We start from the raw sequence: 57,671 nt of genomic DNA, 5'->3' as shown, positions 1-57,671 counted from the left end.
GGCGCGTCGGCCACGTGGCGGTAGCGCATCCGCCGGTAGAGCTTGTAGACCCAGTCCGCGTCGCGTTGCTCGCCACCGGTCACCTTGACGAACAGTCGCCGACCGCCGGTGGTGACCGCCTGCCACGGCTGCGAGCCACGGGCGTCGCCGTGGATCGGCGCCAACCATGCCACCTCGATCCCACGCCGCCGCAGCGTCGCCCGCAGTGCGGGCACCGACCGTTGCGGCCCGACCTCGCCGACCACGAGTCGGGCCAGACACACCGCGAGCCAGCCGACGAGGACACCGCCGGCCACATCGATCGGCAGATGCGCTCCGACGTGGATCCGCGCGACGGCGACCAGCCCGATCACCACCCAGGCGGCGCGGCGCCACCGGGGGCCGCCGGCCCGCGCGGCGACGAGCGCCAGGGCGGTGGCGACCGCGACGTGTCCCGACGGGTACCCGAGGCGTCCGGTGATCGTCTCGCGCAGGACCACGTCGGTGAACAGCGCCGCGGGCCGCTGCCGGGCGACCGCGGCCTTGACGGCTGCCGCGAGCCAGTACGCCAGATTCCCGGCCAGCAGGAGAGTCCACGCGGCGCCGATGCGGCGTGCGATGACGGCTGCTGCGGCGGCGACGAACACCGCCGGGTACGAGCCGAGCTGCATGACCAGGACCAGGACCGGGGTCAGCCCGGCCGGAAGGTGGTTGAGCAGGGTGAACAGGTCCTGCTCCCAGCGAGGCACCCGGTGGCTGCGTACGGCCGCGCTGAGCGCCGCCAGAAGGCACGCCGAGACGGTCAGGCTGACCAGCAACGCCGGCGACGGGCGATGCGTACGCGCTCCCACCGGTCCTCGGCCGCCCCTCGTCCGGCACCGTCCCTGCCGTCGACCCGAACCCTACGGTTCGTCCGCCCGCGGGAGGCGCTTCTCTCTCACCGGCCACTCTCCGGGGCGACAATCATCGGGTGGACAGGATCCTGGCGGTGCTCGTGGGGCTGCCGCCGCTGCTCGTCCTGACCCTGGTGATCGTCCTGCCGGCCCTGGAGTCCTCGACGCTGCTCGGGCTGGTCGTACCGGGTGAGACAGCGATCCTGATCGGCGGGCTGGTGGCCCACGGTGGCGCGCTGCCGCTGTGGGCGGTGGTGGCCGCCGGGGCGGCCGGGGCCTGCCTCGGTGACCAGGCCGGGTACGCCCTCGGCCGCCGGTACGGCGCGGGTGTGCTCGCCCGCGCCCCGCGAGTGCTGCGCCGGCGCCTCGACATCGCGCGGGCCCGCCGCCTGGTCGCCCGCCGCGGGGCGTGGGCGGTGCTCATCGGACGCTGGGTGGCGGTGCTGCGCGCCGTGGTTCCCATGATCGCCGGCGCCGGTGGGATGCGGTGGCCGGTGTTCCTGCGGGCGAACCTGGCCGGCGGCCTGGTGTGGGCGACGGCCGTGGCGCTGCTGGGCTACCTGGGCGCCGCCTCCTACCGCTATCTGGAACGGGAACTGGGCATCGGGGAGTGGGCGCTGCTGGCCCTGATCGGCGTCGGCGTGGCGCTGCGGGCGTGGCAGAGGGCACGGCGCGAACCGGCCGACGGTGAGCGGGCAGGCCAATCACCCGCGCGCGGTGGGGCGGATCGGTAGCGTCACTCGTGGGGGTGGCCGGCGACCGCGGAGTGCGCAGTGGGGCGAGCAGACGACGGGCGCGCGGCGTTCTGGGCCGGGCCGCTGCCGCAGGCCGTGGCCGCCGTCGGAGCCTCCACGGCCGGGCTCACCGGTGAACGCGCCGCCGCCCTGCTGCGCGAGCACGGGCCCAACCGGGTCGACGCGGGCGCCAGGCGGGGCTGGCGGCTCCTGCTGTCGCAGTTCACCAGCCCGATCATCCTGATCCTGATTGCCGCGACCCTGCTGTCGATGGCCGTCGGGGATCTGATCGACGGCACGATCATCCTGGCCATCGTCGCGGCCAGCGGTGGCCTCGGCTTCTGGCAGGAACACGCCGCCGGGCGGGCCGTCGACGCGTTGCAGGCCCGGGTCCGGGTGGACACCGAGGTGATCCGCGACGGGCGTGAGGTGTCCGTACCGGTCGAGGAGGTCGTCGTCGGCGACCTCGTGGTGCTGCGCGCCGGGGACGTCGTCCCGGCGGACTGCCGGATCGTTGAGGCGGAACGTCTGCAGGTCGACCAGGCGGTGCTTACCGGCGAGTCGTTCCCCGTACCCAAGTCGGACGACCCGTCGCCGCCGGACGCGGAGCTGACCGCGCGCGGCAACGCGCTGTGGATGGGTACGCACGTGGCCAGTGGCACCGCGCGCGCGGTGGTGATGCGCACCGGCCGCGACAGCACCTTCGGAGCGGTGTCCCGCCGGGTCGCCTCCCGCCCCGCCAGCACCGGCTTCCAGCGCGGGCTGACCCGCTTCGGGCTGCTGCTCGTGCGGATCATGGTGGTGCTGCTGGTCGGCATCTTCGTCGCCAACCTGCTGCTGCACCGACCGGTCATCGACTCCCTGCTGTTCTCGCTCGCCCTCGCCGTCGGGCTGACCCCGCAGATGCTGCCGGCGATCGTCGCGGTCAGCCTCTCCGCCGGCGCCCGTGCGATGGCCGCGCACCGGGTCATCGTCAAGCGCCTCGAGGTCATCGAGGACTTCGGCGCCATGACCGTGCTGCTGACCGACAAGACCGGCACCCTCACCGCCGGCACGGTCACCCTCACCGGCTGCCTCTCGGTCGACGGTGAGCCGGACGCCGAGGTGGCCCGGCTCGCGAGGCTCAACGCCGGCCTCCAGCGTGGATTCCCCAACCCTGTCGACACGGCGATCATGAGGGGGCAACCACCCGCCGACCCGGGCACCCGCATCGCCGAGGCGCCCTACGACTTCACCCGCCAGCGCCTGTCCCTGCTGGTGCGCGACGGAGACGAACCGATCCTGGTCACCAAGGGTGCGCTACGCGCGGTGCTCGACGTCTGCGCCACCGCACGCACCGCCGCGGGCACGGTACCGCTGGACGAGGTACGCGAGCGGGTCCTGCGACGGTTCGCCGCGCTCAGCGACCAGGGCGACCGGGTGCTGGGCCTCGCCGTGCGAGCCATGCCCGGCGTCACCGCCGTCGCCGTCGCCGACGAACGGGAGATGACGCTGGTCGGGCTGCTCGCCTTCCAGGACCCACCCCGCGCAGACGCCGCCGCCGCCATCCGCCGGCTCGCTGACATGGGCGTCACGGTCCGACTGGTCACCGGCGACAACCGGCACGCCGCCCGGCACGTCGCCGCCAGCGTCGACCTCGCCGGCGAACCGCTCGTCGGCGCCGACCTCGCCGCCTGCCCCGACGACCAGTTGCCGGAGCGGATCGCCGACGTCACCGTGTTCGCCGAGGTGGACCCGCTGCAGAAGGAACGCATCCTGACCGCGCTGCGCCAACGCGGCGACGTCGTCGGGTTTCTCGGCGACGGCATCAACGACGCTCCCGCGCTGCACGCCGCCGACGTCGGCATCTCCGTCGACACCGCTGTCGACGTCGCCAAACAGGCCGCGGCGATCGTGCTGCTCGACAAGAACCTCGACGTGATCGCCGACGGCATCCGCCTCGGCCGCCGCACGTTCACCAACACCTTGAAGTACATCCGGGTCAACACCAGCGCGTCCTTCGGCAACGTCGTCAGCATGAGCATCGCCGCGCTCCTGCTGCCCTTCCTGCCGCTGCTGCCCCGTCAGGTCCTGCTGCTCAACTTCCTCTCCGACATCCCCTACACCACCCTGTCCACCGACTACGCCGATGCCGAGCAGATCCAGCATCCGCGTACCGTCGACGTCCGGACCATCCGCAGGTTCATGCTGGTGTACGGCTCGATCAGCATCGCCGTGGACCTCCTCGTACTCGGCGCCCTGCGCTGGTGGTGGCACGTGTCGACCGACGTCTTCCGCGCCGCCTGGTTCGTCCAGTTCACCGCCACCGAGATCATCGCGCTGCTGGTGCTGCGCTCCAATCGGAGTTTCCTGCGCAGCCGCCCCTCCGCCGCGCTCGCCGGCACCGGACTGTTGCTCATCACGGTCACCGTCGCGCTGCCCTTCAGCCCACTGTCCGGGCCACTCGGACTCGCCGCGCTCCCGCCGGTGGTGCTGGCGGCCCTCGCCGCGGTCACCCTGGTCAACGTCGCCGCCAACGAGACCGCCAAGCACGTCGTCCCGCCGGACCCGACCGCCGCACGGCGGGTGCCCCGCCCGTGACGGTCTCGCGTCCATCGGTGATCGCCTATTGACAAACAAAATTAACAATTGGACCCTGCTGAGAGAGCGCTCTCCCGTCCCTGTCTCCAGCGAGGTGTCGCCATGCGTCTTCGAAGAAAGCTGCTCGCCGCCGCGTCCGCACTGCTCGCCGGGCTCGCGGGCACCGTCGTCGCCACGCCCGCCCACGCGGTCGGACCGGCGTTGCTACCCGTCACCGTCACCAACACCACCGGTCGCACCGACCCGGTCTACCTCTACGTCATCGGCGTCCAGCTGTCCTCCGGCCGGCTCGGCTACGTCACCGCCGGTGGCGCCTTCGTGCCGTGGAGCGGCGGGCAGATCCCGCCGTCGCCCGCGCCGGACGTCTCCATACCGGGCCCCGGCAACGGCGGTAGCACCACGATCCAGTTCCCCCGGGGCTTCTCCGGCCGGGCCTACTTCGCCCTCGGGCAGAAGCTGAAGTTCTTCCTCACCCCGGACGGGCTGGTGCAGCCCGCGCCCTGGGCGGCCGGTGACGCGAACCGCGACATCCTCTTCGACTGGAGCGAGTTCACCTACAACGACTCCGGGCTGTGGCTCAACAGCTCCCAGGTCGACATGTTCGCGATCCCGCACGCGGTCACGGTGACCGGCGCCAACGGCGTCACCAAGCGCACCGGCGACGTGGTGGCCAACGGACGCAACGCGGTCATCGACGGCATCCGGGCGCAGCCGGGCTGGGCCAACACCGTCCACACCCGCTCAGACGGGACCGTGCTGCGCGTCCTGGCTCCGGGGAAGGCGGCCGGGGCCGGCCTGCTGAGCACCACCTATCTGGACTCCTACATCGCCTCCGCGTGGAACGCGTACACCACGAAGACGCTGACCGTGGCGCCCTTCGCCGACCAGCCGGCCATCCGGTACTACGGCCGCACCTCGGGCAACACCATGACCTTCACAAACGGCAGCGGCCAGGTGGTCGCCTCCTTCAACCGGCCCTCCTCGGCCAGCGTCTGGGGATGCGACGGCGACCTGCCCGCGCCGAACGACCAGGTGGTCGGCCCGATCTCGCGTACGCTCTGCGCGGCCCTCAACCGAGGCACGCTCGGCACCATCGACACCCAGCCCAGCACGAACGCCGCCGACTTCTACCGCAGCAACCCCACCAACCAGTACGCCCGCCTGATCCACGCCCACATGACCGACGGCCGGGCGTACGCGTTCGCCTTCGACGACGTCGGCGGATTCGAGTCACTGGTGCACGACGGCGACCCCCGTTCGGCCGGACTGATCCTCAGCCCGTTCACCGGCGGTGGGGGCGGCAACCCGGCCACCGGGGTGCCCGTGGTCAGCAACTGGAACAACAAGTGCATCGACGTGCCGAGCTCCAACTTCGTCGACCGCGCGCCGCTGCAGATGTGGAACTGCAACAACACCAACGCGCAGAAGTGGACGTTCAGCGGCACGGCGCTGAAGAGCCAGAACAACAAGTGCATGGACGTCGACGCCGGGTCCACCGCCAACGGGGCGGTGGTGCAGCTCTACACCTGCAACGGCACCGGCGCCCAGCAGTTCACCCTGAACTCGGCCGGAGACCTGGTCAACCTTCAGGCCGACAAGTGCGTCGACATCAAGGACCGGAACGGCAACGACGGCGCGAGGCTCCAGCTCTGGGACTGCACGGGCACGGCCGGCCAGAAGTGGCGTAAGGGCTGACCGGCCCTGCGACGGGGGGCGGGGGCCGACCGCGAGTCGCTCCCGCCACCCGCCGCGACGGCTCGCCGTCCCGCAGGACGGACGCGCCGACCACGTCGGCTCACCGCCCCATACGATGGACAACGGTGCTGGTTCGCCGTGCCCGTGAAGGGTGCGGCGTCGTAAGAGGGAACCCGGTGTGAGTCCGGGACTGCCCCGCAGCGGTGAGTGGGAACGACAGCCGTCATCGAAGCACTGGACCGTGAGGTCTGGGAAGCGACGGCCAGTAGGTGACCGGGTGGATCCGGTCGCGCCCGCGAGTCCGAAGACCTGCCCGCACCGCGCGCACCGTCCGGTGTGCGCCGCCGACGGTCGCTCGGGACGGCCGGTGCGGAAGCCGGTACGCCGTCTGTACCCCTTCCCTCCCCGCCTCGATCGGCCTCGTGTGCTTCGAGGGAAGGGATCTCCATGAGTACCGCATTCGGTCAGAGCACCGTGCTGGGCTATCCGCGTATCGGGGGCAACCGGCAACTCAAGAGGGCCGTCGAGGCCTACTGGGCGGGCCGGATCGACGCCGAGGAGTTGGCGGCGACCTCTGCCGCGCTACGGGCGAAGGTGTGGCGGACGCTACGCGACGCGCGCCTGGACGCGATCCCGTCCAACACGTTCTCCTACTACGACCACGTGCTGGACACGGCCGTCGCCGTCGGCGCGATCCCGCGCCGGTTCGCCCGTCTCGGCCTCGGCGACCTCGGCACCTATTTCGCCATGGCCCGGGGCGTCGATGCCGAGCCGGCGCTCGAACTGACGAAGTGGTTCGACACCAACTACCACTATCTGGTTCCCGAGATCGGCTCCGACACCACCTTCGCGCCGAATCCCGACAAGGCGCTGCGCGAGTACCGCGAGGCCCGCGAGCTGGGAATCGACAGCCGGCCGGTGCTGGTCGGGCCGGCGACATTCCTGCTGCTGGCCAAGCCCACCGAGGCCCGCGGCGAACCGTTCGACCGGCTGACCGACCTGGTCGACGTGTACGCCGGCATCCTGCGATCCCTTGCCGCGGCGGGCGTGCGATGGGTGCAGCTGGACGAACCCGCCTACGTCGCCGACCGGAGCGCCGCCGAGATCGACGCGCTGCGGGAGGCGTACACCCGGCTCGGCGCGGTGGAACAGCGGCCGGCGATCTCCGTCGCCACCTATTTCGGCGAGCTCGGTGACGCGCTGCCCGCCCTGCTCGACACGTCGGTCGAAGCGGTCGGCGTGGATCTGGTGGCCGGGCCCGGCAACCTGCGGCGGCTGGCCGGTGCGGGACCACTGCGCGGCAAGACGATCGTGGCCGGCCTCGTCGACGGCCGCAACGTCTGGCGTACCGACCTGCGGGCCGCCGTGGCGGCCGGTGCCGCCGTCACCGCCCTCGCCGACCACGTCGCCGTGTCCACCTCGTGCTCGCTGCTGCACGTGCCGGAGGACCTGTCCGCCGAGACCGCTCTCGACCCGGCGCTGCGTCAGCGGCTCGCCTTCGCCCGGCAGAAGGTCGATGAGGTCGTCCGGCTCGGCCGCGCGCTGCGCAACGGCACCACGTCCCTGCCCGAGCCGCTGCCGCCCACCCCTGCCGCCTGGCGCGACGACACCGTACGCGGTCGGCTCGCGGCGCTGCGCGCCACGGATCGGCAGCGCGGCGCGTACCCGGAGCGTGCGGCGGCACAGCAGGCCCGGCTGAACCTGCCGCCCCTGCCGACCACGACCATCGGATCGTTCCCGCAGACCGACGAGCTGCGCCGTGCGCGTGCCGAGCACCGGGCCGGGCGTCTCGACGACGCCGCCTACACGCAGCGGATGCGCGCCGAGGTCGAGCACGTCGTCCGGCTCCAGGAGCGGCTGGGCCTGGACGTGCTCGTGCACGGCGAGCCGGAACGAAACGACATGGTCCAGTACTTCGGCGAGCAGCTGGACGGGTTCGCCGCCACCGAACACGGCTGGGTCCAGTCCTACGGCTCCCGATGCGTGCGTCCGCCCGTCATCTACGGCGACGTGGCACGCAGGGCGCCGATGACCGTCAACTGGTCCACCTACGCGCAGTCGCTGACCGACCGGCCGGTCAAGGGCATGCTCACCGGCCCGGTCACGATCCTGGCCTGGTCGTTCGTCCGCAGCGACCAGCCACTGGCAGACACTGCGGACCAGGTCGCGCTCGCCCTGCGCGACGAGTGCCGTGATCTCGAGGCAGCCGGTATCCGGGTCATCCAGGTCGACGAGCCGGCGCTGCGTGAGACGCTGCCACTGCGCAGGGCGGACCAGAAGGCGTACCTGGACTGGGCAGTCGGGGCGTTCCGCCTGGCCACCTGCGGAGTCGCCGACGACACCCAGATCCACACCCACCTGTGCTACTCGGAGTTTGGGGAGGTGATCACGGCCATCGACGCCCTCGACGCCGACGTCACGAGCATCGAGGCATCCCGCTCCCGGATGGAGGTCCTCGACGACCTCGCCGCGATCGGATACCGCCGGGGTGTGGGGCCCGGCGTCTGGGACATCCACTCACCCCGGGTGCCGTCCCACGACGAGGTCGTCGGCGCGCTGCGCCGGGCCGTGGCCGCGGTGCCGGCCGAGCGGCTGTGGGTGAACCCCGACTGCGGCCTCAAGACGCGCGGCTATCCCGAGGTCGAGGCGTCCCTCCAGCACCTGGTCGCCGCCGCGGCCGAGCTGCGCGGACGCTGAGCCGCCGGCCGGGCGGAACGCCGCGCCGTTCCGCCCGGCCCGGGCCCGGTTCAGCCCTTGACAGGCCGTGCCCGGAGCGCCGAGGCTGCATGAAGTGATGTATGTCGATGTTACGGGGGCATGATGCGACGCAGGATCTGCGCGCTGGCTACAGCAGCCGCGGTCGTCGTCGGCGGGGCCATGACGATGGCGCTGCGGCCGGCCTACGCCGCGACGGCGTGCACGGTGGACTACACCATCACCCGGGAGTGGTCCAGCGGCTTCTGGGCCGAGCTCACCGTCACCAACCTGGGCGCTCCCGTCACCGACTGGTGGCTGCGGTTCCGGCAGGCGAACGGTCAGACGATCACCATGGGCCTCGACCGGCTGCCGGACGGATACACGCTGGGCAGCGGCGAGATGTATCCGATGACCATGCTCCGTCCGCCGGCGGGATCCACGCTGCCGACCGGCGCCTCGGTGACGGTGCGGTTCGGCGGCAACTACCAGGGTGCCGACCCCGAGCCGACCGACTGGGTGTTGAGCGGCCAGCCGTGCGACGGGGACGGCGCCGACCCGACCGGCTCGTCGCCGCCGCCGGCCTCGGGGAGCCCGCGGCCCAGCCCACTGCCGGGCGGGCCGTCGGTGGCGCTCACCTCGCCCCTGCCCAATGACTTCTTCGCCGCGCCGGGCGTCATCCCGATCCGTGCCGAGGCCACGGCGGCGCCCGGCCGGCGGATCGAGCGGGTCGAGTTCCGCGAGCGCGGCAGGCTGCTCGCCGTGGACACCACCGCGCCGTACGCGTTCGACTGGCGCGGCGTGGCGGCGAACAGCGGCACCCGCGTCACCGCCACCGCCTACGACAGCAGCGGCGCCCAGGCCACCGCCGAGGTCCGCGGCATCCGGGTGCTCCCGCCGCAGGCGCCCGGCGCCGCGCCTGCGCTGAAGGCGTTCGGCAACCGCATCCTCACGGTCACAGCCAGTCCGAGGCCGTACCGGCCCCGTGGAATCATCCGGTCGGCCGCGCCCGGCGAATGCGCATGGGGACCGATCCACTGGGACGGCCCGGTCGACGACGCGTCGGTAGGCGCGCTGCGGGCCCGCGGCGTCAACGCGGTACGGGTCGTGCTGAGCGACGCCTGCTACGCCTACACCGGCAGCCCTGCCGACAGGCAGAACCGGGTCGGCTACCTCGACGAGGCGGCCCGGTACGTCGACCGGCTCGTCCGGGCCGGCATCACACCCGTCGTGTCGCTGCGGCAGAGCGACATCTCCGCCACCCGCACGTTCTGGAGCGCGGCGGCGGAGGTGTTCGGCGACGACAACGCAGTGGTCTTCGACATCTCGTCCTACGACTTCCCGGCGGCCGGCGGCACCGATCCCGCGGCGGTCTGGACCTGCTGGCGCGACGGCGGTACCTCGTGCACGGGCACCGGCCTGCCGCCCTTCGGCGTGCAGGAGCAGATCCGCCTGCTTCGCGTCCAGGGCTCGTTCAACCTGGTCCTCGCCGCCGGGATCGACGGCGGCAACGATCTGAGCCGGTGGCTGGAATATCGCCCGGCTGACCCGGACGGCCGCAGCGTGGCCGCCGCCTGGCGCGTCGACGACCGCTCGGCCTGCGCCACGCCGGCCTGCTGGCGGTCCACGCTGCTCCCGGTCGCCGCCCAGGTGCCGCTGGTCGCCACCGACGTCAGCGCCGGCTCGGGGGCGCCGACGTTCGTACCGCGGACTGTCGCCTGGCTCGACCAGCACGGCATCGGCCACCTGCGCCGGTGACCGGGGGGAGGGGAGGCCGCGGCCGGAGGGCCGGTCAGACGGCCGCGCGCGCCCACTGCTGGTTGGTGCCGCTGCCTCTCCTACCCGTACGACCCCTCGACCGGGTCGGCGTGGGCGGGACATCGCACATCGAGCCGTCCATCGACGTTCATCCAACAGATCGGCGTGCGTAAGCTCCACACGGTCGGATCCATGGAACCTACGGAGGAGGTTCCATGGATCGTCGAACGATGTTGCGGGCCACCGTTGTCGGTGCGGGCGCCCTCGCCCTGCCGTTCACGGCGTGGTCGGCGGCGTACGGAGCCCCGGCACAGAACGCGGCGGGGCCCTACGGTGGGCTTCAGGCAGCCGACGCCAACGGCATCCAGTTGCCGGCCGGGTTCACCAGCTCGATCGTCGCGCGGTCCCGGCGGACGGTGCCGGGGACGTCGTACACCTGGCACGACGCCCCGGACGGCGGCGCCGTGTTCCCGAACGGCACCGGCTGGATCTACGTGTCGAACTCCGAGGTGTCGGCCGGTGCGGGTGGCGGCGCCTCGCGACTCGTCTTCAACTCCAGCGGCGCCGTGGTCGGGGCGTCGCGGATCCTCTCCGGCACCAACAACAACTGCGCCGGTGGGAAGACACCGTGGAACACCTGGCTCTCCTGCGAGGAGGTGTCCCTGGGCCGGGTCTTCGAGACGTACCCCCTCGGCGGGACCGCGGTGGCGCGTCCCGCGATGGGCCGGTTCAAGCACGAGGCGGCCGCGGCCGACCCGGTCCGCCGGGTCGTCTACCTGACCGAGGACGAGACCGACGGCAAGTTCTACCGCTTCGTGCCGGCCACCTGGGGCGACCTGTCCGCCGGAACCCTCCAGGTCCTCCGCGCCGGTACGGCCACCTCCGGCACGTTCACCTGGGCCACGGTGCCCGACCCGGACGGCTCGCCCACCCCGACCCGGCAGCAGGTGTCCGGCGCGAAGACGTTCAACGGTGGCGAGGGCTGTCACTACGCGGACGACACCGTCTGGTTCACCACGAAGGGCGACAACCGCGTGTGGCAGGTCAACCTGGCCGCCGGCACGTACGAGCTCGCCTACGACGACAACCTGGTCAGTCCGGGCGCCCCTCCGCTGACCGGCGTCGACAACATCACCGGGTCCACTGCAGGTGACCTCTACGTCGCCGAGGACGGCGGCAACATGGAGATCTGCATGATCACGCCGGACGACAAGATCTCGGTCTTCCTGCGGATCACCGGACAGAGCGGTTCGGAGATCACCGGGCCGGCGTTCACCCCGGCGGGGGACCGGCTGTACTTCTCCTCGCAACGCGGCACGACCGGCTCGTCGTCCGGCGGCATCACCTACTGCGTCACCGGTCCGTTCCGCCGTTGACCGGCTCCCGGTCCCGCCGGCAGTGACCACACGGTGAAGGACGCCCGGTCCTCACCGGGCGTCCTTCACCGGCGTGCTCCACGCGGACGCGCCGGGACGACGGCCTCTCGACGTCGGGGTGTGAAACCGCCGATTCCGCCGGCCGTCACGGCACGTGGCCGGTTCCTGGCGCATTGACATCGGCGCACCGGCCACAGCAGACTGTCGCGACAACTCAACCACCGCGTGTACGTGCGGGGGAAGACCGGTCGAAATCCGGCGCTGGCCCGCAACGGTAGGCCGCCCAGAGAACTCTGCGGCGGCGAGCCCGAATACCCGTCGTACGCGTGCAACCGCTCCCCACCCGTCGTGGCCCACGGGTCGGAGTCCCGGACGCCCCCGCGTACTGCGGCCGTCCGGGCTTTCGACGACCGCCGGGCCGGAAAGGCGCTTCCGATGGTCGTCCGCCGAAGCCGGCACCGCCTGCTCGCGCTCCTCTGCGGCGTACTCGCCGCCCTCACCCTCACCACACCGGCCGTCGCCGCCCCCGATCGCGCCGCCCTCACCCGCCCGGAGGCCGCCGCCGGCTGGCTCGCCCGGCAACTCGTCGACGGCGAACGCTTCGAGGCGGTCTTCGACGGTGTCGCCTACCCCGACCAGGGGCTGACCCTCGACGCCGTGTTCGCCTTCGCCGCCGGCGGCGTCGCCGACGACCACGGCGCCGGCGCGCTGGCCTGGGTCACCCGGCCGGACATCCGCGACGGCTACCTCGGCGACGGCGTCTCCGAGGCGTACGCGGGCGCGACCGCCAAGCTCGCCCTCGCCGTGCAGGTGCGCGGTGGCGACCCGGCCGACGTCGGCGGGGTGGACCTGATCGCCCGGCTGCGTTCGCTGCAGACGCCGGCCGGCCGGTTCAGCGACCGGTCCGCGTACGGCGACTACAGCAACGCGTTCAGCCAGTCCTTCGCGCTGCTGGCGCTGGACCGTACGGCGGCCGGGGCGCCTCCGGCGGCGGCCGCCTGGCTGGCCGGCACCCGATGCCCGGACGGCGGCTACCCGCTGCTGCCCGCGCAACCGGTCTGCACGTCCGACGTGGACGCCACCGCGCTCGTGACGCAGGCGCTGCGCGCCGCGGACCGTCCGGCCGACGCCGCCGCCGGGCTGCGCTGGCTGGTGTCCGTTCAGCGTGCCGACGGCGGCTTCGCCAACGCGGCCGGCACACCGAACGCCAACAGCACCGGCCTCGCCGCGCAGGCCCTGCGCGACGGTCACCGGCTGCCGGCCTGGGCGCGGTCCCGGGCGTTCCTCGCCGGACTCCAGGTCGGCTGCGCCGGGGCGCCCGCCGACCGGGGCGCCGTCGACTTCGACGGTGGCGGCTTCGACCCGGCCACCGCGCCCCGGGCCACCGCCCAGGCCGTCCTCGGTCTCACCGGGATCGGGTACGCCCGTCTGTCCGCCGCCGGCGCCGACCCCGGCGCACCGGCGCTCGCCTGCCCGTGAACCGCCTCGCCGCTCACCCGATCACAGGAGGACCCGTGTTCCGTCACCGTCCCACCGCCCGCACCTGGATGGCCGGCCTGCTGGCCGCCGTCGTGGCCGGCGTCGCGCTGACCGCAGTCGAACCCGCGCCCCGGTCGGCGCACGCCGCCGCCTGCGCCGGCACCTCGGGAGTCACTGTGGTCGTCGACTTCGCCGCGCTCGGCGGCGGCGTCCAGGTCGCCTGTGCGCCGGGCGATCCGGCCACCGGCCTGGCCGCGCTTCAGGCCGCCGGCTTCACCGTCACCGGCACCGCCCGCTGGGGCCTGGCCTTCGTCTGCCGGATCAACGGCAAGCCCACCGCCGCGACCGAGCCGTGCGTCAACACCCCGCCGGCCACCGCGTACTGGTCGTACTGGCATGCGTCCAGCGGCGGCTCCTGGTCCTACAGCACGTCGGGGGCGACCGGCTACAACCCCGCGCCGGGCAGCGTCGAGGGCTGGTCCTTCGGCGCCGGCGCCCCGCCGAGCATCGCCGCTCCCTGACCCGCCGGCTGCGAACGGTGTGACCAGCGGCGCGCCGGGTACCGGCAGCTGCTCTGGCGTCGTCGCGCGCCCGGGCGGTACGGTGTCGGCACCCGGTGCGCCGGGCACAACTGCATACGTCCCGTGTGGGGGGAAGCCGGTTCGAAGCCGGCGCTGACCCGCAACCGTGAGCGAGAGTCCCTTTCGCGAGCCGGAATGCCCCGCCCGGGACGAGCGGCTTCCACTGTCGAGGTCTACAGGGTGAAGTCCGGGCCGCCGAGGTCCGACCACCCCGCCCACCGCAGCACGCGGAGCGGGGTGTCCGTTTCTCGGGGCGCTTCCCGGAGCTTTCACCGACCGCTCCGCGAAAGGCACCCTGATGCCACTGTCCCGGCGTCTCACCATCGGTCTCGGAATCGCCACGGCGACAACTCTCGCCACGATCACCAGCGCCCCGCTCACCGTGGCCGCGGCACCCGCCCCGGCCCACGTCACCGCCGCCCGCGACGCCGCGTCCTGGCTGGCCGGTGAGTTCAAGAACGGTTCGCTGCCCGGACCGTTCACCCCCGAGGACTGGGGGCTGACAATCGACGGTCTGGTCGCGCTGTCCGCCACCGGCGTCGACGCGCAGACCCGGCAGGCGGCAACCGCGCAGGTCGCAAAGCATGTACGGTCCTACAACAGCTACGACGACTGGGGCATCGAGGGCTTCACCGACGGCGGGGCCACCGCCAAGCTGCTCTATGCCGCAGCCGCCGCCGACGCGGACCCCACCGACTTCGGCGGCTACGACCTGCGGGCGGAAACCCTGTCGCTGATCGCCACGGCCGACGCCGGGCACCAGCGGGGACGGATCACCAGCCGTACCACCGCCGACAGCGGCCCGGACGCCAGCAACACCTTCGACCAGTCCTTCGCCGTGCTCGGCCTGGCCCGCAGCGGCGACCTGCCACAGGATCCGGTGGACTTCCTGATCCGGCAGCAGTGCGCGGCGGGCGGCTTCCGGCTCTACCCGGACGCCGCCGACGGGCCGTCGCCGTCCTGCGACGACCAGCCCGGCGCCACCCTCGACGTCGACTCGACCGCGATGGCCGTGCAGGCATTGCTGGCCGCGGCCGAGGACGGCGCCACGGGCGCCGGCGACGCCGCCCGCAAGGGCGCCGACTGGCTGGTCACCCAGCAGCACGCCGACGGTTCCTTCGGCGGCTCGGGACCGACCACCGGCGCGAACTCCAACAGCACCGGCCTGGCCGGGCAGGCCCTCGCCGCCGCCGGCCGCGACGACGAGGCCGCCCGGGCGGCGACGGCCCTGGCCGCGCTGCAGCTCACCGCGGGCAACGGTGGCGCGGCCTCCGCCGACGCCGGCGCGATCGCCTACAACACCGACGGATTCACGGCTGCCGCGGCGGCCGGGATCACCGACACCGACCGGGACCAGTGGCGCCGGGCCACCGCGCAGGCCCTGCTCGGGCTGGCCCAGGTCCCGCTGGGCCGGATCGGCCTCGACCCGCCGCCCACGTCGACTCCCACCCCGACCGGCACGGCCTCGCCCACCGCGCCGTCCACGCCCTCCGCGTCTCCCACGCTCACCACGTCGCCTCCACCGACCGGCACCGCCGGCCCGACGCCGAGCGTGACCAGCCCTCCGGCGACACCCGCGCCCACGACCGCGGCGCCGGCCACCGCCGCGCCGCCGATCACGACCCCGGCCGCGTCCGGGCCGGGCGGGCTGCCGACGACCGGCGTGGCGATCGGTAGCTACCTGCTGATCGCGCTGCTGCTGATCGGTGGCGGAGTGACACTGCTCGTGCTCGGCCGACGGCGGGCGGGATGAGCCTCCGCGCCGCCCGTGGCGCGCTGGCCGTCGCCCTGGTCACCGCCTGCACCACGATCGGACCGGGCAGTCCTGCGGTGGCCGCCGGGTCGGCCGGCTACTGCCCGGACGCCTCCGGGGTCACAGTCGTGGTGGACTTCAACGAACTCGGCGGCGGGACGGTGGTGCGGTGCGCGCCGGGCACCCAGGCCACCGGCCTCGCGGCGCTCAAGAACGCGGGCTTCCCGATCACCGGAACCCTGCGCTGGGGCGAGGGGTTCATCTGCCGGATCGACGGCAAGCCGTCGGCCGCGACGGAGAAGTGCGTCGACACCCCGCCTGCGAGCGCCTACTGGTCGTACTGGCACGCCCCGAACGGCGGCAGCTGGACGTACAGCGACAAGGGCGTGCTCAACCGCAAGCCGGCGGCCGGTAGCTTCGAGGGCTGGTCGTTCTCCCTCAACCGCAACGCCGACGACGCGCCCCGTCCCGGCGTCGTGCCGAAACGCCCCGCCCCTCCACCGCCACCGCCACCACCGCCGCCGCCCACGGGCGGTGAGCCGGCGGCGCCACCACCGGCGGGAGGAACCGTCGCACCGCCGCCGGTCGCCGGTGGCCGGCCCGGCGAGCCCACCCGGCCGGGCGGCACCTCCGGCCCGCCGGTCTCCGTCGGCCCGCCGACCTCCGCCGGCACGTCACCGACGGCCGGTACGCCGACCCTGACGGCGACGCCGGGCGCCGCCACCGGCACGGCACCGCAGGGCTCCTCCGACGAGCCGGTGGTGACGGATGTCGCCGCGTCCCGTGACGACGACGGCCTGCCACTGGGCACGATCGCCGGGGTGCTTCTGCTCGCCCTGCTCGCCACCGGCGCGCTGGTCGCGGCCCGACGACGCCGTGCCGCCGACCCGGATGACTGACGTCACGGTCACCGGGTCGCGGCCGGCCGACGCCCGTCGTCTGCCGGGCCGATGGCCGGTGTGGTGGCTGCCCCGGGGGCTGCACCCGGGCGCATGGTGGCTGTGGGCGCTCGGCCTGGCCACCGCGGCCAGCCACACCACGAATCCGCTGCCGCTGGCCCTGCTCGTCGCCGTCGCCGGTCTGGTGGTGGTGCGCCGCCGGGGCGACGCGCCGTGGGCGTTGGCGTTCCGCATGTACGTCTGGCTCGGCGCGGTGATCGTCACGATGCGGGTGGTGTTCCGGATCGTGTTCGGCGGCGGCCAGGGCGACCACATCCTGGTCCGGCTGCCGGAGATCCCGCTGCCCGCGTGGGCGGCGGGCATCCGCCTGTTCGGACCGGTCGCCGCCGAGCAGATCCTCGGTGGCTTCTACGACGGGCTGCGGCTGGCGACGATGCTGATCTGCCTCGGTGCGGCGAACGCCCTGGCCAACCCGAAGCGGCTGCTCAAGGCCGTACCCGGAGCGCTGTACGCGATCGGCACCGCCGTCGTGGTCGCGTTGTCGGTCGCCCCGCAGCTGGTGGAGAGCGTGCTACGGGTCCGCCGGGCCCGGCGGCTGCGCGGCGCGTCCGCCCGCGGGATGAGGGCGCTGCGCGGGATCGCCCTGCCGGTGCTGGCCGACGCGTTGGACCGGTCCCTGGCCCTCGCGGCCGCGATGGACTCCCGTGGTTACGGCCGCACCGCGGCGGTGCCCGCCGGGCAGCGAACCGTCACCGGGGCGCTCGTCCTCGGCGGGCTGGTCGGCGTCTGCGCCGGCACCTACGGGCTGCTCGACACCGCCGCACCCGGCTACCTGGGGCTGCCGATGCTCCTGGCCGGACTGACCGCCGCCGTGACCGGCATGCTGCTGGCCGGCCGCCGGGTCCGCCGCAGCCGGTACCGACCGGACCGCTGGCGCCCGGCCGAGCTGCTCGTGGCCGGCTGCGGGGTGGCCGCCGCGGCACTGACCATGCTCGCCGGCTCGGTGGACCCGGAACTGCTCTACCCGCCGGTCAGCCCGCTCACCTGGCCCCAGCTGACCCCGCTGATGCTTCTCGCCGTCGGCGTCGCGGCGGCACCCGCCTGGCTGGCGCCGCCACCACCGCCGACAGTATGTGCCGGACGCCCGCCGGCGGTGGACCGGCCCATCCCCGTCACGGACGTGCCGGCAGACGGAGTGCGCGCCGCGAGGGCATCGATACCGGGAGACCGCCCATGATCACTTTCGACCGGGTCACCGTCCACTATGCCGAGGGCGGCCCGCCACCGTTGCGGGATGTGACGTTTCGCGTCGAGGAAGGTGAACTCTGCCTGGTCGCGGGCCGTACCGGTGCCGGAAAGTCGACGCTGCTGCGGGCGATCAACGGTCTCGTCCCACACTTCACCGGCGGCACCCTGCACGGCGCCGTCACCGTCGACGGCAGGGACACCCGCACGCATCCGCCGCGCGATCTCGCCGACGTCGTCGGCGTGGTCGGCCAGGACCCGTTGGCCGGCTTCGTCACCGACACCGTCGAGGAGGAACTGGCGTACGGGATGGAGCAGCTCGCCCTGCCACCCGCGGTGATGCGCAAGCGGGTGGAGGAGACGCTGGACCTGCTCGGCATCGCCGACCTGCGCGACCGGCCCCTGCGGACGCTGTCCGGCGGTCAGCAACAGCGGGTCGCCATCGGCGCGGTGCTCACGGCGCACCCCCGTGTGCTGGTGCTCGACGAACCCACCTCCGCGCTGGACCCCACCGCCGCGGAGGACGTGCTCGCCACCGTCACCCGGCTGGTGCACGACCTCGGAGTGACAGTGGTGCTGGCCGAGCACCGGCTGGAGCGCGTCCTGCAGTACGCCGACCGGCTGCTGTACCTGCCCGGCGACGGCCATGTCCACGACGGGACGCCGGCGACCGGGCTGGCCCACATCGACATCGCGCCACCCCTGATCGAGCTGGGTCGCCTCGCCGGCTGGACACCGCTGCCGTTGTCGGTCCGTGACGCCCGCCGACGGGCGTCCGACCTCCGGCACCGGCTCGCCGGCGTGGCGCCGCCGCCGGTCCCGGCGGGCGCGGACACCGGTCCCACGCTGACCGCGCGGAAGATCGTCGTACGGTATCCGGGCACCGTCGCGGTGGCCGGCGTCGACCTCGATCTGCGCGCCGGCCGGGTCGTCGCGTTGATGGGCCGCAACGGATCCGGCAAGTCCAGCCTGCTCTGGGCGGTGCAGGGCAGCGGCCCACGCCACGGCGGCACCGTCGCCGTGACCGGGCCGAAGGGCACCGTCGACCCGAAGGCCCTGCCGGCCGGTCAGGCCCGCCGGCACGTCGGCCTCGTCCCGCAGGACTCCGGTGACCTGCTCTACCTGGAGACAGTCGACGCGGAGTGCGCCCAGGCCGACCGGGAGACCGGCGTGCCGGCCGGCACCTGCCGGGCGCTGGTGGACCAGCTCGTCCCCGGACTGCCCGGTGACCGGCACCCCCGGGACCTGTCCGAGGGACAGCGGCTCGCCCTCGCACTCGCCGTGCAGCTCACCGCCGCTCCGCCGGTGGTCCTGCTCGACGAGCCGACCCGCGGCCTGGACTACCATGCCAAGCGGCAGTTCACCGCCGTCGCCCGGATGCTGGCCGGCAGCGGCCGAGCCGTGGTGGTCGCCACCCACGACGTCGAACTCGTCGCCACCCTCGCCGACCGGGTGATCGTGATGGCCGAAGGGGAGATCGTCTCCGACGGCACCACCGCAGAGGTCATGCTCGCCTCGCCGGCGTTCGCGCCGCAGGTGGCCAAGGTCCTCGCCCCCGCCCCCTGGCTGACAGTGGAACAGGTCGCCGCCGCGCTCGACGAGACCAGGGCACCGGCATGAGCGTGCTGCGGGTCGCCCCGCGTACCGCTGTGGTGCTGACCCTCGCCTCGGCCGCCGCGCTGGCCACCTTCACCTGGCCGTTCTTCGTCCCCGCACACCCGGAGAGCACCGCCCGCACCGGCGAGGCGCCGCTGGTCTTCATCGTCATGCTGCCGGTACTCGTGGCGCTCGTCCTCGCCGAACTCACCTCCGGCGGCATCGACAGCAAAGCCCTGGCGATGCTCGGCGTACTCGCCGCCGTCAACGCCGCCCTGCGCCCCCTGGGTGCGGGGACCGCGGGCATCGAGACCGTGTTCTTCCTGCTCGTCCTGGCCGGCCGGGTCTTCGGACCCGGGTTCGGGTTCCTGCTCGGTGCCACGTCGCTGTTCGCCTCCGCCCTGCTCACCGCAGGCGTCGGGCCGTGGCTGCCGTTCCAGATGCTCTGCGCCTCGTGGATCGGCCTCGGCGCCGGCCTGCTTCCGGCCCGGCTGCGCGGCCGCGCCGAGGTCGCCGTCCTGGCCGGGTACGGGATGCTCGCCGCCTACGGCTACGGCCTGCTGATGAACCTGTGGTTCTGGCCGTTCAGCGTCGGCGCGGACACCCAGCTGTCCTACGTCGCCGGTGCCCCCGTACTGGAGAACCTGCACCGTCTCGCCCTGTTCACCGCCGTCACGTCCACCTTCGGCTGGGACACCGGCCGCGCGATCACCACCGCCGTGGCGATAGTCCTCGCCGGTCCTGCCGTCCTCGCCGCGCTGCGCCGCGCCGTCCGGCGGGCCGCGTTCGGCGCGCCGGTCACCTTCGCCGCGGCGTCCGACAGGCCCGCGGCGAAGGTGACCGGCATCCCGCAGTCCTCCTCGCAGGCGACGTAGGGCGCCGGCCGGAGGGTCGGTCAGACGGTCGTACGCGACCACTGCTGGTTGGCGCCGGTGTTGCACGCGTACTGCTTGAGGACCACACCGTCAGCGGTCGATGCGGCCGGTACGTCCACGCACTTGCCGCTGTGCCGTGCCCGGAGTTGGAAGTAGCTGCCGCCTGTGACCATCTGGAACTGCTGGTTGGTGCCGGTGCCGCAGGTGTACTGGATCAGTTCGGCGCCGTCGGCGGTGGACGCGCTCACGACGTCGAGGCACTTTCCGCTGTTGCGGCTGACGAGTCGCCAGTAGCCGTTGCCGGCGTCCTGGAACTGCCACTGTTGCCACGTGTTGCCGTTGTACGTGTACTGGCCAACGCGCGCGCCGTTGTCGGTGTTCGGTTGCTGGACGTCCATGGCCTTGCCGCTGTGTCGCACCGTGATCCGGTAGAACGTGTCAGTCGACGGCGCGGGCGTCGTGGGGCCGCCGCCGATGGTGTCGCCCCAGGCGTACCGGATCTGGTCGGCGCCGGAGGTGTTGCGGACGGTCAGGTTGAGGTCGGTGCCGCTACCGCTGAGCGAGTACATCGAGTACCAGTCGTAGCCGATGGTGCCGGGCTTGCCGCCGAGCGCGGGCCAGTAGGTGCCGCCCATCCGGTTGTCGCGCATGACCTGGGCCATGGCGCGGATGTGGCGCACGAAGTTGTCGGTGCTGTTCGCGTCGGCGTAGTTGCGGCCGTCGTTCATGGGTGCGCCGAACTCGGTGGCGACCGCCCGCGACGCGCAGTTGCCGAGGCGGGTCTGGATGTGGCTCCGGAAGGCGTCGTAGGTCATCTCGCCGTAGAAGAAGGCGTAGTGGTGGAACGACAGCAGCGTCGAGGCGAATCGGCTGTCGTTGCAGATGTCGCGCAGGTCCTGACTGAACCCGGTGCCCCCGATGAGCACCCGGCTGGGCACCGCCGAGTAGTGGTAGCTGAGCCAGTTGGCAGCGACGTTGCGCCACTCCGTCGAGCTGTAGCCGTGGGGCTCGTTCATCGGCTCGAAGTAGACGTTGGAGTTCGAGCCGTACGTGTTGGTCACCGTGGACCACATCGCGTTCCACGCGGCGAGGTTCGTGATCCGGCCGCCGGAGGCGGCGCCGTCCTCCCAGTAGGCGAGGATGACCTTGAACCCGCGGGCGGTGGCGGCGTCGATGGCGCCCCGGTAGGCCTCCCACCACGCCGTTCCCACCGTGTGGGTGTTGATGGGTAGCCGGACGGTGTTGACGCCCATGGTGGAAGCCATGTCGTCGTAGAGGGCGTTGGCCTTGGCCCGCACCGTCGCGTTGCTGTCGGAGGAGCTGAGGCCCTGCACGACGAGGGGACCGGTGCTGAAGTTGTCACCCAGCACGGCCCAGTTCATGCCTCGGAACTGGTTCGTGGCGGCGACGGCGGGCGACGACACGACGGCGACGCCGCCGACCATCGCCGTCGTCGCGGCCACCAGCACGATCAGCAGCCGGCGCAGCGACCTGGTGCTCTGTGACGGGCCCGGTGGGCGGCGCCGCGACGAGGTGGTCCGCGTCGGGAAGTGGTCGATCATCTGATCCAGCCTCTCTGGCTCCGGACATCGGGCTGACCGCCGAATCCGCTGCTGCCCGTAGTGGTCCCGGCCGTCGTGAGGTCCCTCTGGAGATGGGCGCTGTTAGCGCTAACGCCGGTGGAGCGGCGTACCTGCGGGCTTCAGCGGCGGGGTGCGTGACACCGAGGCAGGGGTATGCCTTCTGGCTGTTAAATGTGCGTTGCGAACAAGTGTTCGCGATCACATCCGGAGTGTCAAGGCATCGATGTGCGTCGTCCCCTGTGGCGATCGGGGTGCCGGGGTGGGCGTGGCCCTGCGTCGACCTCGTGATCCAATGAGGCGCATGGTTCTCCAGTGGATCGCCGCCGGCCTCCTGTTGCTGATCGGGCCGGCGCGCTCGGCGGGCGGGCGCGGCGGAGGCGTCGGATACTGGGTCGATGACCAACCCCGACCTCGATCCCGAGGTGTACCCGCCGATCGACCCGCGTGAGGACGTGCCGGACGATCCCGGCGAACTCCTCCCGGATACGCCCGGCGAACTGCCCGAGGCGCCGGTCGAGCCGATGCCCGACGACGGGGAGCCCGGGGGCGTACCCGAACCGGCCTGACCGGCCCGGCGCCGGGGTGCGATAAATCGACGATGGTGGATAATCTTGCGGTGACCGGCGCGCGGACCGCAGGGGAGACCGGATGAGAATCGTCGACGCCCGGGTGATCGTGACCTGCCCCGGCCGGAACTTCGTGACCCTGAAGGTCGTGACCGACGCCGGCGTCACCGGCGTCGGTGATGCCACCCTCAACGGCCGGGAACTGGCCGTCGCGTCCTACCTGCGCGACCACGTCGTGCCGCTGCTGATCGGGCGTGACCCGGCCCGGATCGAGGACACCTGGCAGTACCTCTACCAGGGGTCGTACTGGCGGCGCGGGCCGGTCACGATGAGCGCCGTCGCCGCCGTGGACACCGCGCTGTGGGACATCAAGGGCAAGGTCGCCGGGCTGCCGGTCTACCAGCTGCTCGGCGGCCGGTCCCGCGAGGGCGTGACCGTGTACGGGCACGCCAACGGCGAGACGGTCGACGAGGTGCTGACCGAGGTCGCCCGTTTCGTCGACCTCGGCTACCGCGCGGTGCGGGTGCAGTGCGGCGTGCCCGGCCTGCCCCGGACGTACGGCGTCAGCGCCGACAAGATGTTCTACGAGCCCGCCGACGCCGCGCTGCCGACCGAGACGACTTGGTCGACGGAGGCGTACCTGGCCCACGTGCCGGGCGTGTTCGCCCGGGTCCGCGAGGAGTTCGGGCCCACCCTCCGGCTGCTGCACGACGTGCACCACCGGCTCACCCCGATCGAGGCGGCGCGGCTCGGCAAGAGCCTGGAGCCGTACGCGCTGACCTGGATGGAGGATCCGGTCCCGGCGGACCTGCAGGAGGGCTTCCGGCTCATCCGCTCGCACACCACCACGCCGATCGCCGTCGGCGAGGTCTTCAGCAGCATCTGGGACGCCGCCCAGCTCATCCGGGAACAGCTCATCGACTACGTCCGTACGACTGTGGTCCACGCCGGCGGGATCACCCACCTGCGACGCATCTTCGACCTTGCCGCGCTGCACCACGTCCGCAGCGGCTCGCACGGCGCCACCGATCTCTCCCCGGTCTGCATGGCCGCCGCGCTGCACCTGGACATCGCCATCCCCAACTTCGGTCTGCAGGAGTACATGCGGCACACCGAGGCGACGGACGAGGTGTTCCCGCACGGCTACCACTACGACGGCGGCTACCTGCATCCGGCCGAGACTCCGGGGCTCGGCGTGGACATCGACGAGCAGGCCGCGGCCCGCTACCCGTACGCGCCGGCCTACCTGCCGGTGAACCGGCTGACGGACGGCACCGTGCACCCCTGGTGAGCGCGCCGGCTCAGTGGATGCGGCGACCGTGCGCGTCCGGGATTCCGGACTTGCGGAAGAAGTACGTGTTGATCTGGTCCCGCCACTCGACGGCGCTGCGGAGCTGTTCGTCGAGGCGCTCGGCGACCCGGTCGTGGACGGCCGGGTCGACCGCCCCGGCGACGAGCCGCCACCGCTCCCGCATCGCCATCACCTCCTCGACCCCGGCGAAGTGCGTGTCGTAGATGTGCTGGATCACGGTACGGCCGCTGTGCAGCACGTGCCGGTAGGGCACGTGATGGAAGAACAGCAGCAGTTCGTCGGGGCAGCGTTCGCGGGACTCGTACACCTCGGACCACGGCGGCGGGTACTGGCCGGTGAAGCCGGTCCCGGTCGCCCGGGTCCGATCCACCCCGACGCCGTCGCGGTCGGCGAAGTGGTAGGTGCCCCACGGGGTGTACTCGTAGCCGTCCACGTCCGGGCCGTAGTGGTGGCCCGGCCGCACCATGAACCCGACGCCGAGCGGGGCGGTGTAGCGCTCGTAGGTGCGCCAGGAATCGTCCATGACCGCGTGCATCGTGCGCCGCACCGCGTCCGGATCGCCGGTGGTCACCGGCAGCCACGTCAGGTCGATCCACTCGTCGAGGATCGCGCCGGGATCCAGCAGCGGATCCCAGGCGAGCCGGCCGAAGGCGTACAGGTTCGCCTGGGCCAGCGGGTGCCCGGTCCAGAACGGGTCGTCGCCCACGTTGGACACGGCGACCAGGCCGCCACCGGCGCCCGCCCGTCCGGCCGCAATGTCGGCGATCGTGTCGCCGGCCGCGCCCCGGGGCCGGAACCGCAGCACCTCGCTCCACCAGGGGCCGAGGTAGCAGACGTGCCGCTGCTGGCCGGTGTACTCCTGCGTCGCCTGCACCTCCACCGCCAGCCGGGTAGCAGGCATCACGGCGAGCACCGGGGACACCGGTTCGCGTGGCTGGAAGTCGATCGGGCCGAACTTCACCTGGACGATCACGTTGTCGGCGAATCGTCCGTCCAGCGGCGCGAAGTGGTCGTGGGCGGCCCGGGCCCGGTCGGTCGAACGGTCCCGCCAGTCCTGGTGGTGGTCGTAGACGAACGCCCGCCAGCGCACCACGCCGCCGTGCGGTGCGAGCGCCTCGGCGAGCAGGTTCGCGCCGTCGGCGTGGTCGCGCCCGTACGCGAACGGGCCGGGCCGGCCCTCGGAGTCGGCCTTCACCAGGTAGCCGCCGAAGTCGGGAATCCGCTGGTACACCCGCCGGGTGGCGGCGGCCCACCAGTCCCGTACGCGCTCGTCCAGCGGATCGGCGGTGGGCAGGCCGCCGAGGACCACCGGGGCGGCGAAGGTCACCGCCAGATGCACCCGGATGCCGTACGCGCGGAACACCTCGGCGATCTCCGCGACGTCGCCGAGCCGGTCGGTCAGCAGCAGCGCCTCGGTGTCGTGCACGTTGACGTTGTTCACGCAGATCGCGTTGACGCCGCAGGCGGCGAGCAGGCGGGCGTAGTCGCGGAGCCGGGCGGGCTCGCGCCGGGCGGCGCCGTCGCGCCAGAACAGGGAGCCGCCGGCGTAGCCTCGCTCGACCTGGCCCGACACCGGGTGCACGGCCACGTTGTCCCAGTGGTCGAGCATCCGCCGGTCCAGTGCCGGCCGGTGCCGCCGCGCCGGAAGGTCGTCGTGGAAGGCCGCCGCGCCGAGCCGGACCACGTGGAACATCCCGTACAGCAGGCCGGCCGGCGCGTCGGCGAGGACCACTGTCACGCCGCTGGCCCGCGTCAGCAGGTACCCCTCGTCGCCGAGCGCGCCGTCGCCGGTGCCGTTCACCGCCGGTGTCGCGCCGAGCCGGACCGTCTCCGCCGCCGCGTTCGGCACCGGGCCGGCGCCGCGCAGGGCCAGCACCAGGTCGGCGTCGACAGGCCACGGTGGCCCGTGCCAGAGCCGTCCGCCGTAGCGGGCGCAGGCCCGGCTCACCTCGCCGAGGACGGTGTCGACCAGGAGCCCGTCGCCGTGCACCAGCACCGGCCGGGAACCGAGCTCACGGAACGCCGCAGTCGGTAGCCAGGCGGCATGCCAGGCCGACTCGCCGCTGTCGGCCGACAAGCGGCCGGTGACCGGGACGCTCACGCGGTGAACTCCGCCCGGATGTCGTCGATCATGGGAGCACCGATCCGCAGCAGCGCCAGCACCAGGAGCGCGGCGAGCAGGGCGAGCACCGCCTCGGAGAACACCGCGGTGACGCCGGCGGCGGCGACCAGCAGCGCGACGTTGCCGAACGTGACGCCGGGCTTGCGCGCCACGTAGTAGACGGCGAGCCGGAGCACGTCGCGGGTGCGGAAGGTGAACAGCGAGACGATCACCAGCGCGTTGACCCCGACCAGGATCACCCCCGCCCCGACCACGACGAGCGGCACGGCCCACCAGCCGGGGACGGCGGCGGCGGGCAGGTTCGCCAGGTTGAGCGCGATGACTGCGAGCCACAGCAGCGTGGGCGCCCAGACGCGCAGCACGCCCGCCAGGTTCTCCCGGTAGGCCCGGCGGAACGCGGCGGCGGGACGGAGATCGGTCAGGTCGGGGCGCTGGTGCCGCAGCGTGTGCAGCGCGGCCGAGACGGCCGGACCGACCGGCAGCGCGGCGGCGGCGACCAGCGGAAGGTTGCTGCTGTCGCGGTCGAGCAGCACGAGTACGGCCAGACCGGGCAGCGTGCTCACCAGGAGCAGCAGTTCGACCACGAGCAGGGTGTGGACCGTCGCGGCGGCCCGCGACAACGGCCCGTCGCCGAACTCCCGCAGCCCGCCGGTCGCGCCGGTCACCGTCGGTCCTCGTGCGGGTCGAGCAACCTGTCGTCCCACCACGGCGGCGTCTCGTCCACTACCGGGGTCAGCTCGGCGAGAGTCACCTCGTGCCGGGCGAGGTCGAGGTCGAGGTCCGCCCGCCCGCCCGCGACCGGCACTGCGCGATGGGTACGGGCCGGCTCGGCGGCCTCCCGCAACGCGTCGAGCTGCCGTGGCCGGGGTGAGTGCGGGCTGCCCATCTCCCGCCAGGCCGCGAAGGCGTTGCCGGCGTCCTCACTCACTGCCGAGCGGAGCAGGAACGCCGACGCGGTGCCCGGCGGGCCGATCGGAACGGACAGCGACAGGGTGTGCCGCTCGGGTACCGGCTCGCGGCCGGTGACGTCCACCGGGGCCCAGGCCAGGACCGCGACCCGGCCGTCGGGGTGCCGGGTGACGAGATGGTCCGGCCCGCGCGCGAGCACCTCGTCGCCGAGCCGGGCCATGAACGCGTACAGGTGGTAGGTGGGTTTCTTGATCTGCCGGTGGGTGAGCAGGCCGAAGCCGCCGTGCAGCGGCGCGGTCGGCACCCCCTCCTCCTCGAACACGTCGCTGAAGGTCCAGTAGGAGAAGGAGTCGACCAGATCCCCGCCGCCGGCCAGCACCGGAGCGAGGTAGGCGGCGTGGAAGGCCGTGTCGTGGATCGGGTTGTCCGGCCGGTAGGAGGAGTTGAACTCGGTGATGTGCACCGGGTGGTCGGCCAGCGCGGTGCCGGCCAGGTGCCGGCGGGGCGCGGCGAACTGCTCCAGCAGCTCCGCGGCCGGAGCCAGGGTCTGCCGGGTGCCGAACGGCAGGTGCCGGGCCGGGCCGGAGGTGTAGGCGTGCCGGCTGACGAAGTCGACAGGCACGTCGCGGTCGGTGACGAACTCGGCGAACGGCTTCAGCCACTCGTCGGCCCCGGGGGACAGCGCCGGGCCGCCGACCTGCAGCGCCGCGTCGACGTCCTTGACGGCGTGCGCCGAGACCTCGTACAGGCGGTGGTAGGCGTCCTGGTCGGCGCGCGCCCAGAACGCCGGCAGGTTGGGCTCGTTCCACACCTCGATCGGCCAGCCGCGCACCTCGTCGAGGCCGTACCGGTCGACCAGGTGGGTCACCGTGGCGCGCACCAGGTCACCCCATTCGGTGTACGACTCCGGAGGCGTCACGTTTCCCCGCCACCAGAACACGGTCTGGTCGCCGGAGGCGAGCGCCGAGGGCATGAACCCCAGCTCCACGAAGGGCCGGATGCCCAGCGCGAGGTATGCGTCGACGGCCTGGTCCACGTAGGTGAAGGCGTGCCGCACCCGGCGCTCGCCCCGGTATTCGTACGGGCGGTGCACGCCGACGCCGTCGCTGAGCAGCCCGTGGCCGCGGATGTGCCGGAAGCCGATGTCCTGCTGCACCAGCGCCAGCGAGTCCTGATAGTCACGTCGCAGAGCCAGGTCGAACCGGCCGGTGCCCACGCAGGTACGCCAGGCGTCGGTCAGCCGGCCGGCAGGCCGGTCGGGGACGAGGAGCCGCGTCATCCGTGGTTCTTGCGGTACCGGTCGTACGCCTTGTTGACCAGGTCGATGTAGGCCTGCGCGTTCTTGCCCTTCAGCTCCGAGACGTAGGCGTCCCACTCGCTCAGCGGCCGCTGGCCGAGGGCGAACTTCAGCGTGTTCTGGGTGACGTGGTCCTTCAGCGCGGTCGCCCACAGCGTCGTCTGCTCCCGCTCGGAGTCGCTGAGCGGCGCCGGTGGCGGAGTCACCCAGGGCGCGGCCTTGCGGGCGTTCATCTCCTTCTGGAACTCCAGTTCCTCGGGCGAGAAGAACGACTGCACCAGGTCGAGCTTGCCCCCGTAGGCGAAGACGCCGTTGTAGAAGCCGAAGTCCTTCTGCAGGTGCTTGGTGCCCTTGGGGTTGAGGCCGATGACGTTGACGTCCGGGGCGAGGGTGCGCTTGCCCGAGCCGTCCTTGGTGTACGTGGTTCCCTCGACGCCCCACTTGGCGAACTCCTGGCCGGCGTCGGAGTACCAGAGCCAGTCGACGAACTGCATCATGGCCACGAAGTTCTTGCCGTCGCGCGCCTTGCTGGAGATCATCACGCCGTTCTCCAGCCGGCTCGCCGGGTTGACCGCTCCGGCCGGCCCGACCGGGAAGAGGATCTTGCCGAGCCGGGCGTTCGGGTTGATCTTCGCGATGTCCGGGCGGTAGTCGTTCACCAGGGTCTGCGCGTTCGTGCTGATCACGAAGGACTTGCCGCTGGCGAGCTTCTGCCGGGCCTGGTCGTCGGTCTGGGTGAACGTCTCCGGGTCGAGCAGCCCCTCGGCGACCAGCTTGTGGAGGTACTCCACCACCTGCCGGTAGCCGTCCGAGGCGCCGGTGAAGACGTACTTCCCGGCCCCTTCGTCCCAGCTCGTCGGCTGGTAGTTCCAGCCGGCGCCGGGCAGGCCGTGCGCGAGGGCCAGCATGTTCAGCAGGTTGCCGGCCGGGTTGGGCTTGCCGAAACGGTCGGAGAACGGGATGACGTCCGGGTGGGCCGCCTTCATCGCCTTGAGCATGGCGTACACCTCGTCCCAGGTGGTCGGGGACGGGATCTTCAGCTGCTCCAGCACGTCGGTGCGGACCGCGAGCGTGTAGTCCTGCCAGGGCTTCTCGTGCAGGCCGGGCAGCAGGTAGAACTTGCCGTCCTCCTGCCGGAGCGTGTCCATCTCCGGCTGGAGCTTCCACTTCTCGATCTTGTCCTTGAAGTGCGGCATCAGGTCGAGGTAGTCGCTGACCGGCAGGATCGCGCCGGAGGAGACGTACGAGTTCTCCTGCGGGTGGTAGGTCTTCGGGATGATCATCGGGGCGTCACCGGAGCCGACCAGCACGCTGCGCTTCTGCTCGTAGTCGCTCAGCGGCACGGCGACCGGGTCCAGCTTGACGTTCGTCCGCCCGGCCAGCTCGGTCCAGAACAGCCACTCCGGCTTGAGCGGGTAGTTCGGGTGGTTGTTGTAGAGGATCGAGAACGTGACCGGCTCGGTGGCCTTGAACTGGTCGCCGATGCCGTACTTGTCCATCGCGCCCGTACGGTTGCGGTCGAGGTCCTTCTTGTCCGGGGTGTCGTCGCCGCAACCCGCCAGGGCGACGACGGCGGCCGCGCCGCTGGCGAGCAGTACCTGGCGCCGGGACAGCTGGGCCATGGGTTCTTCCTTCCGGTGGTGGGGTGGTGGTGCGGGCGGCGGCTATCCCTTCACGGCGCCGAGCATGATTCCGGAGACGAAATAGCGCTGGATGAAGGGATAGACCGCGAGGATCGGCAGGATCGTCAGCACGATCGTCACGGACTGGATGGTGGCGGCGGACTGGACGACGTCGCCGGCGCTGCCGAGGCCGCCGCCGGTCTGCGTGGCGTCGGTCGCGCCCGCGATGAGGTTGCGCAGATAGACGGTCACCGGGAGCAGGTCCTGCCGGTCCATGTAGAGGAACGCGGCGAACCACGAGTTCCAGAACGAGACGGCGTAGAACAGCACCATCGTGGCGACCATCGCCTTCGACAGCGGCAGGACGATCCGCAGCAGCGTGCCGTACGTGTTCAACCCGTCGACTGCGGCCGCCTCCTCCAGCTCGACCGGCAGGCTCTCGAAGAACGCCTTCATCACCAGCAGGTTGAACACGTTTATCGCGTTGGGCAGGGCGATCGCCCACACCGTGTTCTTCAGCCCGAGGCTGGTGACCAGGACGTAGTTGGGGATCAGGCCGCCGGTGAAGAACATGGTGAACACGGCGATCCCGACCAGCGCGGTCCGGCCCCGCAGGTGCTTCTTCGACAGCACGTACGCGTAGCAGGTGGTCAGCACGACGGAGACGAGCGTGGCGACCACCGTGTAGAAGACGGTGTTGCGGTAGCTGACCCAGAACGTCGGGTCCGACGTCACCACCCGGTACGCGGTCAGGTTGAACCCCCGCGGCACGAGGTTCACCTCGCCCGCGACGATGTACGCGTTGTCGCTGAGCGAGCGGGCCACGATGGTGAGGAACGGATACAGGGTCACCACCACGACGCCGGTCAGCACGAGGGCGTTCACCACCTGGAAGACCCGGTAGCCGCGGGTGGGCCGGGGGCCACGCGGCCGGGCCGCCGGTTTCCGTGTACGGGCCTGGGCGCGGGCCTGCGTGCTCACCACAGGCTCGTCCCCACCGTGCGCCGGGAGATCGCGTTCGCCGACAGCACCAGCGTCAGCCCGATCACGGACTCGAACAGGCCGATGGCGGCGGCGTAGCTGAGGTTCCCGGAGACGATGCCCACCCGGTACAGGTAGGTCGAGATCACGTCCGCCGTCGGGTAGGTGAGCGGGTTGTACAGCAGCAGGATCTTCTCGAAGCCGACGGCCATGAAGGTGCCGATGTTGAGGATCAGCAGCGTCACCATCGTCGGCCGGATCCCCGGCAGCGTCACGTGCCAGGTCTGCCGCCACCGGTTGGCGCCGTCGATGCGGGCCGCCTCGTACAGGTCGCCGTCGACGGTGGTGAGCGCGGCGAGGTAGAGGATGGTGCCCCAGCCGACGGTCTGCCAGACCTCGGAGGAGACGTAGATCGTCCGGAACCATCCGGCCTGCTGCATGAACGCGACCGGCTCGCCGCCCACGGCACGCACCATCTGGTTCACCGTGCCGTCCACCGACAGCAACTGGAGGACCATGGCGGCCACGATCACTATCGACAGGAAGTGCGGCAGGTAGGACACCGACTGGACGAACCGCTTGAGCGCGCGGTTGCGCACCTCGTTGAGCAGCAGCGCGAGCACGATCGGCAGCGGGAAGCAGAACACCAGCGTCAGCGCGCCCAGCACCAGCGTGTTTATGAACACGCTCCAGAAGGTCGGGTCGGTGAAGAACAACCGGAAGTACCGCAGCCCGGTCCAGTACTCGCCGAAGATGCTGCCGCCCGGCTGGAAGCGCCGGAACGCGATCACGTTGCCGAGCATCGGCAGGTAGCGGAACGTCAGGAAGAACAGCAGCGGAAGGACTGCGAGCGAGTAGAGCTGCCAGTCCCGGCGCAGGGCCCGCCGCCAGGGCGTACGGCGACTGCGCGGGGTCGGGGCTGCCAAGCTCGTCCTCCCCCTGACCATCGGCCGGAACGTTTCCGGTAATACGTCGTAAGCCTTTCGGAAATTTATGGGTATCGTTATCTTCGTGTCAAGAGCGTCGATTGATATCTCCCTCGGCCAACTCCGCCGCTACACGCCGGCTGTCGTCGAGCCCGCCGACTTCGACCGGTTCTGGCGGGCCACCCTCACCGCCGCCGCGGCCAGCCCGGTGCTCGTCGACGTCCGCCCCGAACCCACCGACCTGCGGCTGCTCGACGTGTGGGACGTGACGTTCGCCGGGTTCGCCGGCGAACCGGTGCGGGCCTGGTACACCCGTCCCGCAGGCGTAGCCACACCGCTGCCGGCAGTGGTGGAGTACCCCGGCTACGGGCGCGGCCGGGGCCTGCCGGGGGAGCGGCTCACCTGGCCGGTGGCGGGCTACGCCCACCTGCTGGTGGACAACCGGGGACAGGCCGGCCTGTACAGCCGCGGTGACACCCCGGACCCGCACGACGCTCCCGGCGGGCCCAGCCCCGCCACGAGGGGAATCCTGTCCCCGGACGACTACCACTACCGCCGCCTGATCACCGACGCAGTCCGCGCGATCGACGCCGTCCGCGTACTGCCCGGGGTGGACCCGGCCCGCGTCGCCGCGGTGGGCAACAGCCAAGGTGGTGGACTCGCGCTCGCGGCGGCGGGCCTCGCCGACGGCCTCGCCGCGCTCCTGGTCACCGCCCCGTTCCTGTGCGACATCCAGCGCGCCATCGAAGTGACCGAGGCGTCCCCCTACGGCGAGATCGCCCGCTACCTCGCGGTGCACCGCGAGGCCGAGGAGCCGGTCCGGCGCACGCTGTCCTACGTCGACGGCGTCACCTTCGCCCGGCGCGCCACCGCACCGGCGCACTTCGGGATCGGTCTGCGCGACGAGGTCTGCCCACCGAGCACCGGCTTCGCCGCCTACAACCAGTACGCCGCTGCCGCATCGGCCACTCCGCTACGGGAGATGCACACGTACCCGTTCAACGGCCACGAGGGCGGGGAGGCCGTCCACGTCCGGCGGCAGCTGCGCTGGCTGGACGCGGTTATGCGTTCCGCCGGGACGGCAGCCGGCTGACGGACTCACCGGATGTCCGATGCAGGGCGCTAGATCACCCGGCGGCGTACCCGCCACACCACCACGCCGATCAGAATCGCCGCGACCGCGACGAACACCGCCGCCTCGATGAGCTGGAACGTCCAGAACCGGTCGGCCGGGTGGTAGACCCCGAACCGCTGGATGCCGCGTTCGTGCAGGAACTGGCTGAGGTTCGTGCCGGCCTGGTTGGCCGCGTCCTCCAGTTCGTAGTACTCCGTCGAGCTCAGCCTGCGCCCGGCGGCGTCCGCGTAGCCGCGTTCGATCACCCAGTCGGCGACGCCGGCTCCGGCCTGACCCTTCGTGCCGCCGGCGGGGACCGGCTCCATGGTGGTGAGCGGCGTGGCGTACGCGGGACGGGCCAGCAGCGCCACCGACATCCGGGCGGCGAGGAACGCCCCGAACGCGACGCCGAACGCGGGCAGGCTGCGCCGCAGGATCGCCCCCGCGGCGGTGGCGACGCCGAACGCGAACAGCGCGTACGCCAGCGGAACGAGCCCTTCCAGGTCGAAGGCGTCGTACTGGAACCGCCCTTCCCAGGCGTCGAACGGCTGACGGAACCAGGTGAGCACGGCGGTGAACATGCCGGTGAGCGCGACTGTGACGCCGGCCAGCGCGGCGAGCTTGGCCGCCAGCCAGCGCATCCGCGGCACGGCCTGGGTCCAGGCGAGCTGCCAGGTGCCGTCCTCCAGTTCGCGGGCGAGCAGCGGCGCGCCGAGGAACGCGCCGATGACGACGGGCACCAGGTAGAAGGCCGCGAGGAGGTTCTCGACGTATCCGTACTCCTCGTCGAGCCGGCGGAAGGCGGCCGTGCACGTCTCACCGGCGCCTGCTGTTCCCGCGCACCGGGCGGGGTCGCCGGGGAACAGGTCGTGGGCCTGCGTCCCGAGCACGAGCAGGGCGATGCCAAACACGCCGAGGAGCAGACCGAGGACGCAGACCTCGGTGCGGTGCTGGCGCCAGATCAACCACGTCATGCCGCCACCTCCGACGGGACCGCGGCGCCCGGCTCGGACGGCCGGCGCAGGTACGCCAGCACCAGGTCCTCCAGCCCGACCGGCTGGGCCTGCCAGCCCGGGGCGGCCGGGATGCCGCCGTCGCGTACCAGCAGGGTGGTGTGCCGGTCGCTGTGGACGGCCTCCACGACGGCGCCGGCCCGGTCGAGGTCGGTGGCCGTGCGCGGGCCGACGAGCAGCCGGTGCTCGGCGAGGAGGGTGTCGATGTCACCGGTGAGCGTGACCCGGCCGTGGTTGAGCACGACCAGGTGGTCGCAGACACGTTCCAGCTCGTGCACGACGTGGGAGGAGAACAGGACCGTCACGCCGTCTTCGGCCAGCGGGTCGAGGCTGGCGACCGGCTCGTCGAGGACCAGCAGGTCCGGCCGTTTCGCCAGGGCCAGGGCCAACGCGACCTGGGCCTGCTGCCCGCCGGAGAGCGAGCCGGCCCGGCGGTCCAGCGGGATGCCCAGTTTCGCCAGCCGGCGCTCGGCCAGCCCCTGGTCGAAGCGGAGGTTGCAGGCCCGGCCGAAGCGGAGCATCTCGGCGACGGTGAAGCGCTTGTACAGCGGGTGGTCCTGGGCCAGGAACCCGATCCGGGACAGGGTCTGCGGGGTGCTGGCGGTGACGTCGTGGCCGAGGACCTCGACGGTGCCGGTGCTCGGCGCCAGTAGTCCGACGATCAGGCGCAGCAGCGTGGTCTTGCCCGCGCCGTTCGGCCCGACCAGGGCGATCACGCCGCCCGCCGGCAGGGTCAGGGTGCAGTCGCGCAGCGCCCAGCCCTTCCGGTACCGCTTGCTCACGCCGTCGGTGCGCAGCGCGATCTCGGTGTCTGTCACGCCACGTCCTCGTTTCTCGTCTGCTGGTGGACGGAGGTGAAGAGCGCGTCGACCGCCTGCTCGTCGAGGCCGGCCTCGTAGGCGCGGCGCAGCCACGTCGCCAGGCCGCGGCGCAGCGACGTGTACGTCGACGGCGACATCGCGGCCGACTGCTGCTCGGTGACGAACGTGCCCTGGCCGGGCCGGCCGGTGACCAGGTTCTCCTGCTCCATCTGCCGGTACGCCTTGGCCACGGTGTTCGGGTTGATGGCCAGGTCCTCGACCACCTCGCGGATGAGCGGGAGGCGGTCGCCGGGTTGGAGGAAGCCCAGCAGCACCGCCTGGCGGACCTGCTGGACGAGTTGCAGGTACGGCGGCACGCCGGAGTGGGTGTCGAGCCGGAAGACGAACACTGGTAGCCCTTCGCTGCTTTACTAGTACCGTAGTAAAGCAGCAGGTGGGCGGTCAAGAAGGGCGGGTTGGCCGCGGCTGGGGGATCGACATGATCGCCGATGGCTGTATCGTTGCCGACGCCGCATCCCGCAGGCCGCTTCCAGCAAGGACGACCATGACCGCCTCCACCGTCACCGCCGTCATTGACCTCGACCTGACCGGCCCCACCATCTCCCGCCACGTCTACGGCCACTTCGCGGAGCACCTGGGGCGCTGCGTCTATGGCGGCTTCTGGGTGGGGGAGGGCTCCGCGACCCCGAACGAGGGCGGGATCCGCCTCGACGTGGTGGAGGCGCTGCGCCGCATCGGCATCCCGAACCTGCGCTGGCCGGGCGGCTGCTTCGCCGACGACTACCACTGGCGCGACGGGATCGGCCCGCGCGAGCTGCGCCCCCGCATGGTCAACTCGCACTGGGGCGACGTGGTCGAGGACAACTCCTTCGGCACGCACGAGTTCATGGCGCTGTGCGAGCTGCTGGGCGCGGATCCGTACGTCTCCGGCAACGTCGGCTCGGGCAGCGTGCGGGAGATGTCCGAGTGGGTCGAGTACCTGACCCGCGGCGACGACTCTCCGATGGCCGCCCTGCGGCGGGAGAACGGGCGCGACGAGCCCTGGCGGGTCCCGTTCTGGGGATTGGGCAACGAGGCGTGGGGCTGCGGCGGCAACCTGCGCGTCGAGCAGTTCGCCTCGCTGGCCCGCCAGTACGCCACCTACGTCCGCGACCACGGCGACAACACCGTCTACCGGATCGCCGCGGGCGCGAACAGCGACGACTACCACTGGACCGAGACGTTGATGCGCTCCTTCGACGACCTGGCGGCGCCGGACTCCCGCGCCTGGCCGTTCCAGGCCGTCTCGCTGCACTACTACACGATGACCCGGGGCTGGTCGTCGAAGGGCGCGGCGACCGGCTTCGACGAGGAGGAGTGGTACCTGGCGCTGCGGAACGCGACCCGGATCGAGGAGCTGGTCTCACGCCACGAGGCGGTCATGGACCGCTGGGACCCGCAGCGCAAGGTCGGCCTCGTCGTGGACGAGTGGGGCACCTGGTGGGACGTGGAGCCGGGCACCAACCCCGGCTTCCTCTACCAGCAGAACACGCTGCGCGACGCGCTGGTGGCCGCGGTGCACCTCGACACGTTCCACCGCCACGCGGCGCGCGTCGTGATGGCGAACATCGCGCAGACGGTGAACGTGCTCCAGGCCATGATTCTCACCGACCCGGAGACGGGCGCGCTCGTGCTCACGCCCTCGTACCACGTGTTCGCGATGAACCGGGCCCACCACGACGCGGCGTCGCTCGCGGTGACCTTCAAGGACGACGTTCCGGTGCGCGAGGTGGCGGGGGATCACCTGGCGACGCTCTCGGCGTCCGCCTCGACGCGCGGCGACACGGCGCTGGTCTCGCTGTCGAACCTCGACGCGCGGCGTCCGGCGACAGTCGTCCTCGACCTGCGTGGTCGGGACGTCACCTCCCACCGTGCCACCGTCCTGACCGCCGACGCGCTCGACGCGCACAACACGCCGTCGACCACGGGCGTCGCGCCCCGCGAGCACGCCGGGGTCACGGACCACCCGCGTGGCCTGGAGGTCGAACTGCCGCCGCACGCGTACGTCACGGTGGCGCTCGACCTCGCCTGACCGCCGGACACACGGCTCCGCGCACGGCCGCGTGACGACAGCGGTCTGGTGACGCCTGCGTTCCTCTCCTCACTCCGGCGCCTGGGGCCAGGAATCGCCAGTGACCTCGGTCGATCGAGTTCGCCCAGTGGCGCGCTGCTCGGTCCGATAATTTTCGGTGCTGTGTCGGTCGGAACGTCTGCCTCTTGCCCGGTGCTACCGCAGGCAGCGGGGTCGTTGACGGATGGCGGGGCACTTAGTAGCCTCAGCGCACACAATCCTGGCATGTAAATATCTCGATAAGTTTCGGAGACGACGACCTCGCCTGCGGTGCCCACCGCCGGCAGGGCCGCCGCGCTGATTCGCCACGGTCACCCGACCACCGCCGCGCACGATTACCGCATGGAGGGCCGTTGAAACGCGTCCGGAGCACCGTAGCCATCATCGCCACCGCCGCGCTCCTCCTCGGCGGATGTGGCGGATCAGACGGCGAATCCGACTCGAAGACCTTCGAGTTCTGGTCGTTTGCCAACATCAACCAGAAGGCCGACGTCGACGTCTACACCAAGGCGCACCCCGATGTGCGCATCAAGCTCACCGAGGTCGGCAGCACCACCGAGACCGCGCAGGCGCTCACCGCCGCGCTGGCCGGTGGCAAGGTGCCCGACCTGGTGCTCATCCAGGCCGACGACCTGCCGAAGTTCATGCAGTCGCCGGACAACTTCGTCGACCTCACCACGCTGGGCGCCGGCGACATCAAGGGGAACTACCTCGACTGGGTGATGTCGCAGGCGACGACCAAGGACAACAAGATCATCGGGGTGCCGACCGACGTCGGCGGGCTGGCGGTCGCCTACCGTACCGATCTGTTCAAGGCAGCCGGCCTGCCCACCGACCGGGACGAGGTCGCCAAGCTCTGGCCGACGTGGGACGAGTTCATCAACGTCGGTAAGCAGTACGTCCAGAAGACCGGGAAACCGTTCGTGGACAACACGCCGACCAGCGTCTTCTTCCAGGCGGTCAACCAGGGCAGCCAGCGCTACTACAGCGCCGACCGCAAGCTCGACTACGACAACGAGCAGGTCAAGGCGGCGTTCGACGTGACGCTGAAGGCCTTCGAGGCGGGCATCTCCGCCAAGCAGGGGTCGTTCTCCTCCGGCTGGACCGCGGCCATGAAGAAGGGCGACTACGCGGTGGTGTGCTCACCGTCCTGGATGCTCAGCCAGATGAAGACGAACGCCCCCGAGACGAACGGCAAGTGGGACATCGCCACCATTCCCGGGGGTTCGGGGAACTGGGGCGGCAGCTTCCTCGCCATCCCCAAGCGCGCCAAGAACGCGAAAGCGGCGTGGAACTACATCTCCGAGATGCAGTCGCCGAAGGGCCAGCTCGAGCACTTCCTGATGCAGGGGTCGCTGCCCACCACGCCGTCGGTCTACACGGATCCGCAGCTGGTCGGAAAGACCGACCCGTTCTTCAGCAACGCGCCGATCGGCAAGATCTACACCCAGTCGGTGCTGGGGATCAAGCCGTTCTACTTCGGCCCGCAGGACGGCCCGATCGGCACCGAGTTCCTCAACACGCTCACCAGCGTCGAACAGGGCAAGGTGAGCCCGGCGAAGGCCTGGGACACCGCGCTGACAAACGTCAAGAACGCCGTACGCGAATGACCGAGGGCTGACGTGCGGCAGCCGGGCACCGCCCGGCTGCCGCCCATCGCGGAGGTGACGCTTTGACCACCATGCTCAGCCCGGCCACGGCCCCGCCGGACCTCCGGCGGCCCCATCGCAGACGGCGGATCCAGCAGGGCGTACGGGAGTTCCTGGCGCCGTACGCGTACATCGCGCCGTTCTTCGTGCTCTTCCTGATCTTCGGTCTCTTCCCGCTGCTGTTCACCTTCTACATCTCCCTGTTCGACTGGGATCCCATCGGTGAGCACCGTTTCGTGGGGCTGGACAACTTCACCGAACTCCTGCACGACCCGCGCTTCTGGGGCGCGTTGCGGAACACGTTCAGCATCTGGGTGATGTCGACGGTGCCGCAGTTGCTCCTGGCGCTCGGCCTGGCGCATCTGCTCAACCACGCGCGGCTGCGGCTGGCCGCGTTGTTCCGGATGTCGGTGCTCGTCCCCTACGTCACCTCGGTCGCGGCCACGACCATCGTCTTCGCGCAGATGTTCGACCGCGACTACGGCATGATCAACTGGTTCCTCGGGCTGCTGGGCTTCGACCACATCGACTTCACAGCCTCGCTCTGGGGCAGCCACGTCATGATCGCCACGATGATCGCCTGGCGCTGGACCGGCTACAACACGCTGCTGTACCTCGCCGCGCTGCAGTCGGTACCCCGGGAGCTGTACGAGGCCGCCGCCGCCGACGGCGCGAACGGCTGGAAACAGTTCCTGCACATCAGCATCCCGTCGTTGCGGCCGATCATCGCGTTCACCGTCGTGACGTCGACCATCGGCGGGTTGCAGGTCTTCACCGAGCCGCTGCTGGCCAACCCGGTGGGCGGGCTCACGTGCGGGGCGGCACGGCAGTGCCAGACCGTCACCCTCTACCTCTACGAGCAGTCCTTCGGGCAGTTCCACTTCGGCTACGGCGCGGCGGTCGGCGTCGCGCTCTTCGTCATCGTGGTCGCCTTCTCCGGACTCAACTATCTGCTGGCCACCCGCGTCCGCTCGGAGCGCCCATGAAGCCCGCACCCTCGACCGCCGCGCCCGTACGGACCCGGCGGCGCTCGGCCAACCGCGTCTCGATCGCGGTGTACGCGCTGCTCACGCTCGTGGCGCTCGCCAGCGTCTTCCCGCTCTACTGGATGTTCGTGGTGGCGACGACGGACTCCGCCACCGCGACGACCCTCCCGCCGACGATCACACCCGGCGGCAACTTCCTGCACTTGGCGGAGCTGGTCTTCACCATCGTGCCGTTCGTGCAGTCCCTGCTCAACAGCGTCATCGTCGCCGGCACGATCGCCGTGGGCCAGGCGGTGCTCTGCGCGCTGGCCGGGTTCGCCTTCGCCAAGCTGTCCTTCCCCGGCCGCAACACGCTGTTCCTCATCGTCGTGCTGACCATGACGGTGCCGGCGCAGCTGGCGGTGGTGCCGCAGTACCTGATCATGTCCCAGCTGGAGTGGGTCGACACCCTGCAGGCGGTGATCGTTCCCGGTCTGGTCAGCGCGTTCGGCATCTTCTGGATGCGTCAGCACATCGGCAGCACCATCGACGACGAGCTGATGGCCGCGGCGCGTGTCGACGGCGCCACCACCTGGCAGATCTTCTGGCGGATCGCGTTCCCGCTGGTCCGCCCGGCGGCGTACGTGCTGGGGCTGTTCACGTTCGTCTACGCGTGGAACGATTTCCTGTGGCCGTTCATCGTCCTGAAGTCGCCGGAGAACTACACCGTCCAGATCGCCATCAAGGCGCTGCAGCAGAACCGGGACATCGACCTGGGGCTGGCCATGTCCGGCTCGTTCCTGGCCACCATTCCGCTGCTGGTGCTGTTCGTGTTCGTCGGACGCCGTCTGGTGCAGGGAATCATGGAAGGCGCATTCAAGGGGTGAGGTCCGTCTCGGTCCCGTCAGCCGGCCGGCCGGTAGTCGAACCAGTCGAAACCGGCGCTTCCCTCGGTGACGTACATGCCGATGACCCGGCCGGTGAACCCGGAGGCGACCTCGGTGGACAGGTAGCGCCCGTCGAGCTCCGCCAGGCACGACCAGCCGTCGCCGGTCTCGACCTCGAAGCTGATCGTGTCACTGCCGGCCGCCGTGACGCCGACGAGGCCCGCCCGCGCCAGGTCGCCGGACGAGGTGACCGTCGGGGGCAGCACGCCGGTGGTCCGGATGGCCAGCGCCACGGTCACCGCCCCCGCGGGCACCGGGCACTCCCCGAACACCTGCCGAAACGGTCCGACCCGGCCGACGACCCGGGCCTGCCCCCGGGCGAGCTCCAGGTCGTAGTGGTGGGCCTCGTCGATCCTGATCGTCAGGCCGGACCGGCCGGAGCCGGGATCGATGCGGGCGCTGACCCGGCAGTCGTGGTGCTGCTGGCGGCGGCCGACGACGGTGGCGCCACTGCGGTCGAGGCTGTCGCCGGTCGCGTGCAGCGTCAGCCAGCCGGGCCGGTCGGTCAACGACCACGCCGAGTCGGGCCGGCTACGGGGAGAGATCCACTGTGGACCGAGCCGCTCGTCGTCGAAGTCGTCCCGCTCGGCCCACCGGCTCGTCCCATCCGGGCCGGTGACGATCGAGACCGGGTCGACGACCGGCCACCCGTCGACCCAGCGCACCGGCGCCAGGAACGTCTCCCGTCCCAGGACGTGGTAGGGCGGCCACTGGCCCTTCGGCCGGATCCCCAGCAGAACCATCCACCAGCTGCCGTCGGCCGCGTCGACCATGTCGGCGTGCCCGGTCGCCTGCACCGGCCGGTCGGTGCCGCGATGCGTCAGGATCGGATTGGCCGGCCCCGGCTGGAACGGCCCGCGCGGCGAGCGGGCGCGGGCGACACTCACCGCGTGGCCGGTGTGGGTGCCGCCCTCCGAGACGAGCAGGTACCACCAGTCGCCGATCCGGTACAGATGCGGCGCCTCCGGGTACTGGCCGCCCGTCCCCGACCACATCGGCACCGGCCCTTCCAGGACCTCTCCGGTACGCGGGTCGATCCGGTACGACTCGACCCCGGACACCGTCATCCAGCAGGTGCCGTCGTCGTCCCACGCCAGCGACGGGTCCACGTGGGGCAGATCCAGGTAGACCGGATCCGACCACGGGCCGGCCGGGTCGGTCGCCGTGACGATCAGGTGCCGGTCGAGCGTGACGTTCGTCGTGACGACCCAGAACCTGCCGTCGTGGTGGCGGATCGTCGGCGCGTAGATGCCCCGCGAGGCGAGCGTTTCGGCCGGCAAACGGAGCTGATCGGCGCGGTCCAGCACGTTGCCGATCTGCTGCCAGCTGACCAGGTCACGACTGTGGAAGATCGGCACACCGGGCGCGTACTCGAAGCTCGAACACACGAGGTAGTAGTCGTCACCGGCGCGGCAGATGCTCGGATCGGGCCAGAAGCCCGGGAGGATCGGGTTGCGGTAGCCGTCGTCCGCAGGCTCCGGTTCCATTTCCGCTCCTTCTCGTACGGGCACAACGCCTCCACGAGTGTCGATGTCGCGAACCGTGTCGGACAACCCGCGAGTGCGCGATGACAGTTCTCGGCCGCCTCCTGTCCCGGCGCCCCCGTCGCGACGCGGCCACGGAGTTCCCGTACACCTTCACCGTGCGGCGCGGGCTGCGCGTGCCGATGGACGACGGCGTCGAGCTGGTCGCCGACCTCTACCAGCCGGTCGGCGTGGTGGAACCGCCGTTGCCCACGATCGTCGTCCGCTCCCCGTACGGCCGGCACGGCTCGCTGACCCACGCGCCGGCGCTGGCCCGCGCGGGGTTCACGGTGCTGGTGCAGAGCTGCCGCGGCACCGGTGGCTCCGGTGGCAGTTTCCGGCCCCAGCTCGACGAGGAGCGCGACGGCATCGCCACCCACCGGTGGGTACGCCGCCAGCAGTGGTGCACCGGCACCGTCGCGACGTACGGGGAGAGCTACCTCGGCTACACCCAGTGGGCGGTGGCCGGACGGATGTGCCGTGACGACCCCGGCAACGCCCCGGACGCGCTGTGCCTGAACGTCACGATGGCCGACTTCGGCCCGATCACCTGGACCAACGGCGCGTTCTCGCTGGAGGGCTCGCTCGGCTGGTCGCGCCGGATGGACCTGCGGGGCCTGCGCGGCGCCCTGGTCCGGGCGTGGCTCGCGCGGCGGCCGGACCGGAAGCTGGCCGCGGCCTTCGACGTGCTGCCGCTGTCCGGTGGCGACACCGCGGTGGCGGGCCACCCGATCAGCTGGTACCAGGACTGGCTGGCCCACGAGAAGCTCACCGACGACTACTGGACCCGGCAGTCGCACACCGCGTCGGTGCCCGACGTCACCGCGCCCGTGTACATGGCCACCGGCTGGTACGACATCTTCCTGCCCTGGCAGCTGCGCAACTACGCCCAACTCGCCGCGGCCGGCCGCCCGCCCCGGCTGACCATCGGCCCGTGGGGCCACAGCAGCGCGCAGAGCCCGTTCCTTCCCGAGTCCATCGCGTTCCTCAGGGAACACTTCGCCGGCGCGCCCACGACCCGGCCGGCGCCGGTGCGCGCCTTCCTCACCGGCGCGGAGCAGTGGCACGATCTGCCCGCGTGGCCACCGCCGGGCACCGTGGCGCAGCGGTGGCACCTGCACCCGTCGGGGCTGCTCGACCCGGCCGTCCCCGGCGCGGGCAGCACCCGCTACACCTACGATCCCGACCGGCCCACGCCCGCGCTCGGCGGCCCCGGCATGGGTCCGTCCCCGGGGCCGGTCGACAACAGCGCCCACGAACGCCGCGCGGACGTGGCCGTCTTCCGCAGTCCACCGCTGGCGCACGCGCTCGTACTCGCCGGGGAGCCGACCGCTCATGTCCGGTTCCGTTCGACGGCGGCCAGCGCGGACGTGTTCGTGCGGATCTGCGACGTGCACCCCGACGGCCGCTCGATGAGCGTGTGCGACGGGATCCGCCGCGTCGGCGGCGTCGGTACCGCGGCTACCGACCCGCAACCGGACGAGGACGGGTTCGTCGAGCTGGAGGTGCCGCTGTGGCCGGCGTTCCACCGCTTCGCCGCCGGCCACCGCGTCGCCGTGCAGGTCAGTTCCGGAGCGCATCCGCGCTACGCCCGCAATCCCGGCACCGGCGAGCCGGCCGCCACCGCGGCCAAAACGGTACGGGCGGAGCAGGAGATCTCCCACGGCGGCGACCACCCGTCCCGGATCGACCTGCCGGTATGGACCTGAACAGACATCTCCAGAAGGGACCCCCGGATGGCATCCGTATTCCATGTGGCGACAAGCGGTTCCGATCGCGCCGACGGCTGCGCCGAGCGGCCGTTCCGGACGATCAACCGGGCGGCCGGCGTCGCCCAGCCCGGTGACACGGTGGTGGTGCACGCGGGGGAGTACCGCGAGTGGGTGAAGCCACGCCACGGCGGTCTCAGCGACTCCCGCCGCATCACCTACGAGGCCGCGCCCGGCGAGCACGTGGTGATCAAGGGATCGGAGCGCGTCACCGGCTGGGAGCCGCTCGGCGGGACGGTGTGGCGGGCACGAGTCGACAACGCGCTGTTCGGCTCGTTCAATCCGTTCGCCGAGGAGGTGACAGGTGACTGGATCGTCCACCGCACCGGCACGCCACCCAAGCACCTCGGTGAGGTCTACCTGAACGGCCTGAGCTTCTTCGAGGTGGGGAGCCGCGCGGAGGTCGAGGACCCGCCCCGGCGTACCGAGGTCGTCGACGACTGGACCGGGGTGACCCGTCCGGTCGGCGATCCCGACCAGACCCGGCTCGTCTGGTACGCCGAGGTCGGTGAACAGACGACGATCTGGGCCAACTTCCAGGGCGCCGACCCGAACACGGAACTCGTCGAGATCAACGTACGCCGCAGCGTCTTCTACCCGGAACAGCCGCACCTGGACTACATCACCGTCCGTGGCTTCGAGTTGGCGCACGCGGCCAGCCCGTGGGCGCCACCGACCGCCGACCAGCCGGGCCTGATCGGACCCGGCTGGGCGAAGGGCTGGGTCATCGAGGACAACGTGATCCACGACGCCAAGTGCTCGGCGATCTCGATCGGGAAGGAGGGCTCCACCGGGCAGAACTTCTCCGCTCTGCGCGGCGACAAGCCGGGCTACCAGTACCAGCTGGAGTCGGTCTTCGCGGCCCGTCGGATCGGGTGGGACCGGGAGCACATCGGCTCGCACGTGATCCGCCGCAACACGATCTACGACTGCGGCCAGAACGCGATAGTGGGTCACCTCGGGTGTGCGTTCTCCACCATCGAGGACAACCACATCCACCGCATCGGCCTGAAACGCGAGTTCTACGGGTACGAGATCGCCGGCATCAAGCTGCACGCCGCCATCGACGTGGTGATCCGGCACAACCGGATTCACGACTGCTCGCTCGGCACCTGGCTGGACTGGCAGGCGCAGGGCACCCGGGTCTCCCGCAACGTCTACCACGACAACTGCCGGGACCTCTTCGTCGAGGTCAGCCACGGCCCCTACCTGGTCGAACACAACATCTTCGGCTCACCCGCCGCGTTGGAGCTGTTCAGCCAGGGCGGTGCCTTCGTCAACAACCTGATCTGCGGCACGGTACGGCTGGAGCCGGTGCTGGACCGCGCCACCCCGTACCACCTGCCGCACAGCACGCAGGTCGCCGGGTACGCGGTGATCTACGGTGGGGACGACAGGTACGTGGGCAACCTCTTCCTGGGCGGCGATCCGGGCGCGGCCTACGCGACGGGTGCGGAGGGTCGGGGGACGCCGCTGGGCGGCACCGCCGGATACGACGGCCATCCCGCGTCGTTCGCGGAGTACCTGGCCCGCCTGGACGAGCAGCCGCCCAGCGACCAGAAGAAGTACCTCGACGTGAAACAGCCGGTGTACGCCCGGGCGAACGCCTACGCCGCGGGCGCCCGGCCGTTCGCGGGCGAGCGTGAGCCGTGGGTGCTGGGCGCCGCGACGGTGACGGTCGTCGCCGAGGGCGACGCGGTCTGGCTCGTCACCGATCTGCCCGAGACGTTCGACGAGGCCCGTGTCGGTGTGGTCACCGGCCGGGATCTGGAACGGGTCCGGTGCGCCGACGCGGATTTCGAGGAGCCGGACGGCAGCCCGGCCGTCATGGGCGTCGACCTGGTCGGGGAACCCCGGCAACCGGGACGCAACGGCGCCGTCGGCCCGATCGCGGGCCTCGCGTCCGGGTCGCGCCGCACGCGCGTCCTCTGACGGCGGACCCGCCCGTACGCGAACGGAGACGGTGACGCCGGGCGGCGTCACCGTCTCCGTCTGCCTCAGCCGCGCGCGGCCCAGTCGCCGAGGGCCCAGTCGCGCACCTCGGGCATGTCCTCCAGGTGCTCCACCACGTACGTCTCGTGGCGGTCGAGCTGGCTGCGGCACCACGCCTTGAGGTCGGCGGCGCCGCGTGGGAGGCGCTTGGCGTTGTTGATGGCGTCCATCACGAGGTGGTACCGCGACGCCTTGTTGCGCACCGTCATGTCGAACGGGGTGGTGGTCGTGCCCTGCTCGATGAAGCCACGCACGCGGAACCGGTCCGCGTCCGGGCGGCCGTGGACGAGCTGGTGGATCGCGCCGGGGTAGCCGTGGAAGGAGAAGATCACGTCGACGTCGTCGGTGAACAGCTCGGTGAACAGGGTCTCGCTCATGCCGTGCGGGTGGTCCTTGGGCCGGACCAGGGTCATCAGGTTGACCACGTTGACCACGCGGACCTTGAGCCCGGGCAGCCGCTCGCGCAGGATCTGTGCCGCCGCGACCGTCTCCATGGTGACGACGTCGCCGGCGCAGGCCAGGACGATGTCGGGATCGCTGGTGCCGTCGTCGGTGCCGGCCCACTCCCAGATCCCCGCGCCGCGGGCGCAGTGTTCGATCGCCTCGTCCATGGACAGGTACTGCAGCTGCGGCTGCTTGTCGATGACGATCAGGTTGATGTACGACCGCGACCGGAAGCAGTGGTCGGCCACCGACAGCAGGGTGTTGGCGTCCGGCGGCAGGTAGACCCGGGCGACGTCGCCCCGCTGGGTGAGCACCACCTGGATCAGGCCCGGCCCCTGGTGGGAGAAGCCGTTGTGGTCGTTGCGCCACGCCGTCGAGGTGAGCAGCACGTTGAGGCTCGGCACCTTCGCCCGCCAGGGCAGGTGCTTGGCCTCCTGCAACCACTTGCCGTGCTGCACGGTCTGCGAGGCGCTGACCATCGCGAACGCCTCGTAGGTGGCGAACATGCCGTGCCGGCCGGTCAGGTTGTAGCCCTCCAGCCAGCCGTGACAGTTGTGCTCGCTCAGCACCTCCATCACCCGGCCGTCGCGGCCGATCGCCACGTCCTCCGGTGTCACCCGCTCCATGAAGGCACGGTCGGAGACGTCGAAGACGCTGCCGAGGCGGTTGCTGTTGGTCTCGTCCGGACAGAACAACCGGAACCGGTCGGCGTTGCGCGTGTAGATGTCGCGGATCATCTCGCCCAGCTTGCGCGTCGACTCGGCCCGCTGCTGCGCCGGCCGGGGCACCTCGATCGCGTACGACCGGAAGTCCGGCAGGTCCAGGTCCCGGGTCAGCAGTCCGCCGTTGGCGTGCGGGCTGGCGCTCATCCGCAGGTCGCCGTCGGGGGCCTGGTCCCGGATCAGCGCCACCGGCGCGCCGGTGGAATCGAACAGCTCCTCCGGACGGTACGACCTGAGCCAGCGCTCGAGCAGCGCGAGGTGCTCCGGGTTGTCCTTGACGCCGGACAGCGGCACCTGGTGCGAGCGCCACGTGCCGGTGACCGGCGTCCCGTCGACGGTGTCCGGGCCGGTCCAGCCCTTCGGCGACCGCAGGACGATCAGCGGCCAGGTCGGGCGGGTGCCGTCCCAGGAACCGTCACGGGCGGCGGTCTGGATGTCGCGGATCCTCGTCCACGCGGCGGCGAGCGCGGCGGCGAAGCGGTGGTGCATGCCGGGCAGGTCGGAGCCCTCGACCTCGATGACGTCGTAGCCGTGGCCCCGCAGCAGGTGGCGTACCTCCTCGGGGTCCTTGCGCCCGAGTACGGTGGGACCGGAGATCTTGGCGTCGTTGAGGTGCAGGATCGGCAGGACCGCGCCGTCGCGTTCGGGGTTGAGGAAGGACACGCCCTTCCAGGAGCCCTCGAGCGGCCCGGTCTCGGCCTCGCCGTCGCCCACCACCGCGATGGCCAGCAGGTCCGGGTTGTCCATCACCGCGCCGAACGCGTGGACCAGGACGTAGCCCAGCTCGCCACCCTCGTGGATGGAGCCCGGGGTGGTCACCGACACGTGCGACGGGATGCCGCCCGGGCTGGAGAACTGCCGGAACAGGCGCAGCATCCCGGCCTCGTCCTGGCTGACGTCCGGGTAGATCTCGCTGTAGGTGCCCTCCAGATAGCCGGCGGCCACCAGCGCCGGCCCGCCGTGGCCCGGGCCGGCCAGGTAGATCGCCTGCTGACCGGTGTGCCGGATCAGCCGGGAGACATGCGCGTAGATCAGCGACAGGCCGGGGCTGGTTCCCCAGTGGCCGAGCAAGCGCGGCTTGATGTGCTCGGTCGACAGCGGCTCGCGCAGCAGCGGGTTGCCCTGCAGGTAGATCTGCCCGATGGTCAGGTAGTTGTTCGCCCGCCACCACGCGTCCAGACGGGCGAGTTCGGTGTCGTCGAGTTCGGCGAGCGTACGGATTTCGGATTCGACCGCGGTCACCGTGCTTCCTTTCACTGATCTCGTCATGTCCGGACCCAGGTTAGGCCCAGCCGGGCTCGTTCACCGGGGGCCGCAGACCGCAAGCCGCGGGACCTTCGGCCCTCTCGATCCGTAGTACGCGGCGCGCATCAGTTCCTGCATGTCGCCGAGCATCGGCATCCGCGGATTGGCCGGCGCGCACTGGTCCTCGTACGCGTTCAGCGCCTGCTGCGGCAGCGCGGCGAGGAAGGCCCGCTCGTCCACCCCGACGGCCGCGAACGACGGCTCGATGCCGACCTCGTCGCGCAGGCGCTCGATCGCCGTGGCCAGGGCTTCGACCGCTTCGGCGTCGGTGGCCGCGGGCAGCCCGAGGGTACGGGCGATGTCGGCGAAGCGCTGCGGCGCCCGGTACGTCTCGTACCTGGGCCAGCCGGTGAGCTTGCTCGGCACGGTCCCGTTGTACCTGATGACGTGCGGGAGCAGGATCGCGTTGGTGCGCCCGTGTGCGACGTGGAACGTGGCACCCAGGGTGTGCGACATGGCGTGCACGATGCCGAGGAAGGCGCTGCCGAACGCCATGCCGGCGATCGTGCCGGCGTTGTGCATCTTCTCGCGGGCCACCGGGTCCGCGGCGCCCTGGTGCACGGCCCGGGCGAGGTTGCCGAAGATGAGCCGGACGGCGTGCAGGGCCAGACCGTCGGTGAAGTCGTTGGCGTAGACCGACACGTACGACTCGATGGCGTGGGTGAGCGCGTCGAAGCCGCTGTCCGCGGTGACCACCGCCGGCAGGTCGGCGGCCAGGACCGGGTCGACGATCGCCACGCTCGGGGTGAGCGCGTAGTCGGCGAGCGGGTACTTCTTGCCGGAATCGGTGTCGGTGATGACCGCGAACGGGGTGACCTCGGCTCCGGTGCCGGAGGTGGTCGGAACGCAGACGAGCTGGGCCAGCGCGCCGAGGGTGGGGAACTTGAAGGCGCGTTTGCGGATGTCGAAGAACTTCTCCCGCAGATCGGCGAAGACCACCTCGGGGTGCTCGTAGCGCAGCCACATCACCTTGGCGGCGTCCATCGCCGAACCGCCGCCGAGCGCGACGATGGTGTCCGGGCGGAACGAGCGCATCAACTCGGCGCCCCGGTCGACCGTTTGTACGCTGGGCTCCGGCTCGACGTCGTCGATGATCTGCAGGGCGACCTGCTCGCGGCGGCGGTGCAGCACGGACAGCACGCGGTCCACGTACCCCAGTCTGGTCATGGTGTGGTCGGTCACCACGGTGACCCGGCGGACGCCGGGCATGTCGGCGAGGTAGCGGATCGCGTTCGGCTCGAAGTAGATCTTCGGCGGCACCTTGAACCACTGCAGGTTGTTCGTCCGCCGGGCCACCCGCTTGATGTTGATGAGGTCGACCGCTGTGACGTTGTGCGACACCGAGTTGTGGCCGTAGCTTCCGCAGCCCAGCGTCAGCGACGGCAGGAAGGCGTTGTACATGTCGCCGATGCCGCCCTGCGAGGCCGGCGCGTTCCAGATGATCCGGACGGCCTTGACCCGGCGGCCGTACGCCTCGGCCAGGTCGGCGTCGCGCGTGTGGATGACGGCGCTGTGCCCCAGGCCGTCGAACTCGACCATCTGCTCGGCGTACTCGAATCCCTGGTCGTGGTCGGTGGCGGGCAGCAGGGCGAGCACCGGGCAGAGCTTCTCCCGGGTCAGCGGCTCGGCCGGGCCGACCCGGTCGACCGGAACCAGGATGACCGAGGTGTCCGGGTCGACCGGGAATCCGGCGTGTTCGGCGATCCAGGTCACCGACTGCCCGACCACGTCCGGGTTGAGCTTCCCGGAGCCGAAGAGCAGCTTCTCCAGCAGCGACTTCTCCTCCGGCGTCGCGATGTGGGCGTGCAGTCGCCGGAACTCGGCGAGGGCGGCCGGCCGGATCGCGTCGTCGATGATGACGGCCTGCTCGGAGGCGCAGATCATGCCGTTGTCGAACGCCTTGGACAGCACCACGTCGTTCACCGCGCGGGCCACGTCGGCCGACGCCTCCAGGTACGCGGGGACGTTCCCGGCGCCGACGCCCAGCGCCGGTTTGCCGGTGGAGTAGGCGGCCCGGACCATGGCGTTGCCGCCTGTCGCCAGGACCACCGAGACGTCGGGATGGCGCATCAGCTCGTTCGTCGCGGCCACCGACGGCTCGTCGATCCACTGGATGCAGTGCTCCGGCGCGCCGGCGGCGACGGCGGCGTCGCGGACCGTGCGGGCCGCTTCCTGGCTGCACCGTTGCGCCGCCGGGTGGAAGGCGAAGATGACCGGGTTGCGGGTCTTGAGGGCCAGCAGCGCCTTGAAGATGGTGGTCGAGGTCGGGTTCGTCACGGGCGTCACCGCGGCCACCACGCCGACCGGCTCGGCGATCTGGGTGATGCCCGTGATGTCGTCCTGAGCGATCACCCCGACCGTGCGGACGTCGGCCATGTGGTTGGTGACGTGTTCGCAGGCGAAGATGTTCTTCACCGCCTTGTCCTCGAACACGCCGCGACCGGTCTCCTCGACCGCCAGCATCGCGAGTTCGGCGTGCCGGCCGAGCGCCGCCACCGACGCCTTCTTCACGATCCCGTCGATCTGTTCCTGGCCGTAGGAGTCGTAGGCGGCCAACGCCGTGAGACCGTTCTCCACCAGGGTTCCGATCATGCTTCCGCCCTCCATCGGTCGTCACCCCGAACATAGATCCGCGGTGATCGATGCGACTATGGCCGGTGGGCCCGCGAGGACGGGACCACCGGCCCGCGCTTGGCCCGCTGGATCTGTTCGTAGACGTGGGTCCGCAGTTCGGTGAACCGGGGCAGGGCCCGGGTGGTGAGCTGATCGCGTTCCGCCGGGAGGTCGATCACCAGGTCCTCCTGCACCCGGGTCGGTGAGTTCGACAGGACGAGCACGCGCTGGCCCAGGTAGACGGACTCGTCGATGTCGTGCGTCACGAAGACGGTGGAGATCCCCCGGGTCAGGTGCAGTTCGCGGACGAGGTCCTCCAGGTCCGCGCGGGTCTGCGCGTCCACCGCGGCGAACGGCTCGTCCATGATCAGCACGTCCGGCTGGTACGCGATGGCGCGGGCGATCGCCACCCGTTGCTGCATTCCGCCGGAGAGCTGCCACGGGTGGCTGCGCGCCGACTGCGGCAGCCCGACCGCGTCGAGGGCGTCGGCGACCAGCCGGGCGCGTTCGGCGCGGGAGAGCTTCTTGTGGCGGAGCGGAAGCTCCACGTTGCCGCGGACGGTCAGCCACGGGTAGAGGCTGCGGCCGTACTCCTGGAAGACCACGGCCATCGCCGGGCTCGGCCCGGTCACCGGCGAGCCCTCCATCTCGACCAGGCCGCTGGTGGGCCGCAGCAGTCCGGCGAGGCATTTCAGGAGCGTGGTCTTGCCGCAGCCGGAGGGACCGACGACGCACAGCAGCTCACCGGGATCCATGGTGAAGCTGAGATCCCCGATCGCCTCGACCTCGCCCCGGCCGGAGGCGTAGACCTTCCGCAGGTGCTCGACCCGCAACAGGGGGGTCCCGTCAGGCACGGGTGATCTCCTTCATTCCGTGGTACCAGCGCAGGACGCGGCGTTCGACGACACCGAAGGCCACGGCGAGGAAGACGCCGATGAGGCCGAGCAGGAGGATGCCGCTCCACATCTCGGCGATGAGGTAGTTCCGCTGGAAGTAGGCGATCCGGTAGCCGAGACCGGCCGACGACGCGAACATCTCCGAGATGACCATGAGGATCAGGGCCACCGAGAGCGCCTGCCGTACGCCGGTCATGATGCGCGGACTCGCCGCCGGGAGGATCAGCAGCCACAGCCGGTCCCACCGCGAGATCCGGAACGAGCGGGCGGTCTCCAGCATCACGCTGTCGGTCGACCGGACGCCTTCGATCGTGTTCAGCAGGATCGGCCAGATCGCGCCGGAGGTGATGACGACGACCTTCATGGTGTCGGTGATGCCGAGCAGGAGCATCGCGACCGGGATCAGCACCGGCGGCGGAATCGCGCGGAAGAACTCCAGCAGCGGCTCGAGCATCTCGCGTAGCGGGCGGAGCCGGCCGATGACGACGCCGGCGGCGACGCCGAGCAGGATCGACGCGAACAGGCCGATCAGGAGCCGGTACACGCTCGGCAGGACGTCCTCGACGAACGCCGGGCCGATCCAGGTCTGCCGGAACGCGTCGAGGAGCGTGCCGGGGCCGACGAGGAACCGGCTCGTCGACCGGGTGGACCAGACCGCCCAGAGGCCCACGGCCAGGACCGGAAGGCCGACCGCGAACAGGAGGTTCTCGGCGACCCTGACGCCCAGGTCACGAGGGCGGGCCTTTGCCGCGCCGACGGCGGTCATCGGGCCGCCTCGTCCGCGAGCACCGACTGGTGCCAGGCCAGCGAGCGGCGTTCGACGAAGCGGAACACGACGTTCACCAGCAGGCCGAGCATCCCGGTGACCACGACGAGGCCGTACAGGCCGACGGCGTCACCGGCGGAGCGGGACAGCTCGATCATCCGACCGAGGCCGGGGTTGCCGATCACCATCTCGGCGGTGACGGCCAGGATGAGCGCGACCGCCGCGCCGAGGCGCAGGCCGGTCATCAGGTACGGCAGAGCGGTCGGCAGGATGAGGTAGCGCAGCCGCTCGGCGCGGGTGAGGCCGAAACTCCGCGCGGTGTCCCGGGCGACGCTGTCGACGTCGGCGACGCCGTAGATCACCTGCACGAACACCTGCCAGAACGCCGCGTAGACGATGATGACGAGAGCGGCGCGCATCTGCAGGCCGAACATCAGCACGGCCAGCGGGATCAGCGCGACCGACGGCACCGGTCGCAGGAACTCGACTGTCGTGTGGGTCGCGCGACGCAGGAACGGCACCATCCCGACCACGGTGCCCAGCGCGACCGCCGCGAGCGTCGCCACCGTCAGACCGATCGCCCACGACGTCATGGTGAGCCGGACCCGACGCCAGAACGCCAGGTCGCGGACCTCCTGGGCCAGCCGTCCGAACACGTCGGTGGGGTACGGCAGGTAGTCCGGGTCGACCAGCCCCAGCGCCGGGATCAGTTGCCAGACGACGAGGAACCCCAGCAGGCCGACGGCGCCCAGCAGGATCTTGCGCATCGGCCGGCTACTGCTGCTGCTGGATGAGGCGGTCGAAGTCGGGGCGCCGGTCGAGCACGCGGTACTTCTGGGCGAGCGTCGCCAGTTGCTCCAGGCCGGCCCGGTCGAGCTCCCACCCGAACGACGGGAGCCGCACGGAGTCCGCCACCGCCTCCGGCAGTTCGAGGTTGTCCTTGATGGCCTGGCGCAGATCCTTCTCGTTGGCCGGATCCTTGGCCCAGGCGAGCGTCTTCTTCATCGCCGCCGAGAAGTCCGCGACGAGCGTGGCGTCGGAGTCCTTCAGCTTGCTCGACGTGATCGTCGTCAGGGTGGTGAGTCCGGGGACGGTGGCCTGGTACGGAGCGACCACGAGGACGTCGCCGCGCTTGCGCATCTGGGTGATGAACGGCTCGGTCACCCAGGCTGCGTCGATGTTGCCGGCGGCGAGCTGGGCGGGCGCGTCCGGGAAGGCCACCTCGACGAACTTGACCTTGGTGGGGTCGCCGCCGTCCTTCTCGACCGCCGCCATGATCGTGACGTCGCCGGCGGCGCCCAGGCTGTTCACCGACACCTTGCGCCCGGCGAGCTGGGACGGCCGGGTGATGCCGGATTTCGCCGACGCCAGCACGGCGTTGATGTCGTCACCGTCGGCGTAGGACGACGCGTAGTTGCCGATGATCACCACGCCGAGGTTCTGCAGGTCGGCCCGGAACGGGCCGAACGGCTGACCGATGGCGAAGTCGATGTCGCCGTTGATCAGGGCCGGGATGGCCTGGGCCCCGCCCTGTGCGGGCACCACTTCCACGTCGAGCCCCTGCTCCCGGAAGATGCCCGCCTTGATGCCGCCCCACAGCGCGGCGGTCTCGCTGATGGGCAGCGCCGCCACGCGGACCTTGCGCAGCTCGCCGCTCGACCCGGGGGACGGATCGGTGGCGTCGGAGTCGGTGCAGCCGGTCAGGGCGATCGCGACGCTGGCGAGAACAGCCAGGGCGGTGACCTTCTTCATGGACGAGCCCTTCCGTGCGAAGCGCTGGTGCATCCGGAGGAGTGGGGCCGGCGAACAGAGATGAACCATCCGACCGCGTCGATCAGCGTCGTGCAGAGTTGATTGATTGTCAAGAATTCTGATAAGGCCACTCGCATTGCGCCCGAAGTGGTCAGACCTCGATGACAATGCGTCTTGACGAACGACGATTTTGTGACCAAACTGTGCGGTGGCGGAGGGGGCGACGACTTGGCGATCGTGATCGTGGGCGCTGGTATCGGTGGCCTCACCACCGCGCTCAGCCTGCACCGGGCCGGCTTCCGTGACATCGCCGTCTATGAGCGCGCCGACGCGCTGCGCCCACTCGGCGTCGGGATCAATCTGCTTCCGCACGCCGTCCGAGAGCTGACCGAATTGGCTCTCGGAGAACGCGTGGAAAGGCTGGGCGCCGCACCCGGCACACTGGCTTACTACAACCGGCACGGTCAGCAGATCTGGAGCGAGCCGCGCGGACTGGACGCCGGATATCGCTGGCCGCAGCTTTCCGTGCACCGCGGCCGGTTCCAGATGGAACTGCTCGCCGTGGTGCGGGAACGGCTGGGCGCCGACGTGGTGCGCACCGGGCACCGGCTCGTCGGCGTCCACGACGGCGTCGCACGCTTCGCCGCGGCAGCGGGAGAGGTGAGCGTCGCGGCCGACCTGATCGTCGGCGCGGACGGCATCCACTCCGCGCTGCGCCGGCAACATCAGCCCGACGAAGGGCCGCCGATCTGGAACGGGCTGACACTGTGGCGGGGGACGGCCCGGGCACCCGGATTCCTGGACGGGCGAACCATGATCATGGCGGGGGACGCGGAGCAGAAGTTCGTCGCGTACCCGATCGGTCCCGGCGTGATCAACGTCGTGGCCGAGCGGCGCGGCCCCGGCTTCGCCGGGCCCAACGCGGACTGGAACCGGACCGTCGACCCCGCGCCCGTCGTCGCGCTCTTCGCGGACTGGCGTTTCCCGTGGCTCGACGTGCCGGAACTGCTGGCCGCCGCCGACGAGATCCTCGAATACCCCATGGTGGACCGCGACCCCATCGACACGTGGACCCACGGGAACACGACACTGCTCGGAGACGCGGCACACCCGATGTACCCGAACGGCTCCAACGGGGCGTCGCAGGCGATCCTGGACGCGCGTACCCTCGCCTTCCACCTCGCCACCGCGACGACGGTCCCGGCGGCGCTGGACGCCTACGAGGCGGACCGGCGGCCGGCGACCACCGCGCTCGTGCTGAGCAACCGGCGGCAGGGCCCGGAGCAGGTGATGGTGCTCGCCCGCGAGCGCGCGCCGGACGGGTTCGCGCACATCCACGACGTCATCCCGCCGGACGAGCTGACCGAGATCGCCACCGGCTACAAGAAGGCGGCCGGCTTCCTGCCCGCCGATCTCAACGAACGCGCCTCCCTGACGCCGACGGTCTTCTCCGGTGTCCTGCCGTGACCGGCCCCGAATCGGCCGAACTGGACGCGGCACGCCTGGCCTCGGTGATCTCACCGCTGCGCCGCACGCTGCTCGCCGCCGCCCGGGCCGCCGAGCACCTGCCGGAGATCCCGGACGCGCAGATCGAGATCGTGCGGGCGTTGCCCCGGGGCACCGTGTCCGGCCCCGGTGAGCTGGCCGAACGACTCCGCTTGAGCCGCTCCACGGTCAGCAACCTGCTCACCACGATGGAGGGCAACGGTCTCGTCGAGCGCCGTCCCCGTCCCGGCAACCACCGCCACGTCGACGTGCTCGCCACCCCGAAAGCCCTCGACCTGTTCGACCGCTTCGACCTCGCGAGCGGAGACCTGGTCGCCCGCGCCGCGGCCACGCTGCCCGCGGCGGACCGCGCGGCCCTCGCCGCCGCGGTGCCCGCGCTGGAACGCCTGCGCGACGCGCTCGCGGACACCAAGGACACCCCATGAGTACGCGCCGACCCGCGGTCAGCGCCCCGGCGGTGCCCGGACTGGAGGCCGCGTTCGACGTGGAGGTGCGGCTCGGCGCGCTGGAGGACCACGGGGTGACCCGCGCGGGCCACCGGCGCGTGGTGCCTGTCGTCGGCGGCCGGGTCACCGGCCTCTTCGACGCCGACATCCTGCCCGGCGGCGCCGACTGGCAGCTGGTCCGCCCCGACGGCGCCATCGAGATCGACACGCGCTACTCGGCGCGCACCGCCGACGGCGGCCACGTCTACCTTCGCACGTTCGGTGTCCGCAGCGGCCGTCCGGAGATCCTCGCGGCGTTGTTGCGCGGCGACGCGGTCGACCCCGCCGAGTACTACTTCCGCCTGGGCGTACGACTGGAGACGTCGGTGCCCGCGCTGGCCGCGCTGGAGCAGTCGATCTTCGTGGCGTCGGCGATCCGCGAGGCCGACCGGGTGCGCTACACCGCCTACCGCGTCACCTAGGTGGTTTGCGTTCCGGGCCTCAGGCCTGCGCTCCCGCGTAGATCCACGGCACGATCAGCGCGTACCCGAGCAGGAGCGCGCCGACGGTGACGACCGGTGAAGGTCATGTGGGTGTCGGGTACGCCAGGGCGCGCTTGTCCGGCTTGCCGCTCGCCGCCACCGGAACCCGCTCGATGGCCTGGATCGTCTTCGGTGCCGACGAGTCGCCCAGCGCCTCCGTCACCACGGCACGCAGCCGCCCGGCATCGATGTCGTGACCGGCGGCCGGCACCACGTACGCGTGCACCGCCTCCCCGGTGACGTCGTCGGGACGGCCGACGACGTACGCCTCGGCGACCGTGGGATCGGCGGCGAGGACCCGTTCGATCGGGCCCGCGTACACCAGGTTGGCGTGCACGATGATGACGTCCCGGATCCGGCCGAGCAGGTGCAGGTAGCCGTCGCCGTCCAGCCGGGCCAGGTCACGGGTGCGCACCCAGCCGTCGACGAACACGTCGGCGGTCTCGTCCGGGTCGTCCCAGTAGGCGGTGGCCTGCGCCGGTGTCCGCACGAACAGTTCCCCTTCGGTGGCGGGCCGGCCGTCGGCGTCCCGGATGGACAGCGCGGTCACCGCCGGTGGGCGGCCGACCGAGGCGAGCGCGGCCGGGGACGCGAGCATCTCGGCCGGCGTCACCATCGTGATCATCCCGGTCTCGGTCTGGCCGTAGCCGTGGAAGACGACGGGGCCGAGCACGTCGAGCGCCTCGGCCAGCCGGCCCGGTGGGAGTGGGGAGCCGGACACCAGCAGGGCCCGCAGGCTGCTCAGGTCGACCGGATCGGCGCGCTGGTCGCGCACGAGCTGGTACAGCTTGCCCACGGTGATGACGCTGGCGGTCGCCCGGTGCCGGGCGATCATGCCGGGGAAACCCGGGGGCCGGGCCGCGACGAGGGTGCCGCCCGCGGCCAGGGTGAGGATGCCGTACTCCAGCATCACCTGGCTGCTCAGCGAGCCGAAGACCAGGTACCGCTGGAGCCGGGTGGCGAGGTCGGCGACCGCCGGGGGCCACCGGTCCGGGTACGGGGCCCAGGCCGCGCTCATCGCCGCGTACGTCTGCGCGCAGCCCTTCGGGCTGCCGGTGCTGCCGCTGGTCCAGACGATCCGGGCGACGTCGTCCGGGCGACCGGCGGCGATCAGCGGCCTTCCGTCGTCGGGGGTGCCCGCCAACTCGGCGACCCGGGCGTCGTCGACCAGCAGCGTGTTCTCGCCGAGTTGCCAGGCGCGGTGGGCCGGTGTCAGGTCGGGGCGGATTCCGGATACCCGGGCGCCGACCGCGAACGCCGCGATGATCGCCGCGAACGCCTCCGCGGTGACGCCGAGCCGCAGGGCCACCCCGACGCCGGGGCCGGCCCCCGCGGCCCGGAG

General features: G+C 71.6%; 44 protein-coding genes and 3 riboswitches (2 of these 47 running past the window's edge). Of the genes, 25 read left to right on the top strand and 19 right to left on the bottom strand.

The features are described 5' to 3' along the window. Positions 1 to 830: the beginning of a lysylphosphatidylglycerol synthase domain-containing protein gene (locus PVK74_RS10105; protein WP_064445452.1), read on the bottom strand. Its footprint begins 1,510 nt before the window's first position; the window shows 830 of its 2,340 coding nt (coding positions 1-830); its start codon is at positions 828 to 830; the stop codon falls past the left edge of the window. A 119-nt stretch (positions 831 to 949) separates the two neighbouring features. Between PVK74_RS10105 and PVK74_RS10100 the strand changes: the two genes are divergently transcribed. From PVK74_RS10100 to PVK74_RS10040, 13 genes are all read left to right on the top strand, one after another. Next, positions 950 to 1,606 (top strand): DedA family protein, encoded by a 657-nt coding sequence (locus tag PVK74_RS10100; RefSeq protein WP_166456141.1) that lies wholly within the window; start codon positions 950 to 952, stop codon positions 1,604 to 1,606. A 39-nt stretch (positions 1,607 to 1,645) separates the two neighbouring features. Then, on the top strand, positions 1,646 to 4,186 hold the full coding sequence (gene mgtA, locus PVK74_RS10095; protein WP_274478921.1) for a magnesium-translocating P-type ATPase: 2,541 nt from the start codon (positions 1,646 to 1,648) through the stop codon (positions 4,184 to 4,186). A gap of 102 nt (positions 4,187 to 4,288) precedes the next feature. Beyond that, positions 4,289 to 5,881 (top strand): beta-1,3-glucanase family protein, encoded by a 1,593-nt coding sequence (locus tag PVK74_RS10090; protein WP_274478920.1) that lies wholly within the window; start codon positions 4,289 to 4,291, stop codon positions 5,879 to 5,881. A 112-nt stretch (positions 5,882 to 5,993) separates the two neighbouring features. Further along, positions 5,994 to 6,212, top strand: a riboswitch (cobalamin riboswitch). Positions 6,213 to 6,328: 116 nt separating this feature from the next. Further along, positions 6,329 to 8,578 (top strand): 5-methyltetrahydropteroyltriglutamate--homocysteine S-methyltransferase, encoded by a 2,250-nt coding sequence (gene metE / locus PVK74_RS10085; RefSeq protein WP_274478919.1) that lies wholly within the window; start codon positions 6,329 to 6,331, stop codon positions 8,576 to 8,578. 120 nt (positions 8,579 to 8,698) lie between these two features. Beyond that, on the top strand, positions 8,699 to 10,333 hold the full coding sequence (locus tag PVK74_RS10080; protein ID WP_274478918.1) for an Ig-like domain-containing protein: 1,635 nt from the start codon (positions 8,699 to 8,701) through the stop codon (positions 10,331 to 10,333). Positions 10,334 to 10,548: 215 nt separating this feature from the next. Beyond that, a complete protein-coding gene (locus PVK74_RS10075) occupies positions 10,549 to 11,709 on the top strand; it encodes an alkaline phosphatase PhoX (protein WP_274478917.1) in 1,161 nt (386 codons plus the stop codon). A 213-nt stretch (positions 11,710 to 11,922) separates the two neighbouring features. After that, positions 11,923 to 12,046, top strand: a riboswitch (cobalamin riboswitch). 98 nt (positions 12,047 to 12,144) lie between these two features. Then, positions 12,145 to 13,188 carry a peptidase gene (locus PVK74_RS10070; RefSeq protein WP_274478916.1) on the top strand — a complete coding sequence of 348 codons (1,044 nt, stop codon included), beginning with the start codon at positions 12,145 to 12,147 and terminating at the stop codon, positions 13,186 to 13,188. A 68-nt stretch (positions 13,189 to 13,256) separates the two neighbouring features. Continuing rightward, on the top strand, positions 13,257 to 13,709 hold the full coding sequence (locus tag PVK74_RS10065; protein ID WP_181373699.1) for a hypothetical protein: 453 nt from the start codon (positions 13,257 to 13,259) through the stop codon (positions 13,707 to 13,709). A gap of 106 nt (positions 13,710 to 13,815) precedes the next feature. Then, a riboswitch (cobalamin riboswitch) is annotated at positions 13,816 to 13,931 on the top strand. Positions 13,932 to 14,067: 136 nt separating this feature from the next. Then, the gene (locus PVK74_RS10060; protein ID WP_113973066.1) at positions 14,068 to 15,522 is read left to right on the top strand and encodes a prenyltransferase/squalene oxidase repeat-containing protein; all 1,455 of its coding nucleotides are present in this window, start codon (positions 14,068 to 14,070) and stop codon (positions 15,520 to 15,522) included. Next, a complete protein-coding gene (locus PVK74_RS10055; RefSeq protein ID WP_064445461.1) occupies positions 15,519 to 16,421 on the top strand; it encodes a hypothetical protein in 903 nt (300 codons plus the stop codon). The genes PVK74_RS10060 and PVK74_RS10055 overlap by 4 nt, the downstream gene beginning before the upstream one ends. Continuing rightward, positions 16,414 to 17,658, top strand: coding sequence for a CbiQ family ECF transporter T component (locus PVK74_RS10050; protein ID WP_274478915.1), 1,245 nt, complete (start codon positions 16,414 to 16,416; stop codon positions 17,656 to 17,658). The genes PVK74_RS10055 and PVK74_RS10050 overlap by 8 nt, the downstream gene beginning before the upstream one ends. After that, on the top strand, positions 17,655 to 19,286 hold the full coding sequence (locus PVK74_RS10045; RefSeq protein WP_104112224.1) for an ABC transporter ATP-binding protein: 1,632 nt from the start codon (positions 17,655 to 17,657) through the stop codon (positions 19,284 to 19,286). Before PVK74_RS10050 ends, PVK74_RS10045 begins: the two co-directional genes overlap by 4 nt. After that, a complete protein-coding gene (locus PVK74_RS10040; RefSeq protein ID WP_051610840.1) occupies positions 19,283 to 20,137 on the top strand; it encodes an ECF transporter S component in 855 nt (284 codons plus the stop codon). Before PVK74_RS10045 ends, PVK74_RS10040 begins: the two co-directional genes overlap by 4 nt. A 20-nt stretch (positions 20,138 to 20,157) precedes the next feature. Here PVK74_RS10040 and PVK74_RS10035 read toward each other — a convergent pair whose 3' ends face one another. Continuing rightward, entirely contained in the window at positions 20,158 to 21,699 is a 1,542-nt protein-coding gene (locus tag PVK74_RS10035) for an RICIN domain-containing protein (RefSeq protein WP_274478914.1), read from the bottom strand. Between the two features lie 416 nt (positions 21,700 to 22,115). Between PVK74_RS10035 and PVK74_RS10030 the strand changes: the two genes are divergently transcribed. Together PVK74_RS10030 and manD are read left to right on the top strand one after the other, a co-directional pair. Continuing rightward, the gene (locus tag PVK74_RS10030) at positions 22,116 to 22,286 is read left to right on the top strand and encodes a hypothetical protein (RefSeq protein WP_013287071.1); all 171 of its coding nucleotides are present in this window, start codon (positions 22,116 to 22,118) and stop codon (positions 22,284 to 22,286) included. 82 nt (positions 22,287 to 22,368) lie between these two features. Then, positions 22,369 to 23,577: a D-mannonate dehydratase ManD gene (gene manD / locus PVK74_RS10025; RefSeq protein WP_064445464.1), complete on the top strand. Its 1,209-nt coding sequence runs from the start codon at positions 22,369 to 22,371 to the stop codon at positions 23,575 to 23,577. A 10-nt stretch (positions 23,578 to 23,587) separates the two neighbouring features. Here manD and PVK74_RS10020 read toward each other — a convergent pair whose 3' ends face one another. Genes PVK74_RS10020 through PVK74_RS09995 form a run of 6 tightly spaced genes read right to left on the bottom strand, consistent with a single transcriptional unit; the run spans position 23,588 to position 31,455 of the window. After that, a complete protein-coding gene (locus tag PVK74_RS10020; RefSeq protein WP_274478913.1) occupies positions 23,588 to 25,699 on the bottom strand; it encodes an alpha-glucuronidase in 2,112 nt (703 codons plus the stop codon). Continuing rightward, positions 25,696 to 26,385: a YesL family protein gene (locus PVK74_RS10015; protein WP_104112229.1), complete on the bottom strand. Its 690-nt coding sequence runs from the start codon at positions 26,383 to 26,385 to the stop codon at positions 25,696 to 25,698. The genes PVK74_RS10020 and PVK74_RS10015 overlap by 4 nt, the downstream gene beginning before the upstream one ends. Further along, positions 26,382 to 27,908 carry a GH39 family glycosyl hydrolase gene (locus PVK74_RS10010; protein WP_274478912.1) on the bottom strand — a complete coding sequence of 509 codons (1,527 nt, stop codon included), beginning with the start codon at positions 27,906 to 27,908 and terminating at the stop codon, positions 26,382 to 26,384. The genes PVK74_RS10015 and PVK74_RS10010 overlap by 4 nt, the downstream gene beginning before the upstream one ends. After that, positions 27,905 to 29,548 carry an ABC transporter substrate-binding protein gene (locus PVK74_RS10005; protein WP_274478911.1) on the bottom strand — a complete coding sequence of 548 codons (1,644 nt, stop codon included), beginning with the start codon at positions 29,546 to 29,548 and terminating at the stop codon, positions 27,905 to 27,907. Before PVK74_RS10005 ends, PVK74_RS10010 begins: the two co-directional genes overlap by 4 nt. A gap of 42 nt (positions 29,549 to 29,590) precedes the next feature. After that, entirely contained in the window at positions 29,591 to 30,529 is a 939-nt protein-coding gene (locus PVK74_RS10000) for a carbohydrate ABC transporter permease (RefSeq protein WP_233607833.1), read from the bottom strand. Beyond that, entirely contained in the window at positions 30,526 to 31,455 is a 930-nt protein-coding gene (locus PVK74_RS09995) for an ABC transporter permease (RefSeq protein ID WP_274478910.1), read from the bottom strand. The genes PVK74_RS10000 and PVK74_RS09995 overlap by 4 nt, the downstream gene beginning before the upstream one ends. Positions 31,456 to 31,522: 67 nt before the next feature. Between PVK74_RS09995 and PVK74_RS09990 the strand changes: the two genes are divergently transcribed. Next, entirely contained in the window at positions 31,523 to 32,548 is a 1,026-nt protein-coding gene (locus PVK74_RS09990; RefSeq protein ID WP_274478909.1) for an acetylxylan esterase, read from the top strand. A 29-nt stretch (positions 32,549 to 32,577) separates the two neighbouring features. Here PVK74_RS09990 and PVK74_RS09985 read toward each other — a convergent pair whose 3' ends face one another. From PVK74_RS09985 to PVK74_RS09975, 3 genes are read right to left on the bottom strand one after another with little or no spacing between them, the layout of a single operon-like run. Beyond that, positions 32,578 to 33,543: an ABC transporter permease subunit gene (locus tag PVK74_RS09985; protein ID WP_274478908.1), complete on the bottom strand. Its 966-nt coding sequence runs from the start codon at positions 33,541 to 33,543 to the stop codon at positions 32,578 to 32,580. Continuing rightward, complete coding sequence (locus PVK74_RS09980) at positions 33,540 to 34,400, bottom strand: ABC transporter ATP-binding protein (protein WP_274478907.1); 861 nt, start codon at positions 34,398 to 34,400, stop codon at positions 33,540 to 33,542. Before PVK74_RS09980 ends, PVK74_RS09985 begins: the two co-directional genes overlap by 4 nt. After that, complete coding sequence (locus PVK74_RS09975) at positions 34,397 to 34,792, bottom strand: GntR family transcriptional regulator (protein ID WP_043322934.1); 396 nt, start codon at positions 34,790 to 34,792, stop codon at positions 34,397 to 34,399. The genes PVK74_RS09980 and PVK74_RS09975 overlap by 4 nt, the downstream gene beginning before the upstream one ends. Positions 34,793 to 34,947: 155 nt before the next feature. Between PVK74_RS09975 and PVK74_RS09970 the strand changes: the two genes are divergently transcribed. The 4 genes from PVK74_RS09970 to PVK74_RS09955 all read left to right on the top strand — a co-directional run bounded on the left by PVK74_RS09970 (position 34,948) and on the right by PVK74_RS09955 (position 40,014). Continuing rightward, positions 34,948 to 36,474, top strand: coding sequence for an alpha-N-arabinofuranosidase (locus PVK74_RS09970; RefSeq protein WP_274478906.1), 1,527 nt, complete (start codon positions 34,948 to 34,950; stop codon positions 36,472 to 36,474). A 392-nt stretch (positions 36,475 to 36,866) separates the two neighbouring features. Continuing rightward, positions 36,867 to 38,123 carry an ABC transporter substrate-binding protein gene (locus PVK74_RS09965; RefSeq protein WP_043322939.1) on the top strand — a complete coding sequence of 419 codons (1,257 nt, stop codon included), beginning with the start codon at positions 36,867 to 36,869 and terminating at the stop codon, positions 38,121 to 38,123. A 71-nt stretch (positions 38,124 to 38,194) separates the two neighbouring features. After that, positions 38,195 to 39,148, top strand: a complete 954-nt coding sequence (locus tag PVK74_RS09960; RefSeq protein ID WP_051611455.1) for a carbohydrate ABC transporter permease — start codon at positions 38,195 to 38,197, stop codon at positions 39,146 to 39,148. Further along, a complete protein-coding gene (locus PVK74_RS09955) occupies positions 39,145 to 40,014 on the top strand; it encodes a carbohydrate ABC transporter permease (RefSeq protein ID WP_043322941.1) in 870 nt (289 codons plus the stop codon). The genes PVK74_RS09960 and PVK74_RS09955 overlap by 4 nt, the downstream gene beginning before the upstream one ends. A 17-nt stretch (positions 40,015 to 40,031) precedes the next feature. Here the strand turns inward: PVK74_RS09955 and PVK74_RS09950 are convergent, their stop codons facing one another. Continuing rightward, the gene (locus PVK74_RS09950; protein ID WP_274478905.1) at positions 40,032 to 41,561 is read right to left on the bottom strand and encodes a glycoside hydrolase family 43 protein; all 1,530 of its coding nucleotides are present in this window, start codon (positions 41,559 to 41,561) and stop codon (positions 40,032 to 40,034) included. A gap of 80 nt (positions 41,562 to 41,641) precedes the next feature. Between PVK74_RS09950 and PVK74_RS09945 the strand changes: the two genes are divergently transcribed. Then, positions 41,642 to 43,306: a CocE/NonD family hydrolase gene (locus tag PVK74_RS09945; protein ID WP_274478904.1), complete on the top strand. Its 1,665-nt coding sequence runs from the start codon at positions 41,642 to 41,644 to the stop codon at positions 43,304 to 43,306. 27 nt (positions 43,307 to 43,333) lie between these two features. After that, on the top strand, positions 43,334 to 45,298 hold the full coding sequence (locus tag PVK74_RS09940) for a right-handed parallel beta-helix repeat-containing protein (protein ID WP_069088319.1): 1,965 nt from the start codon (positions 43,334 to 43,336) through the stop codon (positions 45,296 to 45,298). Positions 45,299 to 45,363: 65 nt separating this feature from the next. Here PVK74_RS09940 and PVK74_RS09935 read toward each other — a convergent pair whose 3' ends face one another. Genes PVK74_RS09935 through PVK74_RS09910 form a run of 6 tightly spaced genes read right to left on the bottom strand, consistent with a single transcriptional unit; the run spans position 45,364 to position 53,856 of the window. Next, a complete protein-coding gene (locus tag PVK74_RS09935; RefSeq protein WP_069088320.1) occupies positions 45,364 to 47,793 on the bottom strand; it encodes a phosphoketolase family protein in 2,430 nt (809 codons plus the stop codon). A 33-nt stretch (positions 47,794 to 47,826) separates the two neighbouring features. Beyond that, positions 47,827 to 50,421, bottom strand: coding sequence for a bifunctional acetaldehyde-CoA/alcohol dehydrogenase (gene adhE, locus PVK74_RS09930; RefSeq protein ID WP_274478903.1), 2,595 nt, complete (start codon positions 50,419 to 50,421; stop codon positions 47,827 to 47,829). Between the two features lie 56 nt (positions 50,422 to 50,477). Then, on the bottom strand, positions 50,478 to 51,296 hold the full coding sequence (locus PVK74_RS09925; protein ID WP_043322950.1) for an ABC transporter ATP-binding protein: 819 nt from the start codon (positions 51,294 to 51,296) through the stop codon (positions 50,478 to 50,480). Further along, complete coding sequence (locus tag PVK74_RS09920) at positions 51,289 to 52,104, bottom strand: ABC transporter permease (protein WP_064445478.1); 816 nt, start codon at positions 52,102 to 52,104, stop codon at positions 51,289 to 51,291. The genes PVK74_RS09925 and PVK74_RS09920 overlap by 8 nt, the downstream gene beginning before the upstream one ends. Continuing rightward, positions 52,101 to 52,871 (bottom strand): ABC transporter permease, encoded by a 771-nt coding sequence (locus tag PVK74_RS09915; RefSeq protein ID WP_043322952.1) that lies wholly within the window; start codon positions 52,869 to 52,871, stop codon positions 52,101 to 52,103. Before PVK74_RS09915 ends, PVK74_RS09920 begins: the two co-directional genes overlap by 4 nt. 7 nt (positions 52,872 to 52,878) lie before the next feature. Next, positions 52,879 to 53,856, bottom strand: a complete 978-nt coding sequence (locus PVK74_RS09910; RefSeq protein ID WP_113973117.1) for an ABC transporter substrate-binding protein — start codon at positions 53,854 to 53,856, stop codon at positions 52,879 to 52,881. Positions 53,857 to 54,093: 237 nt separating this feature from the next. Between PVK74_RS09910 and PVK74_RS09905 the strand changes: the two genes are divergently transcribed. The 3 genes from PVK74_RS09905 to PVK74_RS09895 are packed head-to-tail and all read left to right on the top strand — an operon-like array spanning position 54,094 to position 56,269. Continuing rightward, positions 54,094 to 55,323, top strand: coding sequence for a flavin-dependent oxidoreductase (locus PVK74_RS09905; RefSeq protein ID WP_274479262.1), 1,230 nt, complete (start codon positions 54,094 to 54,096; stop codon positions 55,321 to 55,323). After that, positions 55,320 to 55,787: a MarR family winged helix-turn-helix transcriptional regulator gene (locus PVK74_RS09900; RefSeq protein WP_209962451.1), complete on the top strand. Its 468-nt coding sequence runs from the start codon at positions 55,320 to 55,322 to the stop codon at positions 55,785 to 55,787. The genes PVK74_RS09905 and PVK74_RS09900 overlap by 4 nt, the downstream gene beginning before the upstream one ends. Beyond that, positions 55,784 to 56,269, top strand: coding sequence for a DUF3237 domain-containing protein (locus PVK74_RS09895; RefSeq protein WP_051610848.1), 486 nt, complete (start codon positions 55,784 to 55,786; stop codon positions 56,267 to 56,269). Before PVK74_RS09900 ends, PVK74_RS09895 begins: the two co-directional genes overlap by 4 nt. Positions 56,270 to 56,372: 103 nt before the next feature. Here the strand turns inward: PVK74_RS09895 and PVK74_RS09890 are convergent, their stop codons facing one another. Further along, a protein-coding gene (locus PVK74_RS09890) for a class I adenylate-forming enzyme family protein (RefSeq protein WP_274478902.1) crosses the window boundary here: on the bottom strand, positions 56,373 to 57,671 show its 3' portion. Its footprint extends 135 nt past the window's final position; the window shows 1,299 of its 1,434 coding nt (coding positions 136-1,434); the start codon falls outside the window, past its right edge; its stop codon occupies positions 56,373 to 56,375.

It is taken from the genome of Micromonospora chalcea (assembly GCF_028768405.1).
Taxonomy (GTDB): Bacteria; Actinomycetota; Actinomycetes; order Mycobacteriales; family Micromonosporaceae; genus Micromonospora; species Micromonospora chalcea.
Note: the sequence above shows the minus strand (reverse complement) of the source record. Positions and strands in the feature narration are given on the sequence as shown.

What these genes read in the sequence shown, in the direction of transcription:
- PVK74_RS09950 (WP_274478905.1), bottom strand. Translation starts at nt 41,561, where the DNA reads ATGGAACCGGAGCCTGCGGACGACGGCTACCGCAACCCGATCCTCCCG.
- PVK74_RS09910 (WP_113973117.1), bottom strand. Translation starts at nt 53,856, where the DNA reads ATGAAGAAGGTCACCGCCCTGGCTGTTCTCGCCAGCGTCGCGATCGCC.
- PVK74_RS09920 (WP_064445478.1), bottom strand. Translation starts at nt 52,104, where the DNA reads ATGACCGCCGTCGGCGCGGCAAAGGCCCGCCCTCGTGACCTGGGCGTC.
- PVK74_RS09940 (WP_069088319.1), top strand. Translation starts at nt 43,334, where the DNA reads ATGGCATCCGTATTCCATGTGGCGACAAGCGGTTCCGATCGCGCCGAC.
- PVK74_RS10005 (WP_274478911.1), bottom strand. Translation starts at nt 29,548, where the DNA reads ATGGCCCAGCTGTCCCGGCGCCAGGTACTGCTCGCCAGCGGCGCGGCC.
- PVK74_RS09985 (WP_274478908.1), bottom strand. Translation starts at nt 33,543, where the DNA reads ATGACGTGGTTGATCTGGCGCCAGCACCGCACCGAGGTCTGCGTCCTC.
- PVK74_RS10060 (WP_113973066.1), top strand. Translation starts at nt 14,068, where the DNA reads ATGCCACTGTCCCGGCGTCTCACCATCGGTCTCGGAATCGCCACGGCG.
- PVK74_RS10055 (WP_064445461.1), top strand. Translation starts at nt 15,519, where the DNA reads ATGAGCCTCCGCGCCGCCCGTGGCGCGCTGGCCGTCGCCCTGGTCACC.
- PVK74_RS09970 (WP_274478906.1), top strand. Translation starts at nt 34,948, where the DNA reads ATGACCGCCTCCACCGTCACCGCCGTCATTGACCTCGACCTGACCGGC.
- PVK74_RS09935 (WP_069088320.1), bottom strand. Translation starts at nt 47,793, where the DNA reads ATGACGAGATCAGTGAAAGGAAGCACGGTGACCGCGGTCGAATCCGAA.
- PVK74_RS09915 (WP_043322952.1), bottom strand. Translation starts at nt 52,871, where the DNA reads ATGCGCAAGATCCTGCTGGGCGCCGTCGGCCTGCTGGGGTTCCTCGTC.
- PVK74_RS10070 (WP_274478916.1), top strand. Translation starts at nt 12,145, where the DNA reads ATGGTCGTCCGCCGAAGCCGGCACCGCCTGCTCGCGCTCCTCTGCGGC.
- PVK74_RS10075 (WP_274478917.1), top strand. Translation starts at nt 10,549, where the DNA reads ATGGATCGTCGAACGATGTTGCGGGCCACCGTTGTCGGTGCGGGCGCC.
- PVK74_RS10050 (WP_274478915.1), top strand. Translation starts at nt 16,414, where the DNA reads ATGACTGACGTCACGGTCACCGGGTCGCGGCCGGCCGACGCCCGTCGT.
- PVK74_RS10065 (WP_181373699.1), top strand. Translation starts at nt 13,257, where the DNA reads ATGGCCGGCCTGCTGGCCGCCGTCGTGGCCGGCGTCGCGCTGACCGCA.
- PVK74_RS09990 (WP_274478909.1), top strand. Translation starts at nt 31,523, where the DNA reads ATGGGTATCGTTATCTTCGTGTCAAGAGCGTCGATTGATATCTCCCTC.
- PVK74_RS09955 (WP_043322941.1), top strand. Translation starts at nt 39,145, where the DNA reads ATGAAGCCCGCACCCTCGACCGCCGCGCCCGTACGGACCCGGCGGCGC.
- PVK74_RS10045 (WP_104112224.1), top strand. Translation starts at nt 17,655, where the DNA reads ATGATCACTTTCGACCGGGTCACCGTCCACTATGCCGAGGGCGGCCCG.
- PVK74_RS09895 (WP_051610848.1), top strand. Translation starts at nt 55,784, where the DNA reads ATGAGTACGCGCCGACCCGCGGTCAGCGCCCCGGCGGTGCCCGGACTG.
- metE (WP_274478919.1), top strand. Translation starts at nt 6,329, where the DNA reads ATGAGTACCGCATTCGGTCAGAGCACCGTGCTGGGCTATCCGCGTATC.
- PVK74_RS10090 (WP_274478920.1), top strand. Translation starts at nt 4,289, where the DNA reads ATGCGTCTTCGAAGAAAGCTGCTCGCCGCCGCGTCCGCACTGCTCGCC.
- PVK74_RS10040 (WP_051610840.1), top strand. Translation starts at nt 19,283, where the DNA reads ATGAGCGTGCTGCGGGTCGCCCCGCGTACCGCTGTGGTGCTGACCCTC.
- PVK74_RS10035 (WP_274478914.1), bottom strand. Translation starts at nt 21,699, where the DNA reads ATGATCGACCACTTCCCGACGCGGACCACCTCGTCGCGGCGCCGCCCA.
- adhE (WP_274478903.1), bottom strand. Translation starts at nt 50,421, where the DNA reads ATGATCGGAACCCTGGTGGAGAACGGTCTCACGGCGTTGGCCGCCTAC.
- PVK74_RS10080 (WP_274478918.1), top strand. Translation starts at nt 8,699, where the DNA reads ATGATGCGACGCAGGATCTGCGCGCTGGCTACAGCAGCCGCGGTCGTC.
- manD (WP_064445464.1), top strand. Translation starts at nt 22,369, where the DNA reads ATGAGAATCGTCGACGCCCGGGTGATCGTGACCTGCCCCGGCCGGAAC.
- PVK74_RS09945 (WP_274478904.1), top strand. Translation starts at nt 41,642, where the DNA reads ATGACAGTTCTCGGCCGCCTCCTGTCCCGGCGCCCCCGTCGCGACGCG.
- PVK74_RS09960 (WP_051611455.1), top strand. Translation starts at nt 38,195, where the DNA reads ATGCTCAGCCCGGCCACGGCCCCGCCGGACCTCCGGCGGCCCCATCGC.
- PVK74_RS10010 (WP_274478912.1), bottom strand. Translation starts at nt 27,908, where the DNA reads ATGACGCGGCTCCTCGTCCCCGACCGGCCTGCCGGCCGGCTGACCGAC.
- PVK74_RS10030 (WP_013287071.1), top strand. Translation starts at nt 22,116, where the DNA reads ATGACCAACCCCGACCTCGATCCCGAGGTGTACCCGCCGATCGACCCG.